This is a genomic window from Saccharopolyspora sp. NPDC047091 (assembly GCF_040643635.1).
In the GTDB taxonomy this organism is placed as follows: domain Bacteria; phylum Actinomycetota; class Actinomycetes; order Mycobacteriales; family Pseudonocardiaceae; genus Saccharopolyspora_C.
Genome location: NZ_JBEYUS010000052.1, coordinates 1 through 48,752, shown reverse-complemented (window position 1 = coordinate 48,752; position 48,752 = coordinate 1). Strand labels below are relative to the sequence as shown.

Here is a 48,752-nt window from a genome sequence, read left to right as displayed (position 1 = left end):
AGCGTTTTCTCCTGTGGCGGAGCCACAGGAGAAAACGATCCCGCAGCGAGAATCCCGCTGAGGTTCCGCCACCCGCTCCGCTCCGCAAGAGGAGCGGAGCGATCAGGCGTCAGCGGCGTGCTGCTGTCCCGCGAGGAAGTGCTGGATGTCCGCGGTGGCCCGGTAGAGCTCCAGGTAGTGCTGGTAGAAGGCGTCGTAGCGCTCGGTGCGCTCCGGGTCGGGCACGACGGTGCGGGCCACCGGGTTCCACTGCCGCTCGTCCACGGCGGTGCCGGTGGCGATCCCGGCCATCAGCGCGTCGCCGAACGCGGCGCCGACGGTCTCGCTGGGGATCTGCTGCTCCTGGCCGGAGATGTCGGAGACGATCTGCGTCCACAGCCCGCCCTGGGTGCCGCCGCCGACGGCGACGAGCCGCCCGGCCCGGCCGCCCGCGGAGCTCATCGCTTCGAGGTTGTGCCGCACCCCGTAGCCGATGCCTTCCAGCGCGGCCCGGTAGACCTCGGCCCGGCCGTGGCTGGTGGTGAGCCCGAGCAGCGCGCCGCGCGCGTCCGGGTCGAAGATCGGCGTGCGCTCGCCCGCGAAGTACGGCAGCAGCAGCAGGCCGCGGCTCCCGGCGGGCGCGCCCGCGGCTTGCTCGACGAGTTCGGCGAAGTCGCCGTCGACGAGCCGCCGGATCCAGTCGGTGACGGCACCGGAGGTCGCCATGCCCGCAGCGAGCGTGTAGGTGTCCGGGAAGACGCCGCAGGTCCCCCACAGCGCGGAGTGCGGCCGCGGGTCGGTGAGCACCTGCACGAAGAACATGGTGGTGCCGTACATGAGCATCACGTCGCCGGGTTCGCGCACGCCCGCGCTGGTGGCCTCCGCCCAGGCGTCGATGGTGCCGGTGGTGACGGGGAGCCCTTCGGGCAGTCCGGTTTCGGCGGCGGCGTTCGCCCCGACCCGGCCGACGACCTCGGTCGGCCAGGCCAGTTCGGGCAGCGGCAGGTCGGGGGCGACGCGCTGCGCCCAGTCCTTCGACCAGTCGCGGGCCTGCAGGTCGTAGAGCGGGTCGCACTGGCTGGCGGAGTGGTGGTCGAGCACGTAGCGCCCGGTGAGCCGGTGCACCAGGTAGGAGCTGCACATGAGCAGCTTCTCGGTGCGCGCGTACACCTCGGGTTCGTTCTTGGCGAGCCACCGGATCTTCGGCCCGACGGCCTGGCTGGTCAGCGCGGAGCCGCCGCGGCGCAGGATCTCGTCGGCGCCGAACTCCTCGGTGAGTTCGGCGATCTCGGTGGTGGCCCGGGTGTCGACGCCGTAGAGGATCGCGGGCCGCAGCGGGTTGCCGTCGCCGTCGGCGGGCAGCAGCACCGGTCCGATGCCGCTGACACCGAGTCCTTCGATCGTGCGTCCCTCGGCAGCGGGCAGCAGGTCGCGCACGATGGCGGTGAAGTCGTTCCACCACACCGATTCCGCGTCGTGCTCCACCCAGCCCGGGTGCGGGTAGGAGGTGTCGTGCGGTTTGGTCGACCTGGCCACGATCCGCCCGTCGGTGGTGACCAGGACTCCCTTGGAACTCGACGTTCCGATGTCGATCCCGATCAGCACGCCCTCAGCCATCGCCTGTTCCTCCCGCTCGTCCGGTGTTCCCCGCGGCATCGTAAAGACCCGTCGTCCGGGCGATCCGCACTCCTGTCCGATTCGGGCACGCGCGCGGTCCGCTCGGCCACCGGCGGGAGCCCGGTTCCCGCCGATGGCCGCTGGACAGGCGCGTTGACCTGCGCTTCAGCGCGAGCGGCCCGCGTGTTTGATTCGGCCCGTTCCGGCTTGTTCGATCAGGTCGCCGGTTCAGGCCCCGCGGGTCCACTCGTCTAGCCGGACGCCGAGCTGGTCGGCGACGGCGCGGAGTTCGGCGCGGTGGTCGCCGGGCACGGCGTGCACGTGGTTGGCGCCGAACTTCGACAGGAACACCTCGCCGGGCGCGTCGAGCCGGGCGAACGCGTGCGGCCATTCCGGGGTGGACTGCTGGACGAGGGCGCGGTTGGTGTCCTCGTCGTAGTTCTCGAACTCGCCGAGCATCAGCTGCAGCCGGTACTCCCCCGCTTCTCTGGTGAGCCTGCCGAGGGTCATCTGTCCGGGCGCGGCGATGTGCTGCACGGAGGCGCCGCCCGCGGGGAAGAAGAACACCTCGGGATAGAAGTTGACCTTGGCGAGGTTCTCGGCCGGGTCGTCGCTGCGCGCCGCGTACCAGGTGGCGTGCTGGCCGGAGTTGCACAGGTCCCAGATGTCGCGGTCCGCGTGGTAGTGCCGCACGTCCGCGAACAGCACCGGGGTGCGGGCGACCTGCTTGAACAGCTGCATGGTGAGCGCGCCGTCCATGTCGGCTTCGGTCGCGCAGACGTGGGTGTCCTTGGGGCCGTTCCAGTCGTAGGGGTCGTTGAGGAAGGCCTCGGTGACGTCCATGGTCGCGAAGTTCTCGGTGAGCTCCGGCTGGCCCTTGATACCGGAGAAGTCGAGGTGCCGCTCCGCGATGATCTCGCGGACGGCGATGTAGGAGCGGAGCTGGCGTTCGAGCAGTTCGGGGGTGAGCTTCGCGCCGTCGTAGTGCACTCCGGCGGCGTGCTGCTCGATCCACTCGCGGGCTTTGCGGGCTTCGGCGGCGTCGGCCTTCTCGGCGCGCAGCACGAGTTCGTACTGGTCGATCTCCTCGACGTCGATGCCGAACTGCCGCTGCCACTGGTCGGTGTTGGCGACGGCGGTGTTCATGCCCATGGGCCGGCCGCCGAAGCGCCCGAAGGTGGAGCCGCGCAGCGAGGCGACGGCGGCGGCCGCGGTGGCCTGGACGCCGATGGTCGCGGCGAGTTCCGGGTCGTCGGGGGCTCCCCAGGCGCGGGTGTGCTTGCGCCCGATCTGGTCGAGCGCACCGCCCGCGGCGAGCATGCCGACGAGGCCGGGTTCGGTGGGGTCGGTGCTGGCGACGAGCACCAGCGGGCTGCGGGTGGCATCGGCGGCGAGCATCGTGAAGTGCGGGAACGACCAGACGGCGTAGTAGAGGACGGTGACGTCCACGTCGGCGGCGGCGACTTCGCGAGCCACGGTGGTGGCGAGCACGTTGTCGGCGACGAGTTCTCTCCCGGCGACCACGTCGTGCCCGGCCGCGGTGAGCGCGGCGACGAGGGCGTCCTGCTTGAGCCGGATGAAGTCGGCGTTGCGCGCGTGCACGTGATCACGACCGTCGGAGATGGAGATGACACCGATGCGGGCCACAGGGCCTCCCAGGTTCTCGGAACGTGCTGGGTCCGGACGCGCCTGGCTCCCGGTTTCGGGACGCCGACGCCTCGACTTGCACCGCCCCCGGCCGGTCGCCCCGGATCCGCCTGCGCTGGAGTTCCGCGCCTGCCGCCTGCACCCGAGTTCGTGCACCGTTGACCGACCGGGTTATGAGCAATCGATTTCTCGGAAGTTATTCTGGCTTCGTCGGAACTGTCAAGGAATCCGCGCCGCGACCACGCGGCCAGCCGACAGCAGGAGGTCCGGTGGCGACGATCAGTGATGTGGCGGCCAGGGCCGGGGTTTCCACCGCGACCGTGTCGCGGGCGCTGAACGGCAAGAGTTCGGTCGATCCGGCGCTGGCGGCGCGGGTGGTGGCCGCGGCGGACGAGCTGGGTTACCGCCCGAACGGCCCGGCCCGGAACCTGCGCAAGCAGGAGACGGCGGTGCTCGCGCTGATCATCTCGGACATCGAGAACCCGTTCTTCACCGCGATCTCCCGCGGCGTCGAGGACGTGGCGCACGCCGCGGGCTATTCGGTGGTGCTGTGCAATTCCGATGACGATCCGTCGAAGGAGCGCGAATACCTGGACGTGGCGTTGCAGGAACGCGTCGCCGGGGTGCTGGTGTCGCCGACGGGCCGGGAGGAGAGCGCCGCCCTGCTGCGCGCGCACGCCGTGCCGGTGGTCGCGCTGGACCGGCCGCTGCCGGGTGGCGGGGACACCGTGCTGGTGGACAGCGGTGGGGCGGCGCGCAGCGCGACGCTGCACCTGGTCGACGAGGGCTATCGCCGCATCGGCTGCCTGACGGGCCCGAGCGGAATGCCGACGGCGGACGCGCGGCTGGCCGGCTACCGCGAAGGGCTGCGCACGGCGGGCCTCACCGATGCGGGCCTGGTGCGGCACACCGAGTTCCGCGCGGCGGGTGCCCGGCGCGCGGCGCGGCAGCTGCTGGACCGGCCGGAGCCGCCGGACGCGCTGCTGGTCGCGAACAACGCGATGGCGGTGGGCGTGCTGGAGACCTTGGGCGAGCTGGGGCTGCGCCCGGGCCGCGACGTCGGCGTGATCGCGTTCGACGACGCGCCGTGGGCGACGCTGCTGGATCCGCCGTTGAGCGTGGTCGCGCAGCCCGCGTACGACGTGGGCGCGCTGGGCGCGCAGCTGCTGCTGCGCCGCATCGGAGGTGACGTGGGTGAGCCGGCGACGCGCACGTTGTCGGCCCACCTCGTCGCGCGGGGCAGCACCACCCGCCGGTGAGTCACCGGGCGGCGGGCAGCGCCACCATCCGCGCCATCTCGTCGATCTTGGCGGTGAGCTTGCGCCGGTCGGCGGGCGCGACGGTGAACCACTGCCGCCCGTCGCCCCCTTCCCGCTTCTGCGTCAGGTAGCAGCCGTCCGGCCCGGTGAAGAACGACACCGAGAACGGCGGCCGGTGCGTGCGCCCGACCCGGCGGTCGTGGCTGCGCACGGTGAACACCCCGTCCAGTTCGCGTTCCGCGGTGAGCACCGCCGCCAGCACTCGCGCGTCCGCGCTCTTCACCCCGGCCCCGGTGAGCGCGCTGAGCAGGGTGCCGGTGGGGTTGCGCCGCATCCGGTGAGTGGCGTTGTCGAGCGCGTCGACCGGCACGCTGGCGGTGCCGCCCTTGCCCGGCGGCGGGCTGCCGATCAGTTCGACGGCGTTGCCCGCGGGACCGCCGTACTCGTTCCTGCTGAGCACGATGTCCTGCAGGTCGTCGTTGTTCTCGCCGTCGGCCTGGTACGCCTGCACCGTGGCCCGGCCGTGTTCGACGCAGACCGCGTTGAACGAGGTGCCGCGCTTGGCGTGCACCGCCACCCCGACCGCCAGCGGCGGCCGGGACAGCAGTTGCCACGCGTCGTCCAGGAACGGGTGCAGCTCATCGCGTTCCAGGTACCCGCGACGAGCGAGGTCCTGCCTGCCGAGTTCGGCGGCGCGGGCCAGCTCGTCCCGGGTGGGTTCGCCCGCCAGCCTGCCCACCCGCAGCAGCGGGTGGACGTGGCTGTCGAACCGCTCGCACAGGTAGGCGGCGGCCAGCGGGCTGATCGACATCCGGCCTCGGGTCATCAGCGGTCCTGGTTCTCCCAGTCGCCGAAGACCGGCGGGGCGACCGCCCGCATGTCGTTGGTGAACACGTCTTCCTCCTCGATGAGCCAGCTGGGGCGCTCGTGCTCGGCGTCCTCGCCCTGCTTCGCACCGCGCTGACCACCGCCCGCCGCACCCGGGGCGCCCGCACCACCGCGAGCACCGGCCGCACCGGCGCCACCGGACGCGGAACCACCCGCACCGGAACCGCCCAGGCCACCGACCCCGGCCCGGCCACCGGCACCCGTGCCCGTACCTGCGCCTGCGCCGAGTCCGCCCGCGCGGCCCGCGGAACCACCGGCACCGACACCACCGCGACCACCCGCGGCGCCACCAGGACCACCACCGGGAGCAGGAGCCCACCGACCGTTGTAGGGGTTCTGCCGCTCCCACGCGCCGGTCTGCGGGTTCTGCCGGTACAACGTGCCGTCCGGCCCGCGCACCACACCCGGCGGCAACCCGCCGTTCTGCACCGGCGGCTGAGCCCACGACGAACCCGTGCCCGCCGGACCGCCACCGGGATTCCCGGTGCTCAGCGGCGGAGCCCCACCACTCGACACCGGCGACGAAGCCCACGAGGACGACGTCCCCGCCGGAACCCCACCGCTGTGCGAGGACACGCTGCTGAACTGCGAATTCCCCATCGCATCCCGCGCGGACGGCGTGGTCGCGCCGGGGGCGGGCGAGTTCGACTCCTCCCCGGGCATGGGCTGGAACTCGGGCACCGAGTTGAGGTTGGCCTCGGTCTCCCGCTGGTACCGCTCCTTGATCTCGACCGCGCGATCGTTGGTGAGCTGGAAGTCCTCCATCCGCTCCTCGTAGTCGCTGGCCCACCCGAGGATCCAGGTGTCGTCCCAACCGCCTTCCTCGACCCAGCCCTTCTGCGGCGGATCCAGCTGCACCTCGCGCCCGTTGTTGAGGGTCTCGCCCTTGCCGGGGATCTCGTGGAACGTCGAGGTCTGCGTGTTGGCCTGGCTCTCCAGCGCCTTGCTCACGGAACCGGCGGTCTCCGCGGCCGCTCGCGCGTGCGGCACGATCTCGTTGATCGACGACTGCGCGGCATCGGCGGCGCGACCTTCGTGCGCGGACTCGGCCTTGCGCAGAGCCGATTCGACGTCGGTGGCGAGCTGCTCGAACTTCTTCCGGGCCGCATCCCACGCAGCACTGCCGTGGTTCAACGCGCTCGGCAACGAACCGGCTTCAGGAGAACCACCCATGTCAGCACGCAGCTGCTTCGCCATACCGGCGAAGCACATGCCGGGACCAGACTCAAGAGAAACCACTTCAACCCCCTCTATTCTGCTGCAGGCAGTGTCGGAACCGAAGCCTCTAGTGCACTCTTAGCCAGAGGACACGGGTCATACGGTTTCTCAGCCTTGGTGAAGTCGATCGCCACAGCCAAGAGCACTTGATCGTCCTTCGTGCCAAGGAAGATCCCGCAGCTGCCCCCTCCCGGGGGGCTCGCGTTCGCCTGAACAGCAGGATGCCCCGCGATGGTCATCTCAGAAAAATCGACATAACTATCAGAGTTGTCGCGATACTGCTGAATAGACCGCCCAGGAAAAACGGTCAAGGCAACCGACTTTTTTCCATCACCGGATTGCCAAGTGCAATTGTCCGGCATACTGGGATCAAGCTCGTTCGGCTTAACTTCTCCATTCGGAGACAGCCCCAGCACCTGAACGTCTTCCGACTTCAACAAGCTGCACTGCTGCACCGCAGCCGCATCGCGCGAATCGCCAATCTCCGACGTCGGCTGTGAACCGGCCTCGGAATTCTCGTCGCCGCTTGACCCCCCAACCGCACACCCCGAGGCCAGGAAAGCCGCCAACACGGCGACACCGAAACGAAACGAAAGTGCCATATCTAGCCTACGACCGCCTATCGATCTTGTCCGCATCCACCGAGGCATTGTCGTCAGCAAGGCGATACTCATCCAACGTCGCCCGGTAAGATTCAATCTTAGCTGTAAGCTTTTGAGTAACTTCTTCAGCCGCAGCCTGCAATGAAAACTCAGCCCCGCCAGCCCGGTCACGAAATAGTTCACGCGCCTCCGCGGTGACTGAATCTTTGGCGGTCAACTCACCCGGCGTTGCCGAGTGTGCCGCATTCACCAGACCAGCTGCCCGCTCCCGCGCATCCTCAAGTTCTCGGATCGCCGCCTCGAGCGCCTCTGGGTCTATCCTGAACCCGGTCATGCTTCCTCCCCTGGCATGTCCACGCGTCAGCTGAGCATGGTGCACGCCCGCCCCTCCCCGCGTGCGGGAACCTACTCAACCACCTGTATGACGATCAACACAGTAGTTGGTGACGCGCCGCGGGTGATCGCCACCCGTTCAGCTCAATGGTTTCCGAGGCAGAGATTTACGCATTCCCCTGACCTGCATCAACCGCACTGCGTGACCGCGGATAATCGCACCCCCGGCAACTTGAAGCAATCCAGGGCGACGGCCATGGCGAGAGCGAGATCTCAACCGCACCGTGACCGTTCGACCGCCTGAGGCCAACGCAAGGACACCCCAGCCGAGACGGCGGAATCACTCTCACCCCTCGGGCAAATCTGACTGCAATGCCATCGAGGCGAAGAGAACGCAACTTGCCGATACGGAACGGCGATGACCACGCGGCCATTCTTCTGAGCTCAGACGCGAAGCTTGTGAATAGCCAGCATAAAACACATTCCAGACAAGACGGCAGGTAGAACCATCATCCCAAGGCAGGCAATGCTTTCCATACCGAACGCGCCACCCCTCCGAACCGACGCGCCCACGAGCAAGATGAACAAGGCACCACTCAGGAAGCCGAAGAATACGCAACTGATCCAGATCACCAGCGACGCGCGCCATACGCCGGCAGCGTAAGTCACGTTCAACCAACCACGCTTGACATAGGATTGGCCGATCAGAGCGAACCCGCCGACCATCATTGAAAAGAATCCAGATAGGCCACACAGGCCTGACACCAAAATCATGGCAGCATTTTCAGCAGCCGACAATTCGAAAGCCCACCAGATCGCGGCAACCGCAATCACTGGGGATCCCACCAACAGAATCAGGCCCAGCAGAACCAGCCGAGTCTTCACCTTTCGCGCCCAGCTGGGCGAAACCTGAATGTAGTTCGGCGGCGGCTGCGGACCAACCGGGATTGGAATGATCACCGCGCCTCCCAGTTCGACTCGTCTCCATCACTGGAGCTACCGTCACTCAAGTCAACACCGTTCTCCGGCGTCGCCCATTTCCCGCCGAGTTCGTCGATAGTCTTCTGCGCGGATTTCAGCTGCGAGTTAATCGGCTGGACGGCACCGGTGAACGCACTGAAGGCAGCTGTGGCAAGGCCGATCGCGGCGACGCCGACACTGACACCGAATGCCAGCCCTGGCGGCGCCGTAACAACTCCAACACAACCCGCAATTGCTGTAGCCAGTCCACCGAGGAACGTTACCACCGCGATACTGATGGAGAGCCAGAACATTTCGACGGCGTTAGCCAGCGTGTCGAGCGCGGTGACCATCTTGTCCGCAGCCGACTTGGTGCCGTTGACCGCGTCGACTTGGCCGGGAACCAGTGCCTTGTACGCTTCCGCCGCACGCCCTTCCCACTCGATGTTGGTGCGGTGCTTGTCAAGTTTGAGATCACCCGCGACGGTGCCCAACTTCGCGGCCACCAGATCAGCCCACTGTTGGGACGCGGCTCGCAGCAGGCTGGGGCTGCCGGCCCGTTCCACAGTCTGCATGATCTGGTCGAACATCTGCTTGTGCAGCTTCACGATTTCCTCCATGCCCTTCTTGATCGGCTCGATCAAGTGCATGAAGGCTTCCGGAACCCAGCTCAGTAGCTGGTCGACTCCGTCGCAGAGCTTCTGCATCATTTCTTGGACTTCGGTGAGCTTTCCGCTCACCATGTGGATTACATCGTCGCCGGTGGCTGCGGTCACGGGTGTTCTCCAAGCAGGTTGTGCAGCTTTTGCATGGCCGCGTCGTCGTCGGCTTGGTACTGCTGCGCAGCAGCGGTCAAGTCGTCGGCGACCTTGTTGAAGTACTGCTGTCCCTGATCGATCAGGCTGCCGATCGCAACGCGCAGCTCTTCCAACGTGTCGTCCAGGCCGAGTTCGTCGCTGAGGAAAAACCGCTGTCCTGGCTCGATCTTCACCGCTTCCACGGCTTGCTTGGGGCCGTTCATCGCTTCGGCCTGTTCGCGCCACAGGGCGGCGTCGGTGTGCATGGCGTCGAGGGCGGTTTTGATGCCTTCGCCGTGCGGGGGTGCCATCAGAGTCCCTTCGGGGGCTGGTCGGTGACGAAGCCGAGTCGGCGGAGGAATCGCTGCGGGTCGCTCGCCAGGGCGAACAGTTGGGAGATCGCCGGACTCTGCAGTCCGTTGGCCACATCGCCCGGGGCGGTTTTGTCGCGCAGGACTCGCAGGACGTCGGCGAGTTCGCCTTCGATCTCGGTGTTGCGCGCCGCGCTGCACCAGGTCGCGTCGATGACGAGGTCCAGGATCTGGCCTTGTTTCGACGTCCCCCGGACGTGGCCGCCGCTGCTCTGGCCGGACACCGTCGCGCCGACGACATCCGTCATCCGCTGGTTGAACGCCGCCAGGTCGGTGGACGCGGCGTTGATGAGCTGCATCGCGTCGGCTGCCGTGATCGGGTCGTCGGAGGCGGCGATTCCTTCGGCCGGTTCGGCCCGAGTGGCAGGCGGAGCGGTCTGCACGAGCTCGGCCTGTGCCGTCGCCGCCCGCATGGTCGCGTCGTTCGCGGCCGCTACGACGTGCGCGGACAGGCTGCGCGGATCAGTCGTGCTCTTCCAGCCGGAGGCCAGCTCGACCGAGCGGAACTCCCCGGTGTCGGTCACGCGGACGGTGACGACAGCCTCCGGGTCCTGACCTCGAAGCAGGTCGTCCGCCGCCTCCGGTCGCTCGGAGTTCCTGACTTCCTCCGGCCCGAGGTCTTCCTCGTTCAGCCGCCACCGTTGATCCACGGGGCGGGACCATACCTAGACCACGTCGTTCCGCGCCCGGGTTCGTCAACACGGGACGGGTTCGGTGGTGGGAGGCGCGCGTCACTCCGGTGCGATCGCCGCGCGCCGTACCGCCGGAATTCGGCGGCGGGCGGCGGAAGGCCGGTGCTAGCGTCCCGAGCTGCACGCCGTCGGGATGCCGTCGGTGTCGGAACGAGGAGGACGGGTCCTATGTGGACGACTCGGGCGGAGACTCCCACCGACGTGGCGGCAGTGCGCGCGGTGAACGCCGCCGCGTTCCCGACCGAGGAGGAAGCGGACCTGGTGGACTCGCTGCGGGCCGATCCGGCCGCGTGGATCGACGGGCTCTCGACCGTCAGCGCGGACGGCACCGGCGCGGTCGTCGGGCACGCGCTGCTGAGCCGCTGCCACGTGGACGGCGCACCGGCGCTGGCGCTCGCGCCGTGCGCGGTGCTGCCCGAGCAGCAGGGCCGGGGCGCCGGGTCGGCGGCGATCCGCGCCGGGCTCGACGCCGCCCGCGACCGCGGCGAGAACCTGGTGATCGTGCTGGGGCACGCCGACTACTACCCGCGGTTCGGGTTCACCCCGGCCTCCGGGTTCGGGGTGCGCGCGCCGTTCGAAGCGCCCGACGAGGCGTTCCTCGCCCTAGCCCTGGACACCTCGCGCCCCACCCCGACCGGGCTCGTCCGGTACCCGGCGGCGTTCGGCGTCTGACGCCTCAGCGGTCGAGGCGACCCGCCTTGACCGCCCCCAGGAACGCGCCGAACGCACCGGAGCCGAAGGCCAGCACCGGACTCGCCTGCCCCAGCTTCGAGTCCCGCACCGCGGAACGCTCAACGGACAACGCCACTTCGACGCACTCGTTCAACGCACCACTGCGGCTGGATTTCCGCCAGGTCGTGCCGCCGTCGCCGCTCAAGCCCTACCCGTCCACGCGGCCGGACTTGACGCAGGCGAGGAACGCGGCGAACGCACGCGCTTCGAAGCGCAGGACAGGTCCGGCTTCCCCGGACTTGGAGTCGCGCACCGCCGAATGATCCGCGGCCGCGGCCACCTCGACGCACGCGCCACCGTTCGTGTTGCTGCGGCTGGACTTCCGCCAAGTCCGGTTCCGGTGCACTGCGTCCTCCCGATCGTCCTGGAATCGGTCGAAATACGGCTGTGCCGCCTCAGCGGTCGAGCTTCCCGGACTTGATCCCGCGCAGGAACGCGCCGAATGCACCGGAACCGAACGCCAGCACCGGGCTCGCCTGCCCCAGCTTCGAGTCGCGGACGGCAGAGTGATCCGTGGTCAGTGCGACTTCGACGCAGGCGCCACCGTTGGCGTTGCTGCGGGTGGACTTCCGCCAGCTGACGGCCTGGATTTCGCGGGCGGTCACGGCGCCACCTTCTCTGTGCTAAGCGAGCTTTCCGATTGCGTCCCGGATGAGCTCGGCCGAAGCGGACTCGCTGAGCGCCGCGACCCTCAAACGGTTGAACGCTACGGTATAGGACTTGAGGTGTTGGGGACCAGCAAGATAGTCCGCGTTAGTCAAGCCTTCCAAGTACAGGATTGTCTTCTCCGGCTCGGCCAGGCTGAGGATGGTGAACGGTGATCCCAGCGCCAAGTGCGCCCAGTCGGACAACGGCAGCACCTGCAAGGTGACGTGCTTCAGCTTCGCCGTTTCGAGCAGCAAGTCGAGCTGTTCGCGCATGACGGCCGTGCCACCCACGACCCCGCGAATCGCTGGTTCGCCGAGGACCGCGGAGAGTTCGGGCGGATTCGGCCCGGTCAGCCTTGCGCGCCGCGCGACCCGACTCTCCGCGATCCGCCCCACGTCCTCCGGGCGAACCGAGATCGCCTGCGCCAGCAGTGCTTCGGCGTACGCCTTCGTCTGCAAGATGCCGGGGATCATGTCGCCGTAGTGGATCAGCAGTTCGCTCGCGACCGATTCCATGCCGACGTACGACCGCGCCCAGTCCTGGACGCGCCCGTAGCTCCCGCGCTTGCGGGCTTCCTTGGCGAGCTGGTGTGCGCGTTCGGTGCGATCATGGTCGACACCGCAGCGCTCGGCGATCCGGTCGAGCTCGGCGGCCGAGATCGTGCGCGCCCCGTTCTCCAGCTTCGACACCTTGGAGACGTCCCAGCGCAGCAGCTCTGCGATCTCCTTCGGCTCCACGCCCGCGGCTTCGCGCATGCGGCGCAGTTCCAGGCCGAGTTCCAGCCGCCGGATGACCGGTCCGGGATTCGTCACGATGCCTCCTCGATCGTTCGCCGAGGAGTCTGCCGGATCCAGGCCACGACCAAGATCCCCCTAAAGGGCGACTATCTACATGGCAATGCCGCTTATAGATTCAACGCAGCGACAACCTCCCGTCGCCGGCGCGGAACCGGTGGCCTCCCCCTCCCCGACCGGGTCGCCGGTTCCGCGTCCCACCAACGGAATTCGGGAGTGGCGCATGTCCGCGCCGGAACCGCGCGGCTGGCGCGGGGTGTTCAGCAGCGACCGGGTGCACCGGGTCTCCCCCGGCAACGAACGCCGGATCGCGCACGGCGGCCGGGCCCGGCTCGGGCTCGCCGACTGCGGCGCGGTGTGCGTGCCGCCGACGCCGAACGAGTGGCCGCTGGACTCCTGCGCGCGCTGCTACCCCCGGACATGACGGTGCCCGGTGGTCGTGGGACCACCGGGCACCGCGCGCGCTCAGCGGATCAGAACGCGACCACCGAGTACTCGGAGGCGGTCCAGGCCGGAGCACCCTGCACCGGGATGAGTTCCACGCGCACCGACTCCTTGCCCTCGGTCAACGCCACCGGCAGTTCGAACCCGTCCTCCAGCCAGCGGTGCGACTCGTTGCCCAGCGGCTGCAGCCAGGTGCCCGCCGCTTCGCCGTCGACCCGGACCTCCACCTGCTGGTAGGCCTGCGCCTGATCACCGATGCGGCGCAGCCGGGCGCCCTGGTTGTCCTCGCCGAGCTGCACGTCGAAGCCCACCGGCCCGGTCGCGGCCGCCACCGGCGCGCTGCGCTGCTCGTCGGTGCCTTCGAAGCGGGAGTCCAGCGGGTTCACCACCTCGCCCTCGGCCCGGTAGCCGTGCTCGTCCCGGCTGCCCTCGTCGGACACGTCGATCCGGTCCACTTCCTCCTGCGACGCGGGCCGCCCGCCGTACCAGTAGGCGGTGGAGCTGTAGTCGCCCGGCTCGTCGTTGTCCGGACCGTGCTCGATGCCCGCGACCAGGCCGTCGTTGAACGGCACCGCGTCCGGCACCTGCAACCGGTAGGCACCGGTGCAGTCGTACTGGCAGCCGTCCCCGTTCAGCTCGTGCGCCGGGTTGCCCGCCAGCGGCATCGAGAACGTGGTGCCGTCCCGGAAGTACCAGCCCGACTCGTAGTAGTCCTCGCTGCCGGTGCCGTACCAGGCGGGGCTGCGTTCGCCGTTGACGTAGAAGCGCTCGTCGCCCTCCAGGTAGTTGCGCTGGTTCGCCGCCGCGTTCGTCTCCGGCAGGGACAGCGGCTGGTTGCGGTGCGTCGCCGTCGCGTTCGGCGGGATCAGGCCGCGCATGGTGTGCGTGACCCCGTAGAACGTGCCCGAACCGTCCGCGTCCAGGAAGTTCCAGTCCTCGCCGTCCACGGTCCGGCCGCGGTGGTGGGTGGCGTGGAAGTAGCCGGCGTTCTCGTCGGCCTCGCGCGGTGCCACGGAGACCTCGGCGGTCATGCCGTCGATCGGGACGCCGCCGCCGTTGACGATCTCCACGGTGGCGCTGCGGTCGAACGGCATCGGCCACCAGGCGGTGTACCAGCCGCCGTCGCCCGGGTCGATGGAACTCATCATGCTGCGCACGTCGTGCTCGCCCAGGCCGGAGCCGAAGAACTCGCCGATCGGAGCGTCCACGGTGGTCTGGCCGTCGAAGGTGATGCGCAGCCGCGCCGACTCCAGCACGTGCTCGGAGGCGGTGACCTCCTCGGGGCTGAAGCCGTAGCGACCCACCAGCTTCTCCCTGGCGAACACCGCGTTGTCGATGCGGTAGCCGTGCGCGGCCTCCTCGCCGGGATGGCCCGGCCCGACGTCGAGCACGTCGGTGCGCACCCATTCGCCGCCGACGAGGCTCTGCACGTCGTAGCGGAACTCGTTGACGTCCAGCGAGGAGGACGTGAAGCGGTTCGCCACCTCGATCGAGGACTTCCCGGCCGTCAGCTCCGGGGGCACGTCGATCGCCTGCACGCCCCAGCCGCCGGGTTCCGCGGCGCCGCTGCGCCACTCGCCTGCCGGTGCGCCGTCCACGCTGAGGCCCGCCACCTGGTCGGCGACCTGCGGGTCGAAGCGGCGCACGATGCGCACGCCCGCGTTGGCCGGGTGCACCGCCGCGTCGAACCGGCTGCCGCCGCCTTCGCCGAACGCGCGACCGTCGTCGATCACCCGCGGGCTCGGCACGACCTGCGGAATGCGCAGCCGCAGCTCGTTGATCTGGCCCGGCCCGTCCAGCTGCGCCACCGGGGCCGCGGCGCCCGGGGGGACGCCGAAGTCGCGGCGCGTCGGCTGCGCCGCCGGGTCCACGCCCTTCGGGTCGGCGATGCCGAACTTGCGCAGCCGCGCCAGCACGTCCTGCGCCGGATCGGCCGGATCGAAGGTCCGCACGCCCTCCGCGTCGCCGAACGAGCGGTAGTCCACGTGGTAGAAGTCCGGGTTGTTCTGCACCGTCACCCGCATCGACTCGCGGTACGGCATCGGCACCTTGATCACCGCACCACCCGCGGCGTCATCGCCGTTGCCGACCAGCGGCCACTCGAACGGCGCGCCCACCCGGCCGCTCACCACGTCGATCAGCGGCGCGTCCAGCACCGTGCGGCCGTCCAGCTCGACCACGATGTTCCCGGTCCCGGTGACGTCGCCCCACGGTTCGCGGGTGAACCAGATCGAGGAGATCTCGCCCGCACCCGCGCGTTCCGCGATGACGCAGCCGCGCTCGGCCTGCCGCAGGCAGGAGTAGGTGCCGTTGAACCCGTCGTCGTTGCTGCCGTCCCTGGCGAAGCTGGAGAACTGCCCGGTGTGCTCCGATCCGCGCAGCTGGGCGAGCCCGCCCGGCTGGCGGAACGTGTCCCATCCGACGCTGCCCTTGCCCGCCGCGCGCGCCTGCTCCTGCCCCTGCGCCGAGGCGCGCGCCGCGCCGTGGGTGGCCGCGTCGGCGACCAGCGCGGCGGCCGCCAACGACGCCACGCCGAGCACCGCACCGAACTTCCTCGGCAGCCGTCTCGCAGTGCGCAGCGCATCACTCCTGCGGTCTCTCATCAAAGCTCGCCCTCCCCACATCACTATCCACAATGGACAGCGTTGTCCTGGTCATACGACGGTGGTGCGCGGTCGGGAACGGATGGGTCGGTTCCCTCGAACGGGGGCGCACAAGATCACACGCTCGGTTTCACCCGCAGCGTAGGAAGAGGTCGCACCGGCTCCAAGGGACATCGCGGAACAACGAGAATACGGACTCCGAAATTCACTCATTAAGATGGTCACCGGGACTGCGTGGAGATCAATACCACCAACCAGGTGGATTTGATTTCTTTTCGGCGACGTCTCGCTTTGCTAAAGAAAAAGTCGCACGCCAGGGCCACTTTCGCCCTAGCGCGCGACCTGCACCTTCACCGAATCAGAAGTGAGATGTGGTAGCCCTCGAAGTCTCAGCCCTGATTCAGCCGGGCGTACACCTCACCCGCGTTCTCCTTCGTGATCAATTCCGTGGGAAGGGTTTGCAGCTTCTCCGTCGGCTCGCAATCGACCAGGATCTTCTTCGCCGCTTCCACGGCCTCCTCGCCACCGGTCGGATTCAGGAACGTGGCCTGCAACCGGCCCTGCTCCACCGCTTTGATACCGCCCGCCTCGATCGGCAACCCGTCGATGCCCACGAACTTCAGCTGATCCGCCTTGCCCGCGGCCTGCGCGGCCAGGTAGGCACCCTCCGCCATCGGGTCGTTGTGCGCGTACACGGCCTGCGCGTCCGGGTGCGCCTTGAGCAGCGCGTCCATCTTCTCCTGGCCCTCCGCCCGCTCCCAGCCGCCGTCGTCATCGCCGATGATCTCGATCTTCGAGCCGGCGATGCCCTGCATGAAGCCGTCGTGCCGCTCGTGCGCCGGTGTCGAACCGGAGAGGCCCTTGATCTCCACGATCTTGCCGCCGTCCGGGAACAGCACGTTCTTGAAGTACTCGCCCGCCTGCCTGCCGATCGCCTCGTTGTCCACGCCGACGTAGGTGGTGAACGCCTCCCCGTTGACCTTGCGGTCCAGCAGGACCACCGGCGTCCCCGAGTTGTAGGCCCGGCGCACGATGTCCGTCAGCGGCGCCGCCTCGTTCGGCGAGATCATCAGCAGGTCCACCTGCTTGGTCAGGAACGACTCCACGTCCGAGACCTGCTTGGCGTTGTCCTTGGCCGCGTCGGCGAACTGCACGTCCTTGAACTGGGGGACCTGCGCGGCGAACTTGCGGATGTCGTCGTCCATCCGCACGCGGTAGGGCTCGGCGAGGTTCGCCTGGCTCATGCCGATCGTGTACTGGCGGTCCGGGCCGCCGCACGCCGCCCGCGCGTCCTGCGGCTTCGCCGCACCGCTGTTCTCGCTCGTCGTGCCGCACGCGGCGGCCGTCACCGCCAACGCGGCGCAGGCTGCTGCGAACGCGGACCTCGTCGTCTTTCGCATGGTGCTTCCTTCCCGCGGAACTACCAGGGACGCTTCGAGCGGACGGGTGGATCGGGGACGGACCGGTCACGCGGCCGGGCGCAGCCGCTGCAGCGCCGCGGCGGCCACGATCACCAGACCCTTGATCAGCAGCTGCACGTCGGTGTTGACGCTGTTCAGGCTCAGGATGTTGTTCAAGATCCCCAGCAGCAGCGCGCCCGCGATCGTGCCCACCACCGAACCGCGCCCTCCGGCGAGGCTCGTGCCGCCGATCACCACCGCCGCGATGCCGTCCAGCTCGTAGGCGAGACCGTCGTTCGGGCTGCCCGCGTTCAGCTGGCCCGCGTGCACGATCCCCGCCAGCGCCGCGCAGAACCCGGACAGCGCGAACGCGATGATCTTCACGCGGTTCACCCGGGACACCGGACAGGCGCGCCGCCTTCTCGTTGCCGCCGATCGCGTACAGGTGCCGCGAGTAGGCGCTGTAGCGCAGGAACAGGATCGCCGCGACCGCCACCACCGCGAAGATCAACGCCGGGATCGGGACCACCCCGCCGAAGGTGCGCTCCCCCAGCAGCGAGAACAGCATCGGTGCCTGGCCCGCGCCGTCGCCGTAGGAGATCTGCACCGTCTCGCCGCCCGACCACATCCGGGCCAGACCACGCGCGATGTTCAAGCCCGCCAGCGTCACGATGAACGCCTGCACGCCCAGCACCGCCACCGCGGCGCCCTGCAGCACCCCGAAGACCAGGCCGATCAGCAGCACCAGCAGCGCCGCCACCAGCACCCCGAAGTCGTCGTTGACCAGCAGCACCGCCGAGCCCACCGCGGCCAGCCCCAGCACCGAACCCACCGACAGGTCGATGCCGCCGATCAGGATCACGAACGTCAGGCCGACCGCGATGATCCCGATCTCCGATACCGCGCGCACGATGTTGAACAGGTTGTCGCCGGTCAGGAACAGGATCTGGCCGTCGTCGCCGCGCGGGGAGAGCGCGATCGCCGCCAGGAACACCACGACCAGGCCGAAGAAGCTCTGGAACCGGAACAGGGTCTCGACGCGCTCCCGCCTGGACCGGCCGGGTGCCGGGTCGGGTGCGACCTCCTGCTGCGTCTGCTCGCTCATCGCGCTCCTCCCCCGGCGACGGGGCCGCGCCCCGTCTCAACCGCCGACGAACCACCCTTCGGCGACACCTTTTCCCCCATCGCGGCGGCCAACAATTCGGCTTCACCGGCCCGGGTGGTGTCGAACTCGGCGACGCTGCGGCCGTGCCGGAGCACCACCACGCGGTGGCACACGCCGGTCAGCTCCGGCAGCTCCGAGGACGCCAGCAGCACCCCGATGCCGCGCGCCGCGATCTCGCCGAGCAGCTCGTAGATCTCCGCCTTCGCGCCGATGTCCACGCCGCGCGTCGGCTCGTCCAGCAGCAGCAGCCGCGGTTCGGTCAGCAACATGCGGCCGAACACGACCTTCTGCTGGTTCCCGCCGGACAAGGTGCCGACCGGGTCGGCGATGCGGCCCAGCTTCACCTTCAGCCGGTCCACGCTGCGCTCGGTCGCCGCCACCTCGGCACGGCCGCGCACCAGCCCGCCGACGCCGAGCCGGTCCACCACCGACAGCACCGTGTTCGCCCGCACCGAATGCCCCAGCACCAGGCCCGAGGCGCGGCGGTCCTCCGGCACGAACGCGATGCCGCGGCGCAGCGCGTCGCGCGGCCCGCGCGGGCGCACCTGTTCGCCGCCCAGCCGCACCGAACCTTCCCAGCGGCCGGCCGAACCGGCGCCGAACAGCGACTCCAGCAGCTCGGTGCGGCCCGCGCCGAGCAGCCCGCACAGGCCGACGATCTCGCCCGCGCGCACCGACACGTCGATGCCGTCCGGGTCCCGCCTGCCCACCCGGTACCGGCGCGGCAGCACCCGGAAACCGGCGACCGACAGCAGCTCCTCGCCCGGCGGCCGGTCGTCCGCGGTGCGGAACAGGGTGCGCACCGAGCGGCCCACCATCGCCTCCGCGGCCTGCTCGGCGGTGAGGTCGCGGGCGTCGAACTCGGCGACCCGGCGCCCGTTGCGCAGCACCGTGGCCCGGTCGGCGACCGCGCCGATCTCGTCCATCCGGTGCGAGATGTAGACGATGCCGGTGCCGCGCCTGCGCAGCTCCGCGATCACCGCGAACAACCGGTCCACTTCGGAGTGGGACAACGCCGAAGTGGGCTCGTCCATGATCAGGACCTTGGCGTCGAGGGACAGCGCCCGCGCGATCGTCACCAGCTGCTGCTCGCCGACCCGCAGCTCACCGACCGGCCGGGCGGGGTCCAGTTCGATGCCGGTGCGGGACAGCAGCTCGCGGGTGCGCTGCGCCATCGCGCGGCGGTCCACCACGCCCGCGCGGCGCAGTTCCCGGCCCAGGTACAGGTTGTCGGCGACCGACAGCGCGGGGACCAGGTCCAGCTCCTGGTGGATCATCGCGATGCCCGCCTGCTGCGCGTCCGAGGGCTTCGCGAAGCGCACCGGGGCGCCGTCCACCGCGATCGAACCCTCGTGGTCGGCGATGTCGCCGGAGAGCACGCGCATCAGCGTGGACTTGCCCGCGCCGTTCTCCCCCAGCAGCGCGTGGACCTCGCCCTCGTGCACGGTCAGATCGATCCCGTCGCACGCCAGGACACCGCCGTAGCGTTTGGTGATGCCGGTCAGCTCTACCAGTGGCGCTGTCATGGTTCCCCCCGTCACCCGACCGCTGTCACTCCGAACAACCGCACGGACCCGAGAAAACGATTGCTCGGACGCTAAGAGTTTCCAGTTGCCTGTGTCAAGGTTCACAGTCCACCAGCGGGCCGCCCAGCCGCCATTCGGCCGCGACCGACCGCACGACGGTCACGAGGAAGGGGAAGCCCGCAGCTCGGCGATCAACTTCCGGAGAGGTCGTTCCACAGCCGTTCCTGACCGTTACGGTTGTGCTCGTGACCGCCACTCGCGAGCGCCAGAGCGCACCCTCTCCCGACCACGGCGCCCCACACTGGGCAGAACGGTCCGCTTTCCGCACCCGTGGCGTCCCGCTATGGGCGGCGGTGCTGATCGCCGCGGCCGGCACCGCGCTCGGCGCCGGGATCGACCTGCTCATCAGCGGCACCCCCGGACTGATCTTCAAGATCGGCCTGCTCGTCGGGTGCGTGGCCGGGGTGGCGCTGGTGCAGCGGGAGAGCCTGTTCGGCCCGATGGTGCAGCCGCCGCTGGTCGCCACCGTCGTCATGCCGCTGCTCGTGCTGCTGTTCGGCGGCGGAGGCGGCAGCGGGATGATGGGCAAGGTGCTGGGGGTCGTGCAGCCGATCATCGCCGGCTTCCCGATGATGGCGATCACCACCGCGATCTGCCTCGCGTTCGGGCTCGCCCGGATGTTCTGGCTGGAGCGCCACGACGCCGAATCCGAGCTGGACCTGGCCGACCAGCCCACCAAGAAGCGCAAGCCGGTGAAGCCGCCGAAGGAGGCCGCCGAACGTCCGGCGCGCAAGCGGCCCGCCGATGACGAGAAGCGCCCCGCCCGCTCCCGCGACGCCTCCGGCAGGCCCCGCCGCCCCGCCGAGCAGGGCGGCCGCACCCGCGACGCCGCGAGCAAGCGCGACGGGCGCGATCGCGGGACCCCGCCCGCCCGCGGCGAACGCGGCACCCCGCCCGCCCGGGGCGGCACTCCCGGCCGCAGCTCCCAGCCCGGCCGGGCTCCGCGCGGTGAGGGCCGTGGCGAAGGCCGCCCCAGGCCCGCGCCCGGGCGCGGACGTCCCGAACCGAAGCGGGACGACCCGGCGCGCAGGCCCCGCCGCCCGCGCCGCGACGACGACTTCTTCGACTGAATCCGCCGCGCCCCGCGCAGCAGAACGGCCCGCCGACCGATCAGGTCGAGCGGGCCGTTCGCGCTTCGGCGCTCCGAGGTGAGCCGCCCCGCGGAGACGGGGGTAGCTCACCTGCGGTGTCGGGTCAGCGGACGCCCTTCGGCGCGTCCGGGTTCTCCTTGAGGTCCTTGCGGAGTTCCCGCGGCAGCGCGAAGGTGATCTTCTCGTTGGCGGTGGTCACCTCTTCGACCTCGCCGTCCCAGCCGCGCTCGGCGAGGTGCTCCAGCACCTGCATCACCAGCACGTCCGGCACCGAGGCACCGCTGGTCACGCCGACCGTGCCGACGCCCTCCAGCCAGGAGTCCTCGATCTGGTTCGCGTAGTCGATCAGGTGCGAGTCGTGCGCGCCCGCCTGCAGCGCGACCTCGACGAGCCGCTTCGAGTTCGAGGAGTTCTGCGAGCCGACGACCAGCACCAGATCGCACTCGGCGGCCATCGCCTTCACCGCGAACTGGCGGTTCGAGGTGGCGTAGCAGATGTCGTCGCTCGGCGGCGCCTGCAGATCCGGGAAGCGCTCCTTGATCTGGTCGACCCGCTCCATCGTCTCGTCGACGCTGAGCGTGGTCTGCGACAGCCACACGACCTTGTTGGGGTCGCGGACGTGCACCTTGTCCACGTCCTCCGGCTTGTCGACGAGCTGCACGCGGTCCGGCGCCTCACCGGCGGTGCCCTCGACCTCCTCGTGGCCCTCGTGGCCGATCAGCAGGATGTCGTAGTCGTCGCGGGCGAACCGGTTGACCTCCTTGTGCACCTTCGTGACCAGCGGGCAGGTCGCGTCGATGGTGCGCAGGTTGCGGTCCTTCGCCTCCTCGTGCACGGCGGGGCTGACGCCGTGCGCGGAGAACACCACGAGCGCGCCCTCCGGGACCTCGTCGGTCTGGTCCACGAAGATCACGCCGCGGTCCTGGAGCGTCTCCACCACGTGCTTGTTGTGCACGATCTCCTTGCGGACGTAGACGGGCGGACCGTAGGTGTCCAGCGCCTTCTCGACCGTGATGACCGCGCGGTCCACGCCTGCGCAGTAGCCACGGGGTTTGGCGAGCAGGACGCGCTTGGTGCGTCCGCCCTCCGGAGTGCCCTGGTCGGAGGTGCCCTGGTCAAGGTCGCTCTGTGCGAGGCGATCGGCTGCCTGCGGCGAGGTGCTCATGCCGACCAGGGTACGGACCGCTCCCGGACGGGTCAGCCCTGCGGCCACCTCCCGCGCAGGTACCGAACGTCACCGCTCACCCCACCGGTCGACACCTGGAACGCGGCACCCCGCCCCGGATCGGGGACGCGCCACCACCGGGAGCACTCGCGGTACCGCCGAACATCGCAACCGCCCCGCACCTCCGGGCGAAGCTCGTGCGCCCGGCCGATGGTTTCCGCGGCGCGAGTGCGGGAGGCTGGGGCCATGTCGACGTACCCCTTGCCGATCCGCGTCGCGGCCGGACTCGCGGCCGTCACCGCCGAGCAGACCCGGCAGCTGCCCACCCAGCTGCTCGGGCTGCCGCTGACCGTGGCCAGCCAGGCCCTGCAGCTGTCGATGCGGGTGCAGCAGCAGATCACCGAACTGGCCATCCGCGGCGACGAAGCCCTCAGCGCCTGGGACCGCGGCGAGGACCAGCCGGAATGGGCCACCTTCGACGAGGACGAGCCCGCGCCCGGCCCCGCGGCGGCGGACGAAGCGGACGTGCTCACCGGCTACGACGAGATCACCCTGCCGCAGCTCCGCGGCAGGCTGCGCGGCTTCTCCGCGGCCGAGGTCGAAGCCATGCTCGACCACGAGCGGCGGAACCAGCAGCGCCCCGAATTCGTGCGGATGCTCGGCAACCGGCTGGAACGGCTCCGCGCCGAGAACTGACGCGCCGCCCCGTCCCGTCCGGGATCGGCCGTATGATCGCGCCGCCATGCCCGGACGTGGAAGGAGCGGTCCTGAACGCCCCCGCCAACCCACCGCCGACCAGCGCGGAAGATCCGTGGCCGGTGCGCACCGTGGCCCGCAAGATCGCCGACTGGATCCACCGGCTCGGCACCATCTGGGTCGAAGGCCAGATCACGCAGATCTCGCAACGGCCCGGCGCCGCCACCTCCTTCCTCACCCTGCGCGACCCGTCCGCCGAGGTGTCGCTGACGCTGACCTGCGCGTCCTCGCTGCTGCGCAAGCAGGACCCGCCGCTGACCGACGGCAGCCGCGTCGTGGTGCACGGCAAGCCCACGTTCTTCACCGGCCGCGGGACGCTGAGCCTGCGGGTGGACGAGATCCGCGCCGTCGGCATCGGCGAGCTGCTCGCCCGCATCGAACGACTCCGCCAGCTGCTCAAGGCGGAAGGGCTGTTCGACCCGGCCCGCAAGCGGAAGCCGCCGTTCCTGCCGAACAAGGTCGGTCTCATCACCGGGCGCGCGTCCGCCGCCGAGCACGACGTGCTCAGCAACGCGCGGCTGCGCTGGCCGTCGGTGCGCTTCGAGATCCGCAACGTGGCCGTGCAGGGCTCGACCGCGGTGCCGCAGATCCTGGACGCGCTCGGCGAGCTCGAACGCGACCCCGACGTGGACGTGATCGTGCTGGCCCGCGGCGGCGGCAGCGTCGAGGACCTGCTGCCGTTCTCCGACGAGGCGCTGTGCCGCGCGGTCTCGACCTGCCGCACGCCGGTGGTCAGCGCCATCGGGCACGAACCGGACTCGCCGCTGCTGGACCACGTCGCCGACATCCGCTGCTCCACCCCCACCGGAGCGGGCAAACGGGTCGTCCCGGACATGGCGGAGGAGACCCAGCGGGTGCACCAGCTCCGGGACCGCGCGCGACGTGCGCTACACGGATGGGTGGATCGCGAGCGCAGGCTGCTCGATTCGCTGCGCAGCAGGCCCGCGCTCGCCGACCCGCACGGCCCGCTGGACCGCAGATCAGAACAGGTCCAGATCGGACGGGACCGCGCGCGGCGCGCCATCACCGGCGTGCTCACCGCCGAAGGGCACGCGATGACCGCGACTCGATCTCGCTTGACGACCCTCGGTCCTGCGGCCACTCTTGCTCGCGGGTACGCGATCGTGCAGCGCGTCGAGCCCGACGGGGCGGACGGAGTGCTGCGCTCGATCGACCAGGCCCCGGCGGGAACCACCTTGCGGGTCCGCGTCGTTGACGGAGCGGTGCACGCCGTGGTGCCCGACGGAACGGAGTAGTGGAACGAGGGAGGTAGTGGTGCGGGGACAGCAGGAGCCCACATTCCTCCCCTTGACGGTGGCCGTCACGCGCTCGCCGAAGCTGCACGACGCCGAGCAGGTCCGGCAGTGCGCGCGGGAGGCCGACCTGGCCGCCGCGCGCTGCTGGAACGCGCTGCTCGGCGGCTGCGACTCCACCGAGCGCCGGACGCTGCCGCTGAAGCTGCGGGCGCTGGCGGACGCCACGTCCGAGTACGCGGGCAACCGGTGGTGGGTCGGCCGCGGAGCCGGACACCGACGTAGGGTCGCCGAAGCGCAGTTGCGCATCAACGATGCGGTCCGGGAAGGCGACGGCGCCGAGTTCGCCGAGGCGTTCGTCGGCTACGACCAGGCCATCGCGACCGCAGTGGTGTCCGTACCCAGCAAGCTGGAGAGCCCCACCCCGTGACGAAGAACGAGCAGGACGAGCACTTCGACCCGGTCGCCGACCACCCGGACGTCGCCGAACTGGGCTACGAGCAGGCGCGGGACGAACTCGCCGACGTGGTCAAGCGGCTCGAAGCGGGCGGCCTGCCCCTGGAGGACTCGCTGTCGCTGTGGGAACGCGGCGAAGCGCTCGCGGCCGTGTGCGAGCGGCACCTCGCGGGCGCGCGGGAACGCGTCGACCGCGCCCTCGCCGCCGTGGAGGAGCCCGGCGAAGATCGGTAGTGGGCTCGCCCACGTGCCCCGGCTCCGTGCCGCGCGATCTGCGAAGATCCGACGAGCAGGGCGCGCGGAGCCGGCGCGTGCTGCCGATGGAGTCAGCTCGCCATACCGGGAGGCGCGATGAGCACGTCCACCACGCAGGGTCGCCACGAGGCGCCCGACCGCAACCTGGCCATGGAACTGGTCCGGGTCACCGAGGCCGCGGCGATGGCCGCGGGCCGCTGGGTCGGTCGCGGCGACAAGAACTCCGGTGACGGAGCCGCGGTGGATGCCATGCGCAAGCTGATCGGCACCGTCTCGATGCAGGGCGTCGTCGTCATCGGCGAAGGCGAGAAGGACGAAGCGCCGATGCTGTTCAACGGCGAGGAGGTCGGCAACGGCGAAGGCCCCGAGGTGGACGTCGCCGTCGACCCGATCGACGGCACGACGCTGCTGAGCAAGGGCATGCCGAACGCGCTGGCCGTGCTCGCCGTCGCCGAACGCGGTGCCATGTTCGACCCGTCCGCGGTGTTCTACATGGAGAAGCTCGCCGTCGGCCCGGAGGCCGCCGGGGTCGTGGACCTGAACGCGCCGACCGCGGAGAACATCCGCCGCGTCGCGAAGGCCAAGCACATCGACGTCTCCGACGTGACGGTCTGCATCCTGGACCGGCCGCGGCACGAGGACCTGGTCCGCGAGGTCCGCGAGGCGGGCGCCCGCATCCAGTTCATCTCCGACGGCGACGTGGCCGGGGCGATCGCCGCGGCCCGCCCGGACAGCGGCGTGGACATGCTCATCGGCATCGGCGGCACGCCCGAGGGCATCATCACCGCGGCCGCGCTCAAGTGCATGGACGGGGAGATCCAGACCCGGCTGTGGCCGAAGGACGACGCGGAGCGGCAGAAGGCGATCGACGCCGGGCACGACGTGGAGCAGGTGCTGACCACCTCGGACCTGGTGCGCGGGGACAACGTGTTCTTCTGCGCCACCGGCATCACCGATGGCGCGCTGCTCAAGGGCGTGCACTACCGGGCGAACCGGTGCAGCACCCAGTCGATCGTGATGCGGTCGAAGTCGGGCACGGTGCGGGTCATCGACGGCCTGCACAAGCTGTCCAAGCTGAGCGAGTACTCGGACGTGGACCTGGGCGGCACCGAAGGCGGCAGGCACGGCCTGCTCCCCTGATCGCACGACCCGGACCGCCCGTCCCGCGCACGCCGGGGCGGGCGGTTCCGCGTTTCCGGGCGCGAGCTGTTTTTCCCGGTATTTCCCCGAATCGGCCATTCGGGCCGCGTTGACCTGCACCGGAGCCCCGTTCGGCCGTGTGGGTACCGTCGTTGGAGCGACGCGAACACCCACCTAAGTGGGTGCCTCGGAGGAGTGAAGATCCTTACCGTCAGTGGTCACTCGGCCCGCCGCACCGGACCGAGCACCACCCCGGCCGCACCAGGACCGGGCACACGGAAGGACTCGTCCCCCATGCGCACACGCTCCCTGCTCACCGGAGTGCTCGCCGCCGGCGCCGCGCTCGCGCTGGCCACGCCCGCTTCCGCGGCCCAGGACCCCACGCCCATGGTCGTGGGCGGGCACGACGCCACCGAGACCTACTCCTTCATGGTGTCGCTGCAGTCCGGCGGCGGGCACATCTGCGGCGCTTCGCTGATCAAGGAGGACTGGGCGGTCACCGCCGCGCACTGCGTCCAGGGCAGCCAGCCGGAAGACCTGTCCGTGCGCGTCGGCAGCCTGGAGCACGCCTCCGGTGGCGAAGAGGCCGGGATCAGCGACATCAAGGTGCACGACTCCGCGGACATCGCGGTGATCAAGCTGGACAAGGCTGTCTCCGCGCAGCCGATCTCCATCGCCTCCGAGTCGGGCGCGACCGGCACCGAGACCCGCATCATCGGCTGGGGCCAGACCAGCCCGGCGCCGGGCGGCGAGGCCCCCGACACGCTGCAGGAGCTGGACACCGCGATCGTCGACGACGCCGACTGCTCGAGCATCGAGGGCGAGACCGAGATCTGCACCTCCAACCCCGGTGGCGACTCCGGCGCCTGCTACGGCGACTCCGGCGGCCCGCAGATCAAGGGCACCCAGGGCTCCTGGGAGCTGATCGGTGCGACCAGCCGCGCGGGCAACAACGACTCGAACTGCGCGACCGGCCCGTCGATCTACACCGACGTGTCGGCCCTGTCCAGCTGGGTCGAGGAGAACACCGCCGCCTGATCGGCACCCCCTGACCGGCCGCCTTCCCCCTGGGGAGGGCGGCCGTTCCACGTTCAGGACCGGTCGGAGGAGTGGCCGGGGAAGAGGTGGGCGGCCGGGTCGAGGGCGACCGCGATGTTGTTGACCGCGGTGGCCGCCTCGCCGAAACCGGTGGCGATCAGCTTCACCTTCCCCGGGTAGGTGGCCACGTCGCCCGCCGCGTACACCCGGTCCCGGTTGGTGCGCATCGTGCTGTCCACCCGGATCGAGCGCCCGGCCAGCTCCAGCCCCCAGGATTCGATCGGCCCCAGCGAGGCGGTGAACCCGAGCGCGGCGACCACGGTCCGCGCGGGCAGCACCCGCCGCCGCTCGCCGACGGACAGCTCCACCTCGTGCACCCCCTCGGCGTCCCCGCGCACCGCCACCACCTGCGCCTCGGTGATGATCTCGACGCCGAGCGAGGCGACCTCCCGCACCAAGCCGGGGTGCGCGCGGAACCGCGACCGGCGGTGCACGAGGGTCACGTTGCGCGCGATCGGGTGCAGCGCCAGCGCCCAGTCGAACGCCGAATCCCCGCCGCCGACCACCACCACGTCCTGCCCGCGGTGCACGGCCAGGTCCGGCACGAAGTGCACCACTCCCCTGCCCAGCCAGTCCCCGCCCGCGGGCAGCGGCCGCGGCGTGAACTCGCCGATGCCCGCGGTGATCAGCAGCGCTCGCGCGCGCACCGGGTCCGCGCCGGCCAGCACCCGCAGCTCACCGTCCACTTCGGACAACTCGGTGGCGTCCCTGCCCAGCAGGTAGCGGGGTTCGCGCGGCGCGGCCTGCGCCACCAGCGCCGCCACCAGGTCGCGGCCGCGCACCGCGGGGAACCCCGGCACGTCGAAGATCAGCTTCTCCGGGTACATCGCGGTCACCTGCCCGCCCGGCTCCGGCAGCGAATCCACCACCGCCACCGACAGGCCGCGGAACCCCGCGTAGTACGCCGCGAACAGGCCCGCGGGCCCCGCGCCGACGACCAGCAGATCGACCTCGTGCTCGGCCATGCCCCACCCCGCTCGCCCCGGTGCAACGCGGATCACACCCGAGCCTAGACCCGGGCGGAAGTGCCCGGCCCGATGACGATCTCCGTCACCTTTCTCGGTCCAGCACCGGCCGGACGACCCGGAAGTGGGCCGCCCCATACTGACCGGCCCCGCTCGCGCGGTGGACACTTCGGTCATGGCTGAACAGGACTACCGGATCGAACACGACACCATGGGCGAGGTCAGGGTTCCCGCCGACGCCCTGTACCGCGCGCAGACGCAGCGCGCCGTGGAGAACTTCCCGATCTCCGGCCGCGGGCTGGAGCGCGCGCAGATCCGCGCCCTCGGGCTGCTCAAGGCCGCCACCGCGCGGGTCAACGGCAGGCTCGGCATCCTCGAGGCCGACATGGCCGAGGCCATCGCCACCGCCGCCGACGAGGTCGCCGAGGGCCACCACGACGCGCACTTCCCGATCGACGTGTTCCAGACCGGCTCCGGCACGTCGTCGAACATGAACGCCAACGAGGTCATCGCCACCCTGGCGACCCGCGGACTCGGCCGCGACGTGCACCCGAACGACCACGTCAACGCCTCGCAGTCCTCGAACGACACGTTCCCCACCACGATCCACGTGGCCGCCACCGAGGCCGTGCTCGCCGACGTCATCCCCGCGCTGGAGCACCTGGCGGGGGTCGTCGAGGGCCGCGCCGCCGAGTGGACCGAGGTCGTCAAGTCCGGGCGCACCCACCTGATGGACGCGGTGCCGATCACCCTCGCCCAGGAGGCCGGTGCGTGGGCCTCGCAGGTCCGCTTCGGCGTGGAGCGGCTGCGCTCCGGGCTCGACCGGCTCGGCGAGCTGCCCATCGGCGGGACCGCCGTCGGCTCCGGGCTGAACGCACCGGACGGCTTCGGCGCGGCCGTCGCCGCCGAGCTCGCCCGCGTCACCGGGCTGCCGCTGACCGAGGCCCGCGACCACTTCGAGGCGCAGGCCACCCAGGACGGCGTCGTCGAGACCTCCGGGCACCTGCGCACCGTCGCGGTGAGCCTGAACAAGATCGCCAACGACGTGCGCTGGCTCGGGTCCGGCCCGCGCACCGGCCTCGCCGAACTGGCGCTGCCCGACCTGCAGCCCGGCTCCTCGATCATGCCGGGCAAGGTGAACCCGGTGATCCCGGAGGCCACCCTCCAGGTCGTCGCGCAGGTCATCGGCAACGACGCGGCCGTCGCGTTCGCCGGCGCGCAGGGCAACTTCCAGCTCAACGTGAACCTGCCGGTGATCGCCCGCAACGTGCTCGAATCCGCGCGGCTGCTCGCCGCCGTGTCCCGGCTGCTCGCCGACAAGGTGTTCGCCGGGGTCGAGGCCAACGTCGAGCGCGCCCGCGAGTACGCCGAGGGTTCGCCGTCGATCGTCACGCCGCTGAACCGCTTCATCGGCTACGAGGAAGCCGCGTCGATCGCGAAGCAGGCCCTCAAGGAGCGCCGCACCATCCGCGAGGTCGTCCTCGAACGCGGCCACGTCGACTCCGGCAAGCTCACCCTCGAGCAGCTGGACACCGCGCTGGACGTGCTGGGCATGGCCAAGGCGAAGTGAGCCGGTGGGCCGTGCGCACCGCCACCCGGCGAGCGCACGGCCCGATCCGGAGCACCCCCAGCGGTTCCGGATCACGACTACGACGCCGCGCACCGCACCTCCGGTTCCCCCGCTCTCCCGGCGAGTTGCGGGGAACCGCGCGCACCATGGGCGCATGGTGCCGCTGACCGCGGTCGTCGCCGCGTCCGCCGACGTCGCGGCGACCCGCGCCCGCAACGCGAAGATCCACGTCCTCGCCGAACTGCTCACCCGCCTGCGGGGTGCGGAGATCCGGCCGACCGCCGCGCTGCTCGCCGGGGAACTGCCCGGGGGACGCGCGGGCGTCGGCTGGTCCACGTTGCGCTCGCTGCACGCCGCACCGGCCGCCGAACCCGAGCTGACGGTGCTCGACGTGGCCGACGCCGTCGACGCGCTGCGCGCCACCACCGGCGCGGGATCCGGGCAGCGGCGCCTCGACCTGCTGCACGCGCTGCTGGGCCGGGCCACCACCGACGAGCAGCGGTTCCTCGTCCGGATGCTCGGCGGCGAACTCCGGCAGGGCGCGCTGGAAGGCGTGCTGCTGGCGGCCGTGGCCCGCGCCGCCGACGTGCCCGCCGACGCGGTGCGCCGGGCGTTCATGCTCTCCGGGCGGCTGCCCGCCACCGCCGAGGCCGCGCTGACCGGCGGTTCCGCCGCGCTCGCCGAGTTCCGGCTCGAAGTGGGCAGGCCGCTGCGGCCCATGCTCGCCTCCCCCGCCGAGACCCTCGCGGACGCGCTGGACGAACTCGGAGCCTGCGTCGTCGAGCACAAGCTGGACGGGGCGCGGATCCAGCTGCACCGGGACGGCGGGCAGGTGCGGGTGTTCACCCGCACGCTCCGCGAGATCACCGGGCAGGTCCCGGAACTGGTCGAGCTCGGACTCGCCCTGCCCTGCACGTCCGCGGTGCTGGACGGAGAGGCGCTCGCCCTCACCGACTCCGGCAGGCCCCGCCCGTTCCAGGAGACGATGTCCCGCTTCGGCGCCCGCGGCCCGCGCGACGAGGTGCTGCGGCCGCACTTCTTCGACTGCCTGCACCTGGACGGCGCCGACCTGGTGGACGAGCCGCTGCACCGGCGGCTGGCGGCGCTGGCTCGCGTCGCGCCCGAGCACCGCGTCCCCGGCGTGCGGCCCGGCACGGCGGAGGACGCGAGCGCCGTGCTGGACGACGCGCTCGCCGCCGGGCACGAAGGGGTCGTGGTGAAGTCGCTCGACTCGGTCTACGCGGCGGGGCGCCGCGGCCGGACCTGGCGCAAGGTCAAACCGTCGCACACGCTGGACCTGGTGGTGCTCGCCGCGGAATGGGGCCACGGGCGGCGCAGCGGCGCGCTGTCGAACCTGCACCTCGGCGCCCGCGACCCGGCGGGCGGGCCGCCGATCATGGTGGGCAAGACGTTCAAGGGCCTCACCGACGAACTCCTCGCCTGGCAGACCGCCGAATTCCCCCGCCACGAGACGCACCGCGACCGGAGCACCGTGCACCTCGTCCCCGACCTCGTGGTGGAGATCGAACTGGACGGCGTGCAGGTCAGCACCCGCTACCCCGGCTCCGTCGCGCTGCGCTTCGCCCGCGTGCTGCGCTACCGCCCCGACAAGGACGCCGCCACCGCCGACACGATCGACGCGGTGCGGGCCATGCTGCCGGGGGCTCCGGCGGCGGATGAGAAAGTGGAGCCATGACCACACCCAGCGACGACGAGCAGGTCGGCTCGATCGACATCGGTTCGGGCAGCATCGACCCCCGCGACTTCCAGGCGAGCACCTCCTCCGCCGAGGCCGAGTTCTACGTCGCGCTGCTGCTCATCGAGATCTCCTCCGCGTCGGCCACCGAACCGGAGCTCTACGAGGAATCGTTCGTGCTGGTCAAAGCCGAATCCGACGAGGAAGCGCGGGAGAAGGCCGTCGACTACGGCAAGCAGCAGGCCGCCAGCTACCCGAACGAGGACGGCGAGATCGTCACCTGGAAGTTCAAGGAGCTCGTCGAGGTGAAGAAGGTCGAGGACGCCACCTTCGACGACGGCGCCGAGCTGTACAGCCGCTTCTTCCGCAACTACACCGCCTACCGCGCCTTCGAACCGATGCTCAGCGGCGAGGAGATCTGACGCGCCGGTGGGCGGGCCGCACCCGTCCACCCCACCGGTGATCTTGCGACCCGTTCGGGTGCCGCGGCTTGCTCTCGAACGCGCGTTCCCGATGCAGTACGAGCGTGTACTTAGCCGCCTACGCCGACGAGTCCTACGACCTGGACCTCGGCGTGTACGTCCTGACCGCCAGCCTGATCGACCGGACCGAGGCCGAACCGATCCGCGCCGTGCTCACCCACCTGCGCAAGGGTGGGCGAAAACTGCACTGGAGCAAGGAGCCCGATCGTCGTCGCGAGGAGATCGCGAAGGTCGCGAGCTCCTTCCGGTCGACCAACTTGGTGGTCGTCGGCTCGGCGTCTCCGATGAACGCGGAACGCGCCCGCCGCAAGTGCCTCGAAGCAATCCTGCCGGAGGTCGAGGCGGCGGGCGGATCCGTGCTGACGCTGGAATCCCGTCGGCCGCATAACGACAAGCTCGACAAGCAGACCGTGGCGGTCTGCAAGCGCAAACGCGTGATCTCGATGAAGGTTCACGTCGAGTTCATGCCCGGGGACGCCGAGCCGATGCTCTGGCTGCCGGACATCGTGTGCGGAGCGGCGTTGGCCGCCGCACGCGGAAACCGGCGGTACTTGGAGCAGCTGGCCGACGCCGCGCGCCTGCTCGACGTGGATGCGTCGTGAACGGAAAAGGCCCCAGAAAACGCAGAGGCCGGGGTCCCGCCTCCGGCGGGTAGTCCCGGCTTACTTCCACGCACCTCGGTGCGCAGCTACCCACAATGTAGCCGCGCGGCGAAAACCCCCGCAACCACACGTCCGGATGATCCGCTCCGGGTGCGGGGCTCGTCCGATCCGGCCGGTGGCGGCCGTCCGGCACGTATCGTGGAACCTCGTGCGGTTCTTGAACGGGCAGCAGCCCTCCACAGACCTGACCTACGACGACGTCTTCCTGGCCCCGCGCCGTTCCGGCGTCGAGTCCCGGTTCGACGTCGACCTCGCGACCTCGGACGGCTCCGGCACCACGCTGCCGGTCGTGGTCGCCAACATGACCGCCGTCGCGGGCCGCCGCATGGCGGAGACGGTGGCGCGGCGCGGCGGGATCACCGTGCTGCCGCAGGACGTCGCCCCCGAGGCCGTCGCGGAGATCGTGTCCTGGGTGAAGGACCGGCACCCGGTGTGGGACACACCGCTGGTGCTGCGCGCGGACGACGCCGTCGCGGACGTGCTGAACCTGCTCCCGAAGCGGTCGCACGGCGCGGTCGTGGTCGTGGACGAGGACCGCAGGCCGGTCGGCGTGGTGGACGAGGCCGCCTGCTCGGGGGTTGACCGGTTCGCGCGGATCGGCGAGGTCGCCGACCGCTCCCCGCTGGTGCTGGCGCTGGGCACCGAGCCGCGGGAGGTCTTCGAGCAGCTGCACGCCCAGGGCAAGCAGGTGGCGCTCGCGGTCGACGCGGACGGCGGGCTCGCCGGCATCCTCACCCGCCGCGGTTCGCTGCGCGCCGAGATCTACGAGCCCGCGCTGGACGGCGCCGGCCGGCTCCGGGTCGCGGCGGCGGTCGGCGTGAACGGCGACGTGGCGGGCAAGGCCGCCGCGCTGCTGGCGGCCGGGGTGGACGCGCTGGTCGTGGACACCGCGCACGGCCACCAGGAGAAGATGATCAGCGCGTTGCGCGCGGTGCGGGCGCTCGACCCGTCGGTGCCGGTCGTCGCGGGCAACGTGGTCACCGCCGAGGGCGTGCGGGACCTCGTCGACGCGGGCGCGGACGTGATCAAGGTCGGCGTCGGGCCGGGCGCCATGTGCACCACCCGGATGATGACCGGCGTCGGCCGCCCCCAGTTCTCCGCCGTCGCCGAGTGCGCGGCGGCCGCGCGGGAGCTCGGCAAGCACGTGTGGGCGGACGGCGGAGTCCGGCACCCGCGGGACGTGGCGCTGGCGCTGGCCGCCGGGGCCGCCTCGGTGATGGTGGGTTCCTGGTTCGCGGGCACCCACGAGTCGCCCGGTGACCTGCTGCGCGACGAGCACGGTCGCGCGTACAAGGAATCCTTCGGCATGGCCTCCAAGCGCGCCGTCGGTGCTCGGACGCGCACCGACAGCACCTTCGACCAGGCCCGCAAGGCGCTCTACGAGGAGGGCATCTCCAGCTCTCGGATGAAGATCGACCCGAAGCGCCCCGGCGTGGAGGACCTGCTGGACGAGATCAGCTCCGGGCTGCGCTCCTCCTGCACCTACGCGGGCGCGCGGAACCTCGCCGAGTTCCACGAGCGCGCGCTGGTGGGCATCCAGTCCGCCGCCGGTTTCGCCGAGGGACGCCCGCTGCCCGGCGGCTGGTGATCCCGGTGGCCGGTGGCGTCCGCGCGGACGCCACCGGCCCGGGCGTCAGGGGGTGAATTCCCCTTCCAGCATCTCCGTCACCAGCGCCGCCACCGGCGAGCGCTCGGAACGGGTCAGCGTGATGTGCGCGAACAGCGGATGGCCCTTGAGCTTCTCGATCACCGCCGCCACCCCGTCGTGCCGCCCGACGCGCAGGTTGTCCCGCTGCGCCACGTCGTGGGTCAGCACCACCCGGGAGTTCGCCCCGAGCCGGGACAGCACCGTGAGCAGCACGTTGCGCTCCAGCGACTGGGCCTCGTCCACGATCACGAACGAGTCGTGCAGCGAGCGGCCCCGGATGTGGGTCAGCGGCAGCACTTCGAGCATGCCCCGGTCGGTGACCTCGTCGAGGACGTTCTCGCTGGCCAGCGCGCCGAGGGTGTCGAACACCGCCTGCGCCCAGGGCTGCATCTTCTCGTTCTCGCTGCCCGGGAGGTAGCCCAGTTCCTGGCCGCCGACCGCGTAGACCGGCCGGAACACGACGACCTTGCGGTGCTGCTGGCGCTCCAGCACCGCTTCGAGCCCGGCGCACAGCGCGAGCGCCGACTTGCCGGTGCCCGCTCGGCCGCCGAGGGAGACGATGCCGACGTCCGGGTCCAGCAGCAGGTCCAGCGCGATGCGCTGCTCCGCGGAGCGGCCGTGCAGCCCGAAGGCCTCCCGGTCGCCGCGCACCAGCTTCACCTGCTTGTCGGCGGTGATCCGGCCGAGCGCGCTCTGGGTGCCCGCGAGCAGCCGCAGCCCGGTGTTGGCGGGCAGGTCCTTGGCCTCGTCCAGGTCGGCCGCGCCGTCCTTGAACAGCGCGTCCACCTGTTCCGGCGGCAGGTCCAGGTCCGCCATGCCGGACCAGCCGCTGGACACGACGTCCTGCGCCCGGTACTCGTCGGCTTCCAGCGCGACCGAAGCAGCCTTCACCCGCAGCGGCATGTCCTTGGTGACCAGCGTGACCCGGTGCCCGTCGGCGGCGAGGTTCAGCGAACACGCCAGGATGCGGGCGTCGTTGGAGTCGGTGCGGAAACCTGGCGGCAGCACCTGCGGATCGGAGTGGTTGAGCTCGACGTGCAGCGTGCCGCCGTCCTCACCGATCGCGACCGGCGCGTCCAGCCGGCCGTGCTCGATGCGCAGTTCGTCGAGGCCGCGCAGGGCCTCGCGGGCGAACCAGCCGAGTTCCGGGTGATGCCGCTTCGCCTCGAGTTCGCTGATCACGACCAGCGGGAGCACCACGCGGTGCTCGGCGAACCGGGTCATCGCCCACGGATCGGACAGCAGCACCGAGGTGTCGAGCACGTACGTGCGGACATCCGTTCGGGCTGCGATGCCTGCGGAGTCCTCGGCCTGGGCCGGGGTTTCCGCTGTGGCTTGGGAACGTCGTGTGGTCACGGCTACTCCCTCGCGGGCGTGGGGCACACGCCCGCTCGTCGGCGGGCCGGGCCGCCCCTGCCCTGGCCTGGCCGGACCGGCGGGCGGTCCGGCGCAGCCACCGAGGCCGCGCACCGGCCCCGAGCGACCACGGAGGACGGTGATACCGTCCGATCCAGCCAACAGCCACGGTCAGGGCCTCCCCGGACGGGCCATTTACGCGTCGACCCGTCACTTCGGACGCTACCTCCGAGATTCGCTTCTGGGCAGGCGACCAGGCAGGTGATTCGCCAGAACGTCAGCCTGGGGTCACGTGCGCACCGGTTCCGGTGCACCCGGACGCCATCCGCCCGTCGCCCGGACGTTCCCGCGAATCGGACAAGATCCTGGTCACAGCGTTGCGGGCGGGGCAGTCGAACTCCTCCGCCGCGAGCCCCCGGAACCACCCGGACGTACGCACGTGCCGTGATCAACGCAGCGTCCACTTTGGTCTGATCGAGTGAACAACAGGACTTTTCGGACTTGTGGCACCGATTCCGGGGTTCGACCGATCGGCCCAATCGGCGCACCGATCACCCGCCGGGAGTCCACGGCTCGTCCAGCAACCGCCGCACCCCTTCGCCCGCCTCGAGCCTGCGCGCCACCCGCCGCGCCCCTTCCGCGTAGGTGACGACGTGCAGCCGCCACCGCGGATCGGCGGCGAAGCGGAGGAACGCGCGGACGCCGTCCGCGGGCAGGCACGCCCACCGGTGCAGGTGCGCCGCCGCCGCATCGATGCCCGGGCCGTCGTGCAGCAGCAGCGCCGCGTCCGACCGCACCTCGCGCAGCCCGTCCAGCGCGGCCAGCACCCGCTCCGCCCGCTCCCCGTCGACGCGGATCCCCGCCTCCGCCAGCACGTCCTGCGCCCAGCGGCCCCAGCCGGGACCGACCGCGATCCGCAGGCCCAGCTCGGCGACCCCTTCCGCGAGCAGCGACTGCGGGCCGTCCCGCAGCGCGATGCCGTGCTCGGCCCAGCCGCGCGCGCCGACCAGCTCCCGCTCCTTGCGGCAGTGCTCGGCGTGGTGGCCCGGGTAGGACTCGTGCGCGACCAGCGCCGGGAGCCGCCCCGCCCACACCTGCCGGTCCGGGTTCACCGCGACCAGCGAGCGGAAATCACCCAGGTAGCGGTGCAACGCCGACCACGGGCGGCCGCGGACGTAGCGGTGGTCGACGCGCTCCTGCACCGGCAGGCCCGGTTCGGCCCGCACCCGGGCGCGCAACGCGCGGGCGAGCTCGGCGACCCCGCGGGCCAGCAGCGGCGGCGGCACCCGTTCGCGCCGCGCCAGCAGCGCCAGGCGGTCCGCGACGGGCCCCGAGCCGGGCAGCAGCTCCGCCAGCTCCGCGTGCGCGCGGCGGTACCGGTCGGGGTCACCCGGTTCGAGGGAGATGCCGAAGCACGCCGCGACCTCCGCGCGGAAGGACGCCTGTTCCCCGGCCAGTCGTCTGGCCCGGAGTTCCAGCGCGGCGAGCTGCGCGCTCAGGAACGCGGCCCGCGGCGCGGCGAATCCGACGTCGGGGACGGAGGCGAACAGCAATTGCGCCCGTTCTGCAAGTACACCGGGGACTGATATGGGCTCGCGGGCGATCACGCTGTGCAATCGCGGTTCGCCGACGCAGGAGAGCACGAAATCGGGGTCGAGCCGCCCGATGCGCAGTCCGAGCCGCAGGTACTCGCGAACCAGCTCGGCGGCGTCCACCACCGGACGGTACGGCCTCGCTAGCTGCGAGGAAAGGCCCCGAAGACCATTCGGCGGAGCCCGGATCGCGAATCCCCGGCGACCGATGTTATGGAGCACGAATACTTACCGGCGAGTAGCCGGACCGGGGAGCGACGGTTCGCCTTGAGGGCGAAAAATTTTGCCTACACGATGGTGTTAACCAGCTGTGCTTACACCTTCAGGAATGGTTAGGTTTTTTTCGCGGCCGACTCCCTGGGCGAACTTTCCGGGGTGCTCGTGAACGAGGGACCGCGACCGCAACACCCGAAACAACAAGGAGCATCCAAGTGCTGAAGAAGGCAGTGGTCGTCGCCGGTGCGGCGGCGGGTCTGATGGCGCTGGCACCGATCGCGAACGCGGACACCGCGGACAACGACGGCGTCAACCTGCTGAACGACAACAACCTCAGCGTGCTGCCCGTCCAGGCCTGCGGGAACAACGTCGCGGTCCTCGGTGCCGTCGTGCCGATCCTGTCGCCGCAGACCAGCGACTGCGTCAACGCGCCGGTCGTGGACCACCCGTCCGTCAAGGGCTGAAACGGCGCCACCACTCGGTAGTCGGCATTCCGTCGGCGCGGTCCGTGAGAGACGATCTCAATTCGCGCCAGGTTCGCCGAAATCGCCGAGTCACCTCATTTCGAGGTAACGTCGCCGACGGACCGGAATCCACTTGGACTTTTTCGAGCGGAAGCCATTCTCCGGCGACATCACGACCGCCCCGATCCGGTCACTCCACGTGTTCGCACACGGGTGAGCGCGCCACTTCGGGGCATCCCGCGGCAATACTTCTAGGAGAGTGAACGCAATGCTGAAGAAGGCAGTGGTCGTCGCCGGTGCGGCGGCAGGCCTGATGGCCCTCGCCCCCATCGCCAACGCGGACAGCGCCGACAACGACGGCGTGAACCTGCTCAACGGCAACAACATCAGCGCCGTGCCGGTGCAGCTCTGCGGCAACAACGTCGCCGTGCTGGGTGCCGTCGTGCCGGTGCTGTCCCCGCAGACCAGCCAGTGCGTCAACGCCCCGGTCGTCGACCACCCCTCGGTCAAGGGCTGACACACAGGCGCTCGTGTGGATGCATGAAAAGGCCAGGCCCTTCGGGACCTGGCCTTTTCGCTGCGCTGGTGCGGGACCAGCCCGGACGGTCTTCAGCCGCCGTAGCGGCGGTGCCGCGCCGAGTACTCGCGCAATGCGCGCAGGAAGTCGACCCGCCGGAACGCGGGCCAGTACGCCTCGCAGAACCAGAACTCCGAATGCGCCGACTGCCAGAGCATGAACCCGGACAACCGCTGCTCACCGGACGTGCGGATCAGCAGATCCGGGTCGGGCTGGCCCGAGGTGTAGAGGTGCTCCGAGATGTGGTCGACGGTGAGGAACTCCGCGAGCTCCTCGATGGTGGTGCCCGCCTCCGCGTGCTGCTGCAGCAACTTGCGCACCGCATCGGCGATCTCCTGCCGCCCGCCGTACCCGGCCGCGACGTTCACCTGCATCCCCGTGCGGCCCTCGGTGCGCAGCGCCGCCGCCGACAACCGGGCCGCCGTCTCGGTGGGGAGCATGTCCAGCGCACCGACGATCCGCACCTGCCACGGGTTGCTCGCATCGGTGAGCTCGTCCACCACCCCGGCGATGATCTCCAGGAGCGCGTCCAGCTCGGCGCTGGTGCGGTTGAGGTTGTCGGTGGAGAGCAGCCACAGCGTGACCACCTCGACGTCGGCCTCCTTGCACCAGCCGAGCAGCTCGCTGATCTTGCGCGCACCGGCGCGGTGGCCGTGCGCGATGTCGAGCCCGGCTTCCTTGGCCCAGCGGCGGTTCCCGTCGAGGATCACACCTACGTGCCGGGGTGCCCTGGCGCCTCTGAGCTGACGGCGCAGCCGTCGCTCGTACACGTCGTAGATGAGTTCCCGCAGACGAACCTTGAGCGCCACGCTCCCTGAGAGTACGCGCGCCGCTGCGCAGCCCCGACGGTCCCTCCGTCGAATGCCGACCGTGCTGCTCCGAACGCTGCCGCGGCCTGCAACGGACATCACCGCCAGCGGGGGCCTGCGCAGAACCTACGGTCCCGTAATCTTGCGGTGTGACTAGCGCCTTGACCGCTCGACGCGCCACCTCCTCCGTCAAGCCCCGGATGCGCGGCTGGATCCACCTCTGGTCGCTGGTGGGGGCCGTGGCCTCGGGCGCCACGCTCATCTCCTTGGCCGCGGCCACCGTGGGGGCGTCCGCAGCGCTGGGGACCTCCATCTACGTGGCCACCGTGCTCGGTCTGTTCGGGGTCAGCGCGCTGTACCACCGCAAGACGTGGAACTCGGTGGGCGCCCGCACCTGGATGCGCCGCCTCGACCACTCGATGATCTTCCTCTTCATCGCGGGGACCTACACGCCGTTCGCGATGCTGGCGATGCAGCCGACCACCGGCGCCATCGTGCTCGCCGTGGTGTGGGGCGGGGCGCTCGGCGGCGTGGTGCTGAAGCTGGCGTGGCCGAACGGGCCGCGCTGGGTGGGCGTGCCGGTGTACCTCGCGCTGGGCTGGGTCGCCGTGTTCGTGCTGCCGGAGCTGCTGTCCCGCGCGGGCGTGGCCGCGTTCGTGCTCCTCGTCGTCGGCGGCGTGCTCTACTCGCTCGGCGCGGTCTGCTACGCGACCCGGCGGCCGGACCCGTGGCCGAAGACCTTCGGCTACCACGAGCTCTTCCACGCGGCGGTGACCGCGGCGGCGATCTGCCACCACATCGCCATCTGGCTCGCCCTCTACGCCTGACCGGCCGGCCCGCCCCGCCGGTGTTCAGCGGGAGAGGGCGGCCGCCAGTTCCTCGGGCGAGGTGACCGGGCGGTCGCACACGTAGCCGCGGCAGACGTACGCGGCGCTGGCACCGTCGACGAGCCCGCGTCCGGCGAGCAGCGGCACCGCCTCGGCATCCGGGGGCCCGGCCACCGCCACCGCTCCGCCGGGGGCGTGCCGGTGCGCCACCGCGAGCAGTTCCGAGCGCGCCGCCCCTGCGTCCCCCGCCACCGCGATCTGCACCGGACCGTGCGCCAGGGCTTCCGCGGTCGCGAGCCAGTGCCCGGCGAAGCGCGGCGCGCGCTGCACCAGCAGGCCGGCGCGGGACAACGCCTGCTCGGCGGCCGCCCGGTAGCGGGTCGCGCGGTCCGGGCCGGCGAGCGCCGCCGCCGTCAGCAGGGCCGCCGCGGTGGCCGAAGCACCGGACGGGCTCGCGTTGTCCGTCGGATCGGACGGCCTGCGCACCAGCGCCTCGGCGTCCGCGGCCGTGTCGAAGAAGGAACCGGGGTGCTCCGGGTCGGCGAACTGCTGCAGCGCCGTGTCCAGCAGCGCGCACGCGGCGTCGAGCCAGGTCTGCTCACCGGTGGCCTGGTGCAGCGCGAGGAGGCCTTCGGCGAGGCAGCCGTGGTCCTCCAGCACGCCGGCGGCCTGGCCCACCACGCCGTCGCGGGAGCTGCGCCGCAACCGCCCGTCCACCACGTGCCGCTGCACCAGCAGCTCCGCGGCCCGGCGCGCGTCCTGCACCCACTGCGGCTCGTCGAGGACGGCGGCGGCCTCCACCAGCGCGGTCAGCGCCATGCCGTTCCACGCGGTGACGACCTTGTCGTCGATGCCGGGTTGCGGGCGGTGCGAGCGGGCCTCGGCGAGGACGTCGCGCACCCGCCGCCACCGCTCCGCGTCGTCCGGGTCCGCGGGCAGCCGGAGCGTCGACGCCCCCTGCTCGAAGGTGCCTTCCGGCGTGACGACGAGCAGCTCCGCGGCCCACCGGCCGTCCTGCTCGCCCAGCACCTCGACCAGTTCCTCCGGCGTCCACGCGTAGGTCAGGCCTTCCACGCCTTCGGTGTCGGCGTCGAGGGACGCGGCGAACCCGCCGTCGGCGGTGCGCAGGTCGCGCAGCAGGAATTCGGCGGTCTCCCGGGCGACCCGGCGCGCCAGGCCCGACGCGGCCGCGTCCAGCCGGGCCAGGTGCGCGTACGCGCGCAGCAGCAGCGCGTTGTCGTAGAGCATCTTCTCGAAGTGCGGCACCACCCACGCCGCGTCGACGCTGTAGCGCGCGAACCCGCCGACCAGCTGGTCGTACAGGCCGCCGCGGGCCATCGCCTCCGCGGTCGAACCGGCCAGCCGCAGCGCCTCGTCGGAACCGGTGCGCTCGTGGTGGCGGAGCAGGAACTCCAGCACCATCGACGGCGGGAACTTCGGCGCGTCCCCGAACCCGCCGTGCACCGCGTCGAACTCGGCGCCCAGCCGGGAGACCGCCGCGTCCAGCGCCGCGTCGTCCACCCCGGCCTCCGGCAGCGCCGACGGCTGGGCGGCCAACTGCTCGACGACCCGGGTCGCCGCGGCCCGCACCTCGTCACCTCGCTCGGACCAGGCTGCGGCGACCGCCTCCAGCAGCTGCGGGAACGAGGGCATGCCGTGCAGCGGCTTCGGCGGGTAGTAGGTGCCGCAGTGGAACGGTTCGCCGTCCGGGGTGAGGAAGCAGGTCATCGGCCAGCCGCCCTGCCCGGTCATGGCCTGCGTGGCCTCCATGTACACCGAGTCGACGTCCGGGCGCTCCTCCCGGTCCACCTTGATGTTCACGAAGTGCTCGTTCATCGCGGCCGCGATCTCGGCGTCCTCGAACGATTCGTGCGCCATCACGTGGCACCAGTGGCAGGCCGCGTAGCCGATCGAGAGCAGCACCGGCACGTCCCGGCGGCGGGCCTCCTCGAACGCCTCCGGCGTCCAGGGCCACCACTGCACGGGGTTGTCCGCGTGCTGCAGCAGGTAGGGGCTGGTCGCGTCCGCAAGCCGGTTCATGCCGCCAGCCTCCCACCCGCCGATGATCGCCGCACCCATCCGGGTGGGTGCGGTGCGGGCTAGCCGGAGGTGCCGGTGCCGCCCTTCGCCCCGGGTTCCGCCGGCTCCGGTTCGGCCTCCGCGGGAGCCTCCTCGGCGCCGTCGGCCGCCGCTTCGGCGCGGCGCGCGCGGGCCGGGGCGGCCTGGGCGGCGCGCTGCTCGTCGAAGCTGGTGGGCAGCTTCTTCAGGTGCTTGGTCATCGAGCGGATCAGGAACGCCACCGCGATGCCGAACAGCACCAGCAGCAGCAAGCCCACCGGCGAGGACTTGCCGAAGTCCTCGCCCTGGCCACCCGGGTCCGCCGGCGGCGCGGGCGCCTGCGCGACCACCCAGGTCAGCGCTTCGTGCGCGTTCATGCCGACACCTTCTCCCGCACGCCGGAGAACAGGTCGTCCTCCGGCAACGTCGAATCGACCAGCGAGCGCACCAGCTCGTACTCCTCGGTCGGCCACAGCGCTCGCTGGATGTCCAGCGGGACCGCGAACCACCGGCTGTCCGGGTCGATCTGAGTCGCGTGCGCGCGCAGCGCGTCGTCCCGCGCCTCGAAGTATGCCCCGCACTCGACGCGGGTGGTGACCCGCTCATCGGTGTCCGGGCGGTTGCTGCCGTCCCACTTGGCCAGCCAGTCGCCGTACGGCGACTCCAGGCCGCGCTCCAGCAGCGCGTCGTGGAACAGCTGCATCTTCTTCCGGGAGAAGCCGTGCGAGTAGTACAGCTTCAGCGGCTGCCACGGCTCGCCCGCCTCCGGGTACAGCTCCGGGTCGCCCGCCGCGTCGAACGCGGCCATCGACACCTCGTGGCAGCGGATGTGGTCCGGGTGCGGGTAGCCGCCGTTCTCGTCGTAGGTGATGACGACGTGCGGGCGGAACTCGCGCAGCAGCGCGACCAGGTCGGCGGTCGGCAGCGCCGGGTCCACCGTGGCGAAGCAGCCCTCCGGCAGCGGCGGCAGCGGATCGCCCTCGGGCAGGCCGGAGTCGACGTAGCCGAGCCAGCGGTGCTGCACGCCGAGGATCTCGGCGGCCCTGGCCATCTCGGCCCGGCGGATCTCGGGCATGTTCGCCAGCACGTCCGGTCGTTCCATGGCCGGGTTCAGGATGCTGCCGGCCTCACCACCAGTGCAGGTGACGACCATCACGTCGTGGCCCTCCGCCACGTAGCGCGCGGTGGTCGCAGCGCCTTTGCTGGACTCGTCGTCCGGGTGCGCGTGCACCGTCATCAGACGCAGCTTCTCGGCCATCGGAGGCATGTTCCTTTCCCGCTCACGTCACACCCGGCCCCGCTGGTCGCCGGCCGGACACCCACAGGGATACTCAACGCGGGTGTCGCCACCCATTGTTCCCAACGGGCCGACATCCTCGAACGGCCGGGCAGGCTTCGTCCGATCCGGCTAACCCCGATCGGACCAGGAAGGCGGCGTGCGGTGAGCGACCAGGTCCCCGCAGGGCGGTACGGGTCACGGGCCCGTCGCACCGCCCCGCCGGCGGTCCGCTGGGGGCTCGGCGTCCTCGCCGCCGTGGTGCTGCTGGGCGTGGCGCTGCTGGGCTACCGGAACCTGGGCAGCGCGCCGATCGAGGGCAAGCAGGTCGCGTTCGAGGTGATCGACGACGGCTCGGTCCACGTCACCGCCGAGGTCCGGCGCGACGACCCGGCGCGACCCGCCGAGTGCGTGATCCGGGCGCGCGCCGAATCCGGCGAAGAGGTCGGGCGGAAAGAGATTCTCGTGCCGCCCGCCACCGGAACGGTCCAGCAGGGCACGGTGCTACGCACCTCCCATCGAGCGACCATCGGGGAGGTGTACGGCTGCACCTACCGCGTTCCTGAATATTTGTCCACCCACCAGCGGCCAACCGGGTGAACAAGACCTAACGGCCCCGGATGCTGAGAAAATGCACTCCATCGGTGGGCTGATTTGTGCTATCGTCAAGCGCAGCACGGTCCCGCGCGGGCCGTGTTTTTTCCGTTCCTAGCAGTACCCGGAATTCGCGAGGACGGAAGTAGTCGGCCCGCGGAAGGCGGGTCGCCGTCGACGAGGAGTGGTGACCGTGAGCGATACCCAGGTGACCTGGCTGACCCAGGATGCTTATGCGCGGCTCAAGGGCGAGCTCGATGAGCTCGTGGCCAACCGCCCGGTGATCGCCGCGAAGATCAACGAGGCCCGGGAGGAAGGCGACCTCAAGGAGAACGGCGGATACCACGCCGCCCGCGAGGAGCAGGGCCAGCTCGAGTCGCGCATCCGCCAGCTGCAGGAACTGCTGCGGACCGCGCAGGTCGGCGACGTGCCCACCGAGTCCGGCGTGGCCAAGCCCGGCTCCGTGCTGACCGTCCGCTACGACGGTGAGGACGACACCGAGCAGTTCCTCCTGGCCAACCGGGAAGAGGGCGCGCACGGCGATCTCGAGGTCTACTCCCCCAGCTCCCCGCTGGGCCAGGCGCTGCTGGAGGCCAAGGAAGGCGAGACCCGGGAGTACGAGCTGCCCAACGGCGGCACCATGAAGGTGACCCTGGTCAAGGCCGAACCCTTCTCCGGCTGAGCAATAGCGGACGCGGGCGTGCTCCGACCACGCCCGCTCCGCATATCGGATCGCTTTGCGGCCGCACCGGCCCGCGCCGAGCGACGCACGCATCTCCGCGCATAACGCAACCCCGTACCGGAGCGAGTAGCGACGCGTCCCGGCCCGCTGGTCCCGGCCTGGATTTATCGACGAATCGAACTCATTCGAATCCGCGCATTATCGCCGCGCTTTCGCGCGCCCCGAATTCTTTTTCCACGAATGGTCCCGGCACCGCCGGTCGTCGCTGGCCGGCCCGCTCCCGCCCGGCCGCCGAACGCCGATCCGCCCGCACGGCCCGGAGTTCCGGCGCTCGCGCCCGGCGGCGGGCACCGGCCGGGCGCGTCGTGCCCGGCCACCGGAAGATCGTCGCCCAGAACGGGCCTTTTGTCCGGAGGGTGAATTCACCGCGTTCCGGAAACCGACCGGCACCGGCCCGTCACGGCTGTTCCCCCGCCAACCGCTCCAGCAGCGGTCGCACCCGCGGCGGCACCGGGGTGGACAGCGCGATCGACGTGGAGGTCCGCAGCACCTGCGGCGCGGCCACCACCTCGTCGATCACCCGTTGCAGGTCGGCGTTGGACCGCGCCACCACCCGCACCCACAGATCGCCCTCGCCGGTGGTGGTCTGCACCTCGCACACCTCGTCGATCGCGGCCAGCCGCCGCACCACGGCGTCCCGCTGCCCCTGCGCGATCTCCAGCACCGCGAACGCGGTCAGCCCGTAGCCCATGGCCGCCAGGTCCAGGTCCGGTGGGAAGCCGCGCAGCACCTCGCGGCGTCGCATCCGGTCCAGCCGGGCCTGCACGGTGCCGCGGGCGACGCCGAGCCGCCGCGAGCACTCCAGCACCCCGAGCCGGGGCTCGTCGGCCAGCAACAGCAGCAGCCGGGCGTCGAGCGCGTCCAGCTCCGAGTCCTCGTGCTCCACCGCGCCTCCTGCGCAACTTGACCGACCTGGCGAGCCGCGTCCCCGCTCGACCGGACATGTTGTCCAGTGAACTCGGCGTCCCTTGTGCAGCATGACCGACGACCTCACCCTTCGTGGCACACACCTCGCACAACGCAGGGAGGGCACCCGTGACCGGCACCGTTGACCACGGCAGCACCGGCAAGCTCGACGACGTCACCTTCGACCAGATGCGCAGGCTCGTCGGCCTCGTCGACCACGACTCCAGCCGCGACCCGTTCCCGGTGCGGGCGATGGACGCGGTCGTGTTCGTCGTCGGCAACGCCACCCAGAGCGCGTTGTTCTACCAGGTCGCGTTCGGCATGGAACTCGTCGCCTACCGCGGCCCGGAACAGGGCGAGCGGGACCACAAGGCGTACGTGCTCAAGTCCGGCTCGGCCCGATTCGTGCTGCTCGGCGCGGTCGACCCGGACAGCCCGCTCGCCGACCACCACCGGGCGCACGGCGACGGCGTCGTCGACCTGGCGCTGGAGGTGCAGGACGTCGACCGCTGCGTGGAGCACGCCCGCTCCCAGGGCGCCACCGTCCTCGACGAACCGCACGAGCGCGCCGACGAGCACGGCGTGGTGCGGATGGCCGCCATCGCCACCTACGGCGAAACCCGGCACACGCTGATCGACCGCAGCCGCTACACCGGCCCCTACCTGCCCGGGTACGTGGCGCGCACCGGCGGCTACACCAAACCGGCGGGGGCGCCGAAGCGGCTGTTCCAGGCCGTCGACCACTGCGTCGGCAACGTCGAGCTCGGCGAGATGGACCGGTGGGTCGGCTTCTACAACCGGGTGCTGGGCTTCGTGAACATGGCCGAGTTCGTCGGCGACGACATCGCCACCGAGTACTCGGCGCTGATGAGCAAGGTCGTCGCCAACGGCAACCACCGGGTGAAGTTCCCGCTCAACGAGCCCGCCGCCGGGCGCAAGAAGTCGCAGATCGACGAGTACCTGGAGTTCTACCGGGGCGCGGGCTGCCAGCACATCGCGCTCGCCACCGGGGACATCCTCGGCACCATCACCGCGATGCGCGCCGCCGGGGTGGAGTTCCTGAACACGCCGGACTCCTACTACGACGATCCGGAGCTGCGGGCCCGCATCGGGCAGGTGCGGCTGCCGATCGAGACGTTGAAGGAGCACGGCATCCTCGTGGACCGCGACGAGGACGGCTACCTGCTGCAGATCTTCACCAAGCCGATCGGGGACCGGCCCACCGTGTTCTACGAGCTCATCGAGCGGCACGGCTCGCTGGGCTTCGGCAAGGGCAACTTCAAGGCGCTGTTCGAGGCCATCGAGCGGGAGCAGGACCTGCGCGGCAACCTGTGACGCCGGGTGTCCCGCCGCGTCGAGGCGCGGCGGGCACCTCGCTCACCGCTCGGAGGTGACGGTGTAGCCGGCGCGGGTCAGCTCGGCGACCACGTGCTCGCGGTGCTCCGGGCCGCGGGTCTCCAGGCTGACCTCCACGTCCACCTCGTTGAGCGCCAGCGCACCGGAGATCCGGGAGTGCTCGATGTCCAGCACGTTCGCCGCCAGGTCGCCGAGCCTGCCGAGCAGTTCCGCCAGCGATCCCGGCAGGTCCGGCAGCCGCACCCGCAACGACAGGTAGCGGCCCGCGGAGGTCATGCCGTGCCGGATCAGCTGCAACAGCAGCAGCGGGTCGATGTTGCCGCCGGAGAGCACCGCGACCGTCGGCGGTCGCAGCAGGTCCGGCCGTTCCAGCAGGCCTGCGATGGCGGCGACCCCTGCCGGTTCGGCGACCAGCTTCATCCGCTCCAGGCACAGCAGCAGCGCGCGGGACAGGGCCTGCTCGCTCACCGTGATCACGTCGTCGACGAGGGCCGAGACGTGCTCGAAGGTGACCTCGCCGGGCCGGGCGACGGCGATGCCGTCGGCCATCGTGCGGGTGTCCGAGAGCTGCACCGGGGCGCCCGCCGCCAGGGACGGCGGCCAGGCCGCGGCCTGCTCCGCCTGCACCCCGATGACCCGCACCTGCGGCCGCAGCGCCTTCACCGCGGCCGCCACCCCGGCGACCAGGCCACCACCGCCGGTGGGCACCAGCACGGTGCCGACCTCCGGCAGCTGTTCGAGCACCTCCAGGCCGACGGTCCCCTGCCCGGCCAGCACGTCCGGGTGGTCGAAGGGGTGGATGAACTCGGCGCCGGTGCGGGCGGCGTGCTCCTGCGCCAGCGCGAGGGTCTCGGACAGCACGGCGCCCTCCGCGCGCACGTCGGCGCCGTAGGACTGGGTCGCGGCCAGCTTCGGCAGCGTCGCGCGCTCCGGCATGAACACCGTGGATTCGATGCCCAGCAGCGACGCCGCCAGCGCCACGCCCTGCGCGTGGTTGCCCGCGCTCGCCGCCACCACCCCGGCCGCCCGGCGCTCCGCGTCCAGCGCGTGCAGCCGGACGTAGGCGCCGCGCAGCTTGAACGACCCGGTGCGCTGCAGGTTCTCGCACTTCAGGTACACGTCGGCACCGACGTGGTCGCTGAGCACCCGGGAATGCGCGAGCGGGGTGCGGCGGGCCACGTCCACCAGGTCCTCGGCGGCGGTGCGGATCCGGTCCACGCTGATCAGGGACATGCACCAATCGTGCCCCAGCGCGAGCCCGGCCCGTCGACCGAGGTGTTGGGTACGCTGCTCGGTACGCGTGATCTGCCCACGGCATCGGGGCCCTGCCGGGGCGCGCGGACCCACGACGGCGCAACGGCGCGCGGAGCAGCGGCTCCGGGGAGGACACGGATGGCACCGGCGATGGCATCGACGGGAACGCTTCCACTGGTCAGCGGGATCGCGGTGGCCGCGGTCCTGTCGGCGGGCGCCGTGTTCGCGGTCGCCCAGGCGGGCTGCGACGAACCCGGCTCGTACCGGCAGCAGGACGGGGTGGTCGAACTCATCGGCGGCTGCGTGCAGGCGGAGGACCTGCCGGTGTCGCCGGAAGCGCAGGACGGCGGTACCCCGCACACCACCACGAACACCTCGGTCGCTCCCTGACCCGAGCGCCCGCCCTCGGCATGCCGTCGTCCTGTCAGCGGCGAAGCCGCTGAGCAGCGACCACCCGGGCACCTCGCACCGGAGCGGTTTCTCAGCGGGATTCTCGCGAGGACAGCTTTTCCTCCTGTGGCGGAGCCATCCGTGAAAACGATCCCGCAGCGAGACGACCGCCGCCCGCCCGTATCTGAACCCGCCCGGCGAGTCTCGTCGCTTTCCTGTCAGCGGCGCAGCCGCTGAGCAGCCGACCACCCGAGCAACCGGCACCGCAGCGGGTTCTCAGCGGGATTCTCGCGAGGACAGCTTTTTCCCTCGTGGCGGAGCCACTTGGGAAAAAGATCCCGCAGCGAGAATCCCGCTGAGGTT

Annotated in this window: 49 protein-coding genes and 1 pseudogene; 22 read left to right on the top strand and 28 right to left on the bottom strand. The window is 71.0% G+C overall.

Going from position 1 to position 48,752, the window contains the following annotated elements:
- Window positions 1-102: 102 nt before the first annotated feature.
- Window positions 103-1,596, bottom strand: a complete 1,494-nt coding sequence (locus ABZ805_RS20920; RefSeq protein ID WP_358442741.1) for an FGGY-family carbohydrate kinase — start codon at window positions 1,594-1,596, stop codon at window positions 103-105.
- A gap of 228 nt (window positions 1,597-1,824) precedes the next feature.
- Entirely contained in the window at window positions 1,825-3,243 is a 1,419-nt protein-coding gene (locus tag ABZ805_RS20915) for an L-fucose/L-arabinose isomerase family protein (protein WP_358442738.1), read from the bottom strand.
- Window positions 3,244-3,512: 269 nt separating this feature from the next.
- On the opposite strand from ABZ805_RS20915, the gene ABZ805_RS20910 reads away from it, so the two are divergent.
- Window positions 3,513-4,502, top strand: a complete 990-nt coding sequence (locus ABZ805_RS20910) for a LacI family DNA-binding transcriptional regulator (RefSeq protein WP_358442736.1) — start codon at window positions 3,513-3,515, stop codon at window positions 4,500-4,502.
- 1 nt (window position 4,503) lies between these two features.
- On the opposite strand, the gene ABZ805_RS20905 is transcribed toward ABZ805_RS20910, so the two are convergent.
- The 8 genes from ABZ805_RS20905 to ABZ805_RS20870 all read right to left on the bottom strand — a co-directional run bounded on the left by ABZ805_RS20905 (window position 4,504) and on the right by ABZ805_RS20870 (window position 10,321).
- Window positions 4,504-5,328: an ESX secretion-associated protein EspG gene (locus tag ABZ805_RS20905; RefSeq protein ID WP_358442733.1), complete on the bottom strand. Its 825-nt coding sequence runs from the start codon at window positions 5,326-5,328 to the stop codon at window positions 4,504-4,506.
- Window positions 5,328-6,563 (bottom strand): hypothetical protein, encoded by a 1,236-nt coding sequence (locus tag ABZ805_RS20900; protein ID WP_358442730.1) that lies wholly within the window; start codon window positions 6,561-6,563, stop codon window positions 5,328-5,330. Before ABZ805_RS20900 ends, ABZ805_RS20905 begins: the two co-directional genes overlap by 1 nt.
- 77 nt (window positions 6,564-6,640) lie before the next feature.
- Window positions 6,641-7,210 carry a DUF3558 domain-containing protein gene (locus ABZ805_RS20895; RefSeq protein ID WP_358442727.1) on the bottom strand — a complete coding sequence of 190 codons (570 nt, stop codon included), beginning with the start codon at window positions 7,208-7,210 and terminating at the stop codon, window positions 6,641-6,643.
- 7 nt (window positions 7,211-7,217) lie between these two features.
- Window positions 7,218-7,544 (bottom strand): hypothetical protein, encoded by a 327-nt coding sequence (locus tag ABZ805_RS20890; protein WP_358442724.1) that lies wholly within the window; start codon window positions 7,542-7,544, stop codon window positions 7,218-7,220.
- Window positions 7,545-7,987: 443 nt separating this feature from the next.
- Window positions 7,988-8,503, bottom strand: a complete 516-nt coding sequence (locus tag ABZ805_RS20885; RefSeq protein WP_358442721.1) for a hypothetical protein — start codon at window positions 8,501-8,503, stop codon at window positions 7,988-7,990.
- The gene (locus ABZ805_RS20880; RefSeq protein ID WP_358442719.1) at window positions 8,500-9,279 is read right to left on the bottom strand and encodes a hypothetical protein; all 780 of its coding nucleotides are present in this window, start codon (window positions 9,277-9,279) and stop codon (window positions 8,500-8,502) included. The genes ABZ805_RS20885 and ABZ805_RS20880 overlap by 4 nt, the downstream gene beginning before the upstream one ends.
- Window positions 9,276-9,611, bottom strand: coding sequence for a hypothetical protein (locus tag ABZ805_RS20875; RefSeq protein ID WP_358442716.1), 336 nt, complete (start codon window positions 9,609-9,611; stop codon window positions 9,276-9,278). Before ABZ805_RS20875 ends, ABZ805_RS20880 begins: the two co-directional genes overlap by 4 nt.
- Entirely contained in the window at window positions 9,611-10,321 is a 711-nt protein-coding gene (locus ABZ805_RS20870) for a YbaB/EbfC family nucleoid-associated protein (RefSeq protein WP_358442714.1), read from the bottom strand. The genes ABZ805_RS20875 and ABZ805_RS20870 overlap by 1 nt, the downstream gene beginning before the upstream one ends.
- Window positions 10,322-10,531: 210 nt before the next feature.
- On the opposite strand from ABZ805_RS20870, the gene ABZ805_RS20865 reads away from it, so the two are divergent.
- On the top strand, window positions 10,532-11,035 hold the full coding sequence (locus ABZ805_RS20865) for an N-acetyltransferase (RefSeq protein WP_358442711.1): 504 nt from the start codon (window positions 10,532-10,534) through the stop codon (window positions 11,033-11,035).
- 4 nt (window positions 11,036-11,039) lie between these two features.
- Here ABZ805_RS20865 and ABZ805_RS20860 read toward each other — a convergent pair whose 3' ends face one another.
- The 4 genes from ABZ805_RS20860 to ABZ805_RS20845 are packed head-to-tail and all read right to left on the bottom strand — an operon-like array spanning window position 11,040 to window position 12,555.
- Window positions 11,040-11,240 (bottom strand): DUF397 domain-containing protein, encoded by a 201-nt coding sequence (locus ABZ805_RS20860; RefSeq protein ID WP_358442709.1) that lies wholly within the window; start codon window positions 11,238-11,240, stop codon window positions 11,040-11,042.
- Between the two features lie 3 nt (window positions 11,241-11,243).
- Window positions 11,244-11,441 carry a DUF397 domain-containing protein gene (locus ABZ805_RS20855; protein WP_358442706.1) on the bottom strand — a complete coding sequence of 66 codons (198 nt, stop codon included), beginning with the start codon at window positions 11,439-11,441 and terminating at the stop codon, window positions 11,244-11,246.
- Window positions 11,442-11,490: 49 nt separating this feature from the next.
- Window positions 11,491-11,700, bottom strand: a complete 210-nt coding sequence (locus ABZ805_RS20850) for a DUF397 domain-containing protein (protein ID WP_358442703.1) — start codon at window positions 11,698-11,700, stop codon at window positions 11,491-11,493.
- A gap of 18 nt (window positions 11,701-11,718) precedes the next feature.
- On the bottom strand, window positions 11,719-12,555 hold the full coding sequence (locus tag ABZ805_RS20845; RefSeq protein ID WP_358442700.1) for a helix-turn-helix transcriptional regulator: 837 nt from the start codon (window positions 12,553-12,555) through the stop codon (window positions 11,719-11,721).
- 205 nt (window positions 12,556-12,760) lie between these two features.
- Here ABZ805_RS20845 and ABZ805_RS20840 point away from each other — a divergent pair, with 205 nt between their 5' ends.
- A complete protein-coding gene (locus ABZ805_RS20840; RefSeq protein ID WP_358442698.1) occupies window positions 12,761-12,961 on the top strand; it encodes a hypothetical protein in 201 nt (66 codons plus the stop codon).
- A gap of 49 nt (window positions 12,962-13,010) precedes the next feature.
- Here the strand turns inward: ABZ805_RS20840 and ABZ805_RS20835 are convergent, their stop codons facing one another.
- From ABZ805_RS20835 to ABZ805_RS20820, 4 genes and pseudogenes are all read right to left on the bottom strand, one after another.
- Window positions 13,011-15,584, bottom strand: a complete 2,574-nt coding sequence (locus ABZ805_RS20835; protein ID WP_358442696.1) for a glycoside hydrolase family 172 protein — start codon at window positions 15,582-15,584, stop codon at window positions 13,011-13,013.
- A gap of 389 nt (window positions 15,585-15,973) precedes the next feature.
- Window positions 15,974-16,984, bottom strand: a complete 1,011-nt coding sequence (locus ABZ805_RS20830; protein ID WP_358442693.1) for a substrate-binding domain-containing protein — start codon at window positions 16,982-16,984, stop codon at window positions 15,974-15,976.
- 66 nt (window positions 16,985-17,050) lie between these two features.
- Window positions 17,051-18,089: pseudogene (locus ABZ805_RS20825) on the bottom strand (ABC transporter permease).
- Window positions 18,086-19,675 (bottom strand): sugar ABC transporter ATP-binding protein, encoded by a 1,590-nt coding sequence (locus ABZ805_RS20820; protein WP_358442690.1) that lies wholly within the window; start codon window positions 19,673-19,675, stop codon window positions 18,086-18,088. Before ABZ805_RS20820 ends, ABZ805_RS20825 begins: the two are co-directional and overlap by 4 nt.
- On the opposite strand from ABZ805_RS20820, the gene ABZ805_RS20815 reads away from it, so the two are divergent.
- Window positions 19,663-20,805: a DUF6542 domain-containing protein gene (locus ABZ805_RS20815; RefSeq protein ID WP_358442688.1), complete on the top strand. Its 1,143-nt coding sequence runs from the start codon at window positions 19,663-19,665 to the stop codon at window positions 20,803-20,805. The genes ABZ805_RS20820 and ABZ805_RS20815 overlap by 13 nt on opposite strands.
- Window positions 20,806-20,929: 124 nt before the next feature.
- Here the strand turns inward: ABZ805_RS20815 and ABZ805_RS20810 are convergent, their stop codons facing one another.
- On the bottom strand, window positions 20,930-21,991 hold the full coding sequence (locus ABZ805_RS20810; RefSeq protein ID WP_358442685.1) for a 4-hydroxy-3-methylbut-2-enyl diphosphate reductase: 1,062 nt from the start codon (window positions 21,989-21,991) through the stop codon (window positions 20,930-20,932).
- 246 nt (window positions 21,992-22,237) lie between these two features.
- Here ABZ805_RS20810 and ABZ805_RS20805 point away from each other — a divergent pair, with 246 nt between their 5' ends.
- The 6 genes from ABZ805_RS20805 (at window position 22,238) to ABZ805_RS20780 (ending at window position 26,889) form a co-directional block, all read left to right on the top strand.
- A complete protein-coding gene (locus tag ABZ805_RS20805; RefSeq protein WP_358442682.1) occupies window positions 22,238-22,687 on the top strand; it encodes a lipid droplet-associated protein in 450 nt (149 codons plus the stop codon).
- 122 nt (window positions 22,688-22,809) lie between these two features.
- Window positions 22,810-24,003, top strand: coding sequence for an exodeoxyribonuclease VII large subunit (gene xseA / locus ABZ805_RS20800; RefSeq protein ID WP_358442680.1), 1,194 nt, complete (start codon window positions 22,810-22,812; stop codon window positions 24,001-24,003).
- Between the two features lie 52 nt (window positions 24,004-24,055).
- Complete coding sequence (locus tag ABZ805_RS20795) at window positions 24,056-24,430, top strand: hypothetical protein (RefSeq protein ID WP_358442677.1); 375 nt, start codon at window positions 24,056-24,058, stop codon at window positions 24,428-24,430.
- A complete protein-coding gene (locus ABZ805_RS20790; RefSeq protein ID WP_358442674.1) occupies window positions 24,427-24,690 on the top strand; it encodes an exodeoxyribonuclease VII small subunit in 264 nt (87 codons plus the stop codon). Before ABZ805_RS20795 ends, ABZ805_RS20790 begins: the two co-directional genes overlap by 4 nt.
- Window positions 24,691-24,807: 117 nt before the next feature.
- Window positions 24,808-25,851, top strand: a complete 1,044-nt coding sequence (gene glpX / locus ABZ805_RS20785) for a class II fructose-bisphosphatase (protein WP_358442671.1) — start codon at window positions 24,808-24,810, stop codon at window positions 25,849-25,851.
- A 294-nt stretch (window positions 25,852-26,145) separates the two neighbouring features.
- Window positions 26,146-26,889, top strand: coding sequence for a serine protease (locus ABZ805_RS20780; RefSeq protein ID WP_358442669.1), 744 nt, complete (start codon window positions 26,146-26,148; stop codon window positions 26,887-26,889).
- A gap of 53 nt (window positions 26,890-26,942) precedes the next feature.
- Here ABZ805_RS20780 and ABZ805_RS20775 read toward each other — a convergent pair whose 3' ends face one another.
- Window positions 26,943-27,914 (bottom strand): NAD(P)/FAD-dependent oxidoreductase, encoded by a 972-nt coding sequence (locus tag ABZ805_RS20775; protein ID WP_358442666.1) that lies wholly within the window; start codon window positions 27,912-27,914, stop codon window positions 26,943-26,945.
- 175 nt (window positions 27,915-28,089) lie between these two features.
- Here ABZ805_RS20775 and ABZ805_RS20770 point away from each other — a divergent pair, with 175 nt between their 5' ends.
- The 5 genes from ABZ805_RS20770 to ABZ805_RS20750 all read left to right on the top strand — a co-directional run bounded on the left by ABZ805_RS20770 (window position 28,090) and on the right by ABZ805_RS20750 (window position 33,912).
- On the top strand, window positions 28,090-29,484 hold the full coding sequence (locus ABZ805_RS20770; RefSeq protein ID WP_358442664.1) for a class II fumarate hydratase: 1,395 nt from the start codon (window positions 28,090-28,092) through the stop codon (window positions 29,482-29,484).
- A gap of 154 nt (window positions 29,485-29,638) precedes the next feature.
- Window positions 29,639-31,180 carry an ATP-dependent DNA ligase gene (locus ABZ805_RS20765; RefSeq protein WP_358442662.1) on the top strand — a complete coding sequence of 514 codons (1,542 nt, stop codon included), beginning with the start codon at window positions 29,639-29,641 and terminating at the stop codon, window positions 31,178-31,180.
- Window positions 31,177-31,602, top strand: a complete 426-nt coding sequence (locus ABZ805_RS20760; RefSeq protein ID WP_358442659.1) for a DUF4288 domain-containing protein — start codon at window positions 31,177-31,179, stop codon at window positions 31,600-31,602. The genes ABZ805_RS20765 and ABZ805_RS20760 overlap by 4 nt, the downstream gene beginning before the upstream one ends.
- Window positions 31,603-31,670: 68 nt before the next feature.
- Window positions 31,671-32,264 (top strand): hypothetical protein, encoded by a 594-nt coding sequence (locus ABZ805_RS20755; protein ID WP_358442656.1) that lies wholly within the window; start codon window positions 31,671-31,673, stop codon window positions 32,262-32,264.
- Between the two features lie 208 nt (window positions 32,265-32,472).
- Window positions 32,473-33,912, top strand: a complete 1,440-nt coding sequence (locus tag ABZ805_RS20750; protein WP_358442653.1) for a GuaB1 family IMP dehydrogenase-related protein — start codon at window positions 32,473-32,475, stop codon at window positions 33,910-33,912.
- Between the two features lie 45 nt (window positions 33,913-33,957).
- Here the strand turns inward: ABZ805_RS20750 and ABZ805_RS20745 are convergent, their stop codons facing one another.
- Together ABZ805_RS20745 and ABZ805_RS20740 are read right to left on the bottom strand one after the other, a co-directional pair.
- Window positions 33,958-35,265 (bottom strand): PhoH family protein, encoded by a 1,308-nt coding sequence (locus tag ABZ805_RS20745; protein ID WP_358442751.1) that lies wholly within the window; start codon window positions 35,263-35,265, stop codon window positions 33,958-33,960.
- A gap of 614 nt (window positions 35,266-35,879) precedes the next feature.
- The gene (locus tag ABZ805_RS20740) at window positions 35,880-37,043 is read right to left on the bottom strand and encodes a DUF885 domain-containing protein (RefSeq protein ID WP_358442650.1); all 1,164 of its coding nucleotides are present in this window, start codon (window positions 37,041-37,043) and stop codon (window positions 35,880-35,882) included.
- Between the two features lie 308 nt (window positions 37,044-37,351).
- Between ABZ805_RS20740 and ABZ805_RS20735 the strand changes: the two genes are divergently transcribed.
- Window positions 37,352-37,600, top strand: a complete 249-nt coding sequence (locus ABZ805_RS20735) for a hypothetical protein (RefSeq protein ID WP_358442647.1) — start codon at window positions 37,352-37,354, stop codon at window positions 37,598-37,600.
- Between the two features lie 268 nt (window positions 37,601-37,868).
- Window positions 37,869-38,117 (top strand): hypothetical protein, encoded by a 249-nt coding sequence (locus ABZ805_RS20730; RefSeq protein ID WP_358442645.1) that lies wholly within the window; start codon window positions 37,869-37,871, stop codon window positions 38,115-38,117.
- Window positions 38,118-38,209: 92 nt separating this feature from the next.
- Here the strand turns inward: ABZ805_RS20730 and ABZ805_RS20725 are convergent, their stop codons facing one another.
- The gene (locus ABZ805_RS20725) at window positions 38,210-38,986 is read right to left on the bottom strand and encodes an isoprenyl transferase (protein WP_358442642.1); all 777 of its coding nucleotides are present in this window, start codon (window positions 38,984-38,986) and stop codon (window positions 38,210-38,212) included.
- A gap of 200 nt (window positions 38,987-39,186) precedes the next feature.
- Between ABZ805_RS20725 and ABZ805_RS20720 the strand changes: the two genes are divergently transcribed.
- Window positions 39,187-39,813: a hemolysin III family protein gene (locus ABZ805_RS20720; protein ID WP_358442747.1), complete on the top strand. Its 627-nt coding sequence runs from the start codon at window positions 39,187-39,189 to the stop codon at window positions 39,811-39,813.
- Between the two features lie 24 nt (window positions 39,814-39,837).
- On the opposite strand, the gene ABZ805_RS20715 is transcribed toward ABZ805_RS20720, so the two are convergent.
- Genes ABZ805_RS20715 through mca form a run of 3 tightly spaced genes read right to left on the bottom strand, consistent with a single transcriptional unit; the run spans window position 39,838 to window position 43,129 of the window.
- On the bottom strand, window positions 39,838-41,853 hold the full coding sequence (locus tag ABZ805_RS20715; RefSeq protein ID WP_358442639.1) for a thioredoxin domain-containing protein: 2,016 nt from the start codon (window positions 41,851-41,853) through the stop codon (window positions 39,838-39,840).
- A gap of 59 nt (window positions 41,854-41,912) precedes the next feature.
- Entirely contained in the window at window positions 41,913-42,248 is a 336-nt protein-coding gene (locus ABZ805_RS20710; protein WP_358442636.1) for a hypothetical protein, read from the bottom strand.
- Window positions 42,245-43,129, bottom strand: a complete 885-nt coding sequence (gene mca, locus ABZ805_RS20705) for a mycothiol conjugate amidase Mca (protein WP_358442633.1) — start codon at window positions 43,127-43,129, stop codon at window positions 42,245-42,247. The genes ABZ805_RS20710 and mca overlap by 4 nt, the downstream gene beginning before the upstream one ends.
- Window positions 43,130-43,312: 183 nt before the next feature.
- Between mca and ABZ805_RS20700 the strand changes: the two genes are divergently transcribed.
- Together ABZ805_RS20700 and greA are read left to right on the top strand one after the other, a co-directional pair.
- Complete coding sequence (locus tag ABZ805_RS20700) at window positions 43,313-43,747, top strand: DUF4307 domain-containing protein (RefSeq protein ID WP_358442630.1); 435 nt, start codon at window positions 43,313-43,315, stop codon at window positions 43,745-43,747.
- A gap of 187 nt (window positions 43,748-43,934) precedes the next feature.
- A complete protein-coding gene (gene greA / locus ABZ805_RS20695) occupies window positions 43,935-44,423 on the top strand; it encodes a transcription elongation factor GreA (protein WP_358442627.1) in 489 nt (162 codons plus the stop codon).
- Window positions 44,424-44,880: 457 nt separating this feature from the next.
- On the opposite strand, the gene ABZ805_RS20690 is transcribed toward greA, so the two are convergent.
- Window positions 44,881-45,369: an Lrp/AsnC family transcriptional regulator gene (locus ABZ805_RS20690; RefSeq protein ID WP_358442625.1), complete on the bottom strand. Its 489-nt coding sequence runs from the start codon at window positions 45,367-45,369 to the stop codon at window positions 44,881-44,883.
- Window positions 45,370-45,578: 209 nt separating this feature from the next.
- Here ABZ805_RS20690 and hppD point away from each other — a divergent pair, with 209 nt between their 5' ends.
- Window positions 45,579-46,724, top strand: a complete 1,146-nt coding sequence (hppD, locus tag ABZ805_RS20685; RefSeq protein ID WP_358442744.1) for a 4-hydroxyphenylpyruvate dioxygenase — start codon at window positions 45,579-45,581, stop codon at window positions 46,722-46,724.
- Between the two features lie 42 nt (window positions 46,725-46,766).
- Here the strand turns inward: hppD and ilvA are convergent, their stop codons facing one another.
- Window positions 46,767-47,978, bottom strand: a complete 1,212-nt coding sequence (gene ilvA, locus ABZ805_RS20680; RefSeq protein WP_358442622.1) for a threonine ammonia-lyase — start codon at window positions 47,976-47,978, stop codon at window positions 46,767-46,769.
- Window positions 47,979-48,149: 171 nt separating this feature from the next.
- Between ilvA and ABZ805_RS20675 the strand changes: the two genes are divergently transcribed.
- Entirely contained in the window at window positions 48,150-48,389 is a 240-nt protein-coding gene (locus ABZ805_RS20675; RefSeq protein WP_358442619.1) for a hypothetical protein, read from the top strand.
- The last annotated feature ends 363 nt before the right edge of the window (window positions 48,390-48,752 follow it).

Bases quoted from the DNA above. Each gene is read 5' to 3' on its own strand.
- ABZ805_RS20920 (WP_358442741.1), bottom strand. From the start codon at position 1,596: ATGGCTGAGGGCGTGCTGATCGGGATCGACATCGGAACGTCGAGTTCC.
- ABZ805_RS20905 (WP_358442733.1), bottom strand. From the start codon at position 5,328: ATGACCCGAGGCCGGATGTCGATCAGCCCGCTGGCCGCCGCCTACCTG.
- ABZ805_RS20900 (WP_358442730.1), bottom strand. From the start codon at position 6,563: ATGGGTGGTTCTCCTGAAGCCGGTTCGTTGCCGAGCGCGTTGAACCAC.
- ABZ805_RS20895 (WP_358442727.1), bottom strand. From the start codon at position 7,210: ATGGCACTTTCGTTTCGTTTCGGTGTCGCCGTGTTGGCGGCTTTCCTG.
- ABZ805_RS20890 (WP_358442724.1), bottom strand. From the start codon at position 7,544: ATGACCGGGTTCAGGATAGACCCAGAGGCGCTCGAGGCGGCGATCCGA.
- ABZ805_RS20875 (WP_358442716.1), bottom strand. From the start codon at position 9,611: ATGGCACCCCCGCACGGCGAAGGCATCAAAACCGCCCTCGACGCCATG.
- ABZ805_RS20865 (WP_358442711.1), top strand. From the start codon at position 10,532: ATGTGGACGACTCGGGCGGAGACTCCCACCGACGTGGCGGCAGTGCGC.
- ABZ805_RS20840 (WP_358442698.1), top strand. From the start codon at position 12,761: ATGTCCGCGCCGGAACCGCGCGGCTGGCGCGGGGTGTTCAGCAGCGAC.
- ABZ805_RS20835 (WP_358442696.1), bottom strand. From the start codon at position 15,584: ATGAGAGACCGCAGGAGTGATGCGCTGCGCACTGCGAGACGGCTGCCG.
- ABZ805_RS20830 (WP_358442693.1), bottom strand. From the start codon at position 16,984: ATGCGAAAGACGACGAGGTCCGCGTTCGCAGCAGCCTGCGCCGCGTTG.
- ABZ805_RS20820 (WP_358442690.1), bottom strand. From the start codon at position 19,675: ATGACAGCGCCACTGGTAGAGCTGACCGGCATCACCAAACGCTACGGC.
- ABZ805_RS20810 (WP_358442685.1), bottom strand. From the start codon at position 21,991: ATGAGCACCTCGCCGCAGGCAGCCGATCGCCTCGCACAGAGCGACCTT.
- ABZ805_RS20805 (WP_358442682.1), top strand. From the start codon at position 22,238: ATGTCGACGTACCCCTTGCCGATCCGCGTCGCGGCCGGACTCGCGGCC.
- glpX (WP_358442671.1), top strand. From the start codon at position 24,808: ATGAGCACGTCCACCACGCAGGGTCGCCACGAGGCGCCCGACCGCAAC.
- ABZ805_RS20780 (WP_358442669.1), top strand. From the start codon at position 26,146: ATGCGCACACGCTCCCTGCTCACCGGAGTGCTCGCCGCCGGCGCCGCG.
- ABZ805_RS20775 (WP_358442666.1), bottom strand. From the start codon at position 27,914: ATGGCCGAGCACGAGGTCGATCTGCTGGTCGTCGGCGCGGGGCCCGCG.
- ABZ805_RS20770 (WP_358442664.1), top strand. From the start codon at position 28,090: ATGGCTGAACAGGACTACCGGATCGAACACGACACCATGGGCGAGGTC.
- ABZ805_RS20765 (WP_358442662.1), top strand. From the start codon at position 29,639: ATGGTGCCGCTGACCGCGGTCGTCGCCGCGTCCGCCGACGTCGCGGCG.
- ABZ805_RS20760 (WP_358442659.1), top strand. From the start codon at position 31,177: ATGACCACACCCAGCGACGACGAGCAGGTCGGCTCGATCGACATCGGT.
- ABZ805_RS20730 (WP_358442645.1), top strand. From the start codon at position 37,869: ATGCTGAAGAAGGCAGTGGTCGTCGCCGGTGCGGCGGCAGGCCTGATG.
- ABZ805_RS20720 (WP_358442747.1), top strand. From the start codon at position 39,187: ATGCGCGGCTGGATCCACCTCTGGTCGCTGGTGGGGGCCGTGGCCTCG.
- ABZ805_RS20715 (WP_358442639.1), bottom strand. From the start codon at position 41,853: ATGAACCGGCTTGCGGACGCGACCAGCCCCTACCTGCTGCAGCACGCG.
- ABZ805_RS20710 (WP_358442636.1), bottom strand. From the start codon at position 42,248: ATGAACGCGCACGAAGCGCTGACCTGGGTGGTCGCGCAGGCGCCCGCG.
- mca (WP_358442633.1), bottom strand. From the start codon at position 43,129: ATGGCCGAGAAGCTGCGTCTGATGACGGTGCACGCGCACCCGGACGAC.
- hppD (WP_358442744.1), top strand. From the start codon at position 45,579: ATGCGCAGGCTCGTCGGCCTCGTCGACCACGACTCCAGCCGCGACCCG.
- ilvA (WP_358442622.1), bottom strand. From the start codon at position 47,978: ATGTCCCTGATCAGCGTGGACCGGATCCGCACCGCCGCCGAGGACCTG.
- ABZ805_RS20675 (WP_358442619.1), top strand. From the start codon at position 48,150: ATGGCATCGACGGGAACGCTTCCACTGGTCAGCGGGATCGCGGTGGCC.